Raw genomic sequence first — 57,671 nt, forward strand, 5'->3', positions numbered from 1 at the left:
TGTCGTTTTGTCATTGAACACCTCATTTACGGTGGAGACTTTACCACCTAATTTGGTGTCCGGGATCATTAAACCACTACAGGGGATTAAAAGCCTAAAAAGACCATCGGTGTTTACCAGCCTTCAGCGTAACAAAGAATGGCTCCTCCCCTTTTATTTAAAGGGGAGGAGCCAGGCATGGGTTAATTGCAGAACAAGAGTATTTATACCAATCTACATAAGTATTTGATCATTCTTGCTGGTTAAAATCACTTTTAGCTGCGTTATGAATTTTGTAATTAGAGTAACTAGTTAGCTGCAATTCATGCCTTGTTCTAAGTGATTTTTCCTGCGCAACTATCTGAACAATTACTTATCCAGATTGGTATNATGAATTTTGTAATTAGAGTAACTAGTTAGCTGCAATTCATGCCTTGTTCTAAGTGATTTTTCCTGCGCAACTATCTGAACAATTACTTATCCAGATTGGTATTACAGCAATTTCTTGGCGCGGTTAATGGCGGTGATCAGCTCTACCCGATCGAGATCCGGGTGTTCACTATCAAGTGCCTGCTGCCAGGTATCTATCGCTTTTTGATAACGGGCATTAAGAAAATAATCAGATGCCAACAGCATCAAAGCAGGAAGGTTGTTTTCATCCAAGGCTAATGCCTGATCCATAAGCTGGCTAACTTCGGCATTCAAACGCTGCCCATCACGATAATAAATCGCCGTGGCCTGTGCCGAATAAATATTTGCCTGCGGTTCTTCGGCCAACCGGGATGAATAGCTAAACGCAAGCGCTGCATTGGCGTGCTCACCGGTATACATATAGGCATTACCTAACGCATACCATAGCTCTCCATTCTGTTTATCATTGCGTAGCTTATTCTGAATTTCTTCAATTCGCTTCTGGTTAAACTCACCGGCAGTTAATCCTGCCAACTCGCTAGTTTCAGTCTCATGACTAACGCTGCCGGGTAACTGGTAAGCTGGCTGACCCAGAAAAAAATAACCGCTCACCGATACTGTCAGCAGCGCGATACTGAGTAATATCGGTGCTCTTGCACTCTCTCTGTCACTACGGGCGTGGCTTAGCCAGATAATAAGCAAGCCTGCCACCAGCAAGACAGTAAAACCGATTCCGAATTCCAATATTTGCCTCTGCATCATGACGCTAAACAAGCCTATATTTTACCTGTTTTGAGTGTAACAAGAGAGTCCGTCTGACAGTTATTCGCCACAGCCTTAACTTGGATCAATTCTTAACATTTCTAACATTAAACAACTGATTTTATTGACTGTCACTGCTTATTGACAACAACATCACAAGCTAAGGTATTGGCAATAAAGCAGTTGGCATGAGCCTTCTGGTGCATTTTATCCACCACCTCATCACTGACAGTTACACCTTCGGCAAAAACAACTTTTGGGTTAAGCTCAATACGAGACACCTGGGTGCGATTATCAGCATTCTTGCCAAGTTCAGCTGTCGCCGTATCGTTGTAGCTGACAACAGGTAAGCGTTTCAGGTGAGCAATCGCCAGAAATGTCAGCATATGACATGAAGACAGCGCGGCAATCAAGGTTTCTTCTGGGTTAACCAGACTGGCATTACCCTTATATTCAGGCGCTGAAGAACCTTCAACCTGCTGACCACTGCCAAAGCGTATAGTGTGATCACGGCTAAAGTCCTGATTTTCCGGTCCCGATTGTTGCCAGTCTATCTGTACTGAAAAACTCATCCTACTCTCCTTGTGTGTTTGCCAAAACTAAATCCAGATAGTAAAAAGGCTCCACCAGGAGCCTTTACGTTCAATGCATGTCGCTTACAGTTCGAAGTCACCGAATGCTTCACTATCAACCTGGCGCTCTAAAAATGCAACCAAGTCGTCATGACCACCGATATATTGGCCATCAAGAATAATTTGCGGCACGGTACGAACAGTCTGACCAGTTTTCTGCTCGATAAACTCAACCATGGTTGTCTTTTCCAGGTCAGCTCCCAGTACTAACGTGGTGTATTCTGTACCACGCTCATCAAGAATGGCCTTTGCTTTCACGCAGAACGGACAACGAGGCTGGGTAATTACTAGGTTTTGGTAGCCCGCAAGCTGCTCAAGGGTCATGTCAGACATAAACTTCCATTATCAACATTAGGTTTCTATTTCTCGCTAAGATAATGGAAAGCCGCCCCGAATTACAAGCCTCTTAGTCTGTTCAGCAAGTCGGTAATTGTTATTCAGGCGATTTTGATCGGGATCCGGTGGCGACCAAATGCCTTCGGCGGTGCAAACCGTCCGGCAATCTGGTAGCCACAATAGTTACATATCCCCTGGTTACTCAGGACACAATCGCCGAGTTCATACCAGTTTCTCGACAGCACTTTTTTCTTGCAGCCCGGGCAATAGGTACTGTCTCCGGCCTCATCAAAAATGTTACCAACATAAGCATAATTCAAGCCGTTCTTAATGGCGATCTCCCTTGCTCGCTGCACTGTCTTTGGTGGGGTTCTCGGTTTATCCAGCATCTTGAAGTCTGGATGGAAGGCACTGAAGTGAATTGGAACATCCGGACCGAGATTGTCATAGACCCAACGTGTCAACTGTTCTAGCTCATCCGTACTGTCATTTTCATCGGGGATCAGCAAGGTGGTAATTTCGAACCAGACATCGGTTTCATGATGCAGGTACAGCAAAGTATCGAGCACCGGAGCCAAATGACCACTGCAGATTTTGTGATAGAAGCGCTCGGTAAAACCTTTCAAGTCAATATTGGCCGCGTCCATATAGCGATAAAACTCAATGCGGGGCTCATCACACATATAACCGGCACTGACGGCGACGCTGTGTATCCCGAGTTCATGGCAGGCCTGGGCGGCATCCACGGCGTATTCCATGAAGATCACCGGATCATTGTAGGTAAAAGCAATGCTGTCGCAGCCATAACGTTTGGCGGCCTGGGCAATCTGCTCGGGCATTGCCGTTTCACCCAGCGTGTCTATTTCGCGCGACTTACTGATACTCCAGTTCTGGCAAAATTTGCAGCTCAGGTTACAACCAGCTGTTCCGAACGATAGCACCGAACTTCCGGGGTAGAAGTGATTAAGCGGTTTTTTCTCTATCGGATCAATACAGAAGCCACTAGAGCGGCCATAACTGGTCAGGACGATTTCACCATCCAGGGCCTGTCTGACAAAACAGGCTCCCCGCTTACCATCCCGCAGCCGGCAATGACGCGGACATAAATCACAAATCACCCGACCGTCATCCAGCCGATGCCAATAATGGGTTTTGAATACACTCGGAGGCTGCAACATAAGTCACTCGATGTGAAAATTGTTCCTATAATAAATATAGTATTGCTTAAAATAACTGTGTGATTTCAATGAATATTCGCCCACCTGCCGTTGCGGGGAGCTTTTATGATAAGTCCCCGGAAACACTGCAATGTCAGCTTGATAGCTGGCTAATCCCGACTACGGATGAGTACAAAAAAATTCGGGCCGTTGTTGTTCCCCATGCCGGCTACGTATACTCGGGGAAAGTTGCAGCCCAAGCTTACCGCTATCTAAAATCGCAGGCAGACACTATTAAACGAGTGATACTGATAGGACCCAGCCACCGTTACTTCTTCCAGGGATGTGCCATCCCGTCGGTCGACTACTTCGCCTCACCACTTGGCAATATCGCTATAGACAAGCAAAGTGTTGAAATACTTCGTGAAATAGATGATATTGAAGTATCAGACCAAATTCATGCCTTTGAGCACTGCCTAGAAGTACAGTTGCCATTTCTGCAAACATGTTTGAATGAATTTACTCTGTTGCCGCTCTTAACCAGTAATGTATCCCCAGTCAACGTCGCCAATATTATCGATTCGTTATGGCAAGATGACAGCACGCTGTTAGTCATTAGCAGCGATCTCAGTCACTATCATCCTTACTCGGAAGCCCAGAAAATCGATCAGGACACCTGCTCTCTAATCGAGCATTACGACCCATCACTCACCCCCGAACAGGCATGCGGTTCGACCGGAATCAACACATTACTCTTACTCGCTAAGCAACGGGATTATCAAATCACACGTATCGAATTAAAAAACTCCGGTGATACTGCCGGGGATAAGGAGAGAGTTGTTGGATATGTCAGTTACCTCATATCAGAACCTAAATAAAGGGGAGCTTACCCAGCTGCTAGATATTGCCCGGGAAGCCATCCGCGGACACTTTTCAGAGGAGTTGCCTCGCCCGCCTCAGCTCGATTTATATGGAAAAAAACTACTCCAACCCGGCGCCTGTTTCGTTACGCTCGAAGTTGATGGCCAACTACAAGGCTGTCTCGGTTCGGTGTCGGCCAACTCCCCACTGGTTTTAGAAGTACACAATAAAGCACGTGCCAGTGCCTATCAGGATCATCGCTTTATGCCATTAACTGAAGAGCAGCTGGATCAATTGATGATTGAAATATCGGTCTTATCAGAACCTGAAGTGCTGGATGTCGATAACGAGCAAGCACTCATCGAGTACCTCGAGAACAACAAAGTGGGTGTCGTGTTATCGGATAACCACAGCCAGGCCTTGTTCCTTCCTCAGGTATGGGAGCAACTCAAATCTCCCAGAGAGTTCATTCGCCATTTGAAATCAAAGGCAGGCTGGAATGCCGTTTACTGGTCTCCGAGTATGGAAGTAAAAACATTCACCGTTACCAGTATTAAAGGCAAGTATTTTTAACCTGATAAAGAGAAGCCCCTGCCAAATGAAATGACAGGGGCTTTCTTGTTAAGTTCACATGTTTTAGCGGCTACTGCGAAATTAACCCGTATGGCACCGAGACAAAGATTTCTGGTTGTTTGGATACCGTAGGAACTTCATGGGCTCCTCGCCAGTCCAGCAGCATGATGGTCAGTACATTTCGATGCTCGCCATCAAGCAACTCAGTTTCCCCTTTCACTGACGGCACCATGCCAGCGTCACGGTCAATCGCCCCCTGGATAGCCTTGCGTGTTTTATCCACCACAGGATCGTTGTCCAGCCCGGCAAGCAGGAAGTTAATGCCGACTTCGGCGATCACATCCTCTTTCGAGCGCTCGATAATCGTATCTATGTTGTTGCGATAATAGTCATACACCCACTGGAAATCTTTCTCGTTAATCGCATGCTGATAGTATTCAGAGGCCGCGAAGATGATATGAGTCAGGCCGTAGATCTTGTTCATGAACTGCTGGTCGGTTAGCTCGGCATCCTTACTATCAGGGTAAGTCGCCTTGAACGCCTCAATAAACTCATTCACGACATCCTGCTCACCCAACTGGCGTAACCAATACACCTGGTTGGCAAGCTGGGCAGCCCACGCCCGGATCATTGCCGGATCCGTTGCATACTTGGCAAAGTCATAACGGCGGATCACCTCACGCAGGATCTTGTCATCGCGATGTTTGAGGCCGTACTCATTGGCACGGGCCATAGATCCTAGCAAATCAACCCCAAGATATAGATACTCAGGCTGAGAGCGCGTCGCGGCATATCGCAGCTTGCCCCGAACGTCGGTTTTCTTGCCATAGTTTTGAATGCGGGTCGCCGAATAAGCCTTAATTTGTTCCGGAGTATTAACCTCAGTGGCAAACTTATTCAGGCGGCTTGCCACACGTGCCATATCCGACCAAATAGCCGCTGAATATTTTGCGTCCTGAGTCTGGCGGTACATACGAAGCCCATAGTGCCCCATCTTGAACGCCGGTAGTGTGTACAGATTGCGCTCATAAGTCGTTCGGATGAGTTCAGCGTCTTGCTGGTAGGAAGGGAATGGCTCTGATTTGTTAAGCGGCGACGAAGCCGTTTCGGCATAGACTCCCCAAACCAACAATGACAGGAAAAACACCAATCCCACGTTCAAAGACTTCATAAACCCTCCATTGCAATATCAGGCAGGTGATATAACAGATGCCCAATATTGAAGTATCCATGTAATGTGCATGCTAAATGCACAAAAACGCTACCAGACGACCTTAATGGCTAAGTCAGCGGAAGGTCAAACATAAGCGTATTGCGAACCCAAACGGTGTGATCGAGCTAAACAACCTGAGAAATTCTTAACAAATCGTCCGATAGGTCAGGTTTATACGAGGATTTTTAAAACGCTGGGTTTTGGGGACGGAGTGAGACCAGAACTGCTGGGTTGTTCCCGCCATGACCAACAAGGAGCCTGACTGAAGGTTAAATTCGACTTTCTGCTTGCTGGCCAGGTGTTTTAAAACAAAACGCCTTCCTTCGCCCAAGCTGACCGAGGCAATAGTCGGCTGAGGTCCTAACTCAGTCTCATTATCCTGATGCCAGCCCATGTAGTCCTGACCGTTTCGATACAAATTAGCCAATACCGAATTGAAGCGGCAATAGCATACCTGCTCGCAGGCAGACTTAATGGCTAACAGATCAGGCGTCCACGGTGCCGGATACATGGTCAGCCCCGAGTAGGAGTAAACGGCTTCGCCACACCATGCCTGAAGCCTTGGCTGCAACACCTCACGGCCAAACATCCTGATTGTTTCCTGCTGCCAATTCAGCCCCGCCGACAGCCGGTGAAAATAGTCATCGGCATCAATTGCAGAGATGAAGTTCGGTGCCCAGAACAGCTTCCCGTCAGGTATGTCCAGCCACTCGCCGGAAACAGCTAAAGGCGAAAACAGATCCAGGTTTTCCATTACGTCAGTTCCTTATTCATCTATCCCTGCAGAGCACTCCTAATGCTCAGTGGCGCTGTTCTATTGGCAACCAATCTTGATGGTCGGGACCAATATAATCGGCACTCGGCCTGATTATCCGGTTATGCGCCCGCTGCTCAAACACATGGGCCGCCCAACCAGTCACCCGGCTCATAACAAAAATGGGGGTAAACAACCGGGTAGGAATCCCCATAAAATGGTATGCCGTCGCATGGAAGAAGTCGGCATTAGCGAACAGGGCTTTCTCGCGCTTCATTACGTCTTCAACCCGCACCGAGATATCATACAGTACCGCATCATCAGCCTGTGCGGCCAGTTTCTCCGACCACGCCTTGATTAATGCATTTCTCGGGTCTGACTCACGATAAATTGCATGACCGAAACCCATGATTTTCTCTTTGTTGGCCAGCATCGCCAGGATGCCAGCCTCTGCTTCATCTGGCGACTGCCAGCGCTCGATCATTTCCATCGCCGCTTCGTTTGCTCCCCCATGTAGCGGCCCGCGCAAGGTACCAATGGCGGCAGTTATACAGGAGTAGAGATCGGTAAGTGTCGATGCGCAAACCCTCGCGGAGAATGTCGAGGCATTGAACTCATGTTCGGCATAGAGGATCAACGAGCAGTGCATCACCTGACGATGTAGTTCTGACGGTTCTTCGCCAGTGATCATCTTCAGGAAATACCCGCCAATACTATCCTGCTCGCAATAGGTCTCAATCCTTACCCCATGGTGGCTATAGCGATACCAATAACAGATAATGGCTGGCAACAAGGCAAGCAAACGATCCGCCCTGTCATACTCTTCGTCAAAGTCATGTTCCTGTTCAAGGTTACCCAGCATCGAACACCCGGTACGCAGCACATCCATGGGGTGAGCATCAGCAGGGATCTGCTCGAGAACCGCTTTCAATGCCATTGGTAATCCACGATAGGAAACAAGCTTGCTCTTATAAGCGGCCAGTTCTGTTCGCGTCGGCAGCTTTCCCTTCAGCAGGAGATAAGCAACCTCTTCAAACTCGGCATGGGCTGCCAAGTCTGAGATATCATACCCACGGTAAGTTAGCCCCGTGCCGGTTTTGCCCACAGTACACAGAGCCGTTGAACCCGCGCTTTGTCCTCGCAACCCTTCACCGCCTAGTGCTTTTTGTGTACCCGGCATAATATGACTCCTGAACGTCAATGGCTATCCCCAAACTAAAGATAGGTGAGAACAATCAGTTCAACCACTTGAGGAAAATGTCAGGCCGGGATTACAAGTCATTCTGAAGCTAGGTATTTAGCGCGATATCGACCCAGACAAGACGATGATCCGAACCGGCTTGCGGGCGGTCCCGGCCTCTCTCATCACTGATCAAGTAGCGCATCGGATCTTTCTTATCCGGCCAGAATACACCTGACTGCAGTGCCTTGAGGTTGGAGGAAGGCAGGACATAATCCAGCCTTAAACCTGAAATATGCGTCCACTCAATCGGCCTCCCCTTTCGCTGCTGCCAGGGGATCGCAAAACGTCCGCCCACGCTTTTGGGTGCCTTCTTACCAGCACTGACCAAGCGGTTAATGCGAGGATGGAGCAAAAGGTTACGAATGGCCGATTTTATCCCGTCACCATCGGCCATGTCGGCATTCAGATCACCCAGCACGACAAATTGGTCCGTTTTCTCCAGGCCTCCCAACGCTCCCCTGTCGTCGCGAAGATAATCTGCATTGTCGATAATATCTGCCACCAGCTTCAGCTCGTCATGATTACGGCGCGCATTTCGCTTTTCACTGCCATCAAATACCGGCGGTGTCGGATGACAACACAACAAATTAATCCGTTGTCCCGCAACATTCACGGGGACGACAACATGGTTTTTCGAGGACAGGCGCAACACTTGCTCGGCCTGCTCACTGTAATAGTTATCTGGCATCACATTATCGAGAAGATCTCGCCAGAGCATTTCCTGCCAGCTCCGGATCGCCACTTCTTCAATAGGGAAACGTGACAATAGGACAAAACCGAAATGGCCATGATGTTCACCAAAACCCAAACCATCGCCCGGAAGGGTCAGCACTCCGTCGCCATCAAGATCATAGGGGCTCATCAAGCCGGTATTTGTCGGCGGACAATAGCGATATGGATAGTCGATAGGCTGCTGCTGATGCTGTGAACTCTCAAGATAATGGCGGCAGAAGTTTGCAAGGCTACCATCATCGCCACCTTCACCGGGATGGTCAAACTCGCACAACATCAACACATCCGGTCGCGTATGCTGAATAATCGCAGCAAGTTTTGACAGCCGCGTATCCGACTTGGAGGCCGTCTGTTCGAGGATTTGCCCGGGGGCTGGTGCCGACATTGAAATATTGAACACAGCAACCCGCAACACGTGGGGAGATGAGGATGATTCTGAGCCTAAGGAATGTTCAGTGCTGGATCGAAACGCTAAATCGGACAACAAAAAGTACTCAACGAAAACACAATTAGGCGGAAATTATACAGATTTGCCTGCAAGCTTGATAACTTCCGCGCTATATAAATCGTCTACTTCGGGGGTTACTCATCTCATCAATTGAGTGATCGCCAACCTGATTTGCTGCGCGTCATGCATTGCTCTATGCTTCACTGGCCCTTGCTCTTCCAGTGCCAACTGAAAACGTGCACGCTCAATGCCATTTTCCTGCATCAGCCAATGACCGATTTCCGTCAACATAAATGAAGGCCTCATATGTGCCGCATGATACAGGCGACCTAACCAAAACAGGTCCCACTGGCTATCACAAAAGACATATTCATATTGACCAAGAACGGCATTAAGGTGCTGACACACTTCTACGACCTGCCGCCCTTCAAGATGCAGTTCCTGTCTGGAAATTCGATGAATCTTATGTTCGGCAAAGTCATCCCAGTATTGCCAAACATCACTTGCCGTTAGCGGATTAATCAGCAAGCTATTGCCACTACCGTCTGGCAAGGAATACCCAACTTCTATCGGATAAGACTGATCGGATAACCCAGACGCTTCAAAATCCAACGTTGCCCACATTGCACTCTCCCTGATGCTTAGTCTGATCATCTTCGTAATACAGAACGGCGACTTCCTGTCGAAATTACGCTGAATCACGAAATACTATATTTTGGCGCTCTGTTTACTTCATTTTGTTAATTACCGATGTAAATGCGCTACACAATAAATGTAGCCTGAATCTGTCTCCTAAGGGTAAAAAAGTCTCCTACACTCACTATTGATACAAGTATACTCAATGATGATTTAACAGCATTTGATAGGTCTGTAAATCTTCGGTAGCAAAACAGGCAAAGTAGACCTGAATAATATTGCTATCTTTAGCCACTTCCTCTTGTACCGTTTTTACCGCAATTTCAGCCGCACGTTGCTTGGGGAAATGATACACCCCGGTACTGATACAGGGAAAAGCTATACTTTTTGCCTCAGCCTGACGAGCCAGCGACATTGCATTTCGGTAGCAACTCGCCAACAACTGTTCCTCATTCTGACTGCCGCCGTGCCATACCGGACCAACGGTATGAATGATATATTTTGCCGGTAGGCGGTAGCCTTTGGTTAGCTTGGCTTCGCCGGTCTTGCAACCACCCAGTGTCCGGCATTCAGCCAGCAGCTCAGCACCGGCAGCACGATGAATAGCACCGTCAACACCTCCGCCCCCCAACAGCGAATTGTTTGCTGCATTGACGATAGCATCCACATCTAGAGTTGTAATATCTATTTGAATTGCTGAGAGTTGGGCCATAACCATTCCTATCATTTTCCGTACACAGTGCTCGTACACTGATCCCCCAGATTTTGACACTTTATCCTGCTTGCATCATGACGTGGGGTGTAATTTCAATTAGGATCAGGACAAACAGACTTACTCGAAGTATTCCATGACTCCAATTATAGGTTTTTCCGGTTACAGCGGCTCAGGAAAAACAACACTACTGGAACAACTTATTCCGTTGCTGAAGCAGCAAGGCTTGCGAATTGGCCTGATCAAACACAGCCACCACAGTATCGACCCAGATACTCCGGGAAAAGACAGTTATCGCCTGCGCCATGCTGGCTGCGCCCAGACACTCATGGCGACAAAAGAGAGGCATATGCTGTATTTCGAATATCCAGAGCCTGATCGCGAAGAACCACAGCTGCAGGCCTGCCTGCAACAACTCGATCACAGCCAGTTGGATCTTGTACTGGTCGAAGGTTTCCGCGACGAAGCCTTTACCAAAATAGAGGTTCACCGCCCAAGTTACGGCAAGCCGCTGCTGTATCCTAACGACGAAACTATTATCGCCTTTACCACCGACGGCGACTGCCCTGACGGGTGTACCCTGCCCCAACTCGATCTGAATCGTCCACAAGACGTCGCCAAGTTTGTTGTTGCGTGGTTAAAAGAACAATAACGAATATCGTTTGTTCCTATCGCCATAAAAAAAGCGAGAGCCAACAGGCTCTCGCTTTTGTAATGAGGCAACTCTGTAGTTGCTATCTGTGCGTAGTCTCCCCTGTACACACTTTTCAAGGGAGAGACAAGGAAGGGGTTAGCATTACCCCTCCCTTCCCTTCAAAATGGAAGGGAAACATGACGAACTCTAGATCGCCCAGCCACCTGCATAGAACGCAACCAAAACAACAGCAATAACAACGGTACCCACGTTAAGGCGCTTGTATTCACCTGAAATAACGCGGCCAATCACCAATGAGCTGAAGCCAAGCATGATACCAGTAACAATGTTACCCGTTAGCACGATGAACACAGCACACATCAAGCCAGACAATGCATCGACAGAGTCGGCCATATCCAACTTGCTGACATTGCTCATCATTAGCAGACCAACATACATCAGTGCAGGTGCTGTCGCATAAGCAGGCACAAGATAGCTAACAGGCGATAGGAAAAGCATCAACAAGAACAAACCACCAACAACCGTTGCTGTCAGCCCGGTCTTACCACCAGCGGCTGTACCCGCAGCTGACTCGATGTAAACTGCCGCAGGCGCACCGCCCACAAAGCCGGCAAAAATACTGCTGACTGAGTCCGCTGTCAGGGCTTTGCCACCGTTAATGATCTGGCCGTCTTTATCAAGCAGGTTAGCCTGACCAGCGACCGCACGAATCGTACCGGTCGCATCAAAGATGGCTGTCATGACCAGCGCCAGAACACTTGGGATAACAATCGGGCTTAGTGCGCCCATGATATCCAGGCTACCTAGCAGTGATTCACCTTCGGCACCAAATGATGGCATGGCGAACAAGCCCTGGTAAGTGACGTTCGGGTCAAAGATCAGACCGAAAATAGAAATCGCAATGATGACCAGTAGAATACCACCCGGAACGCGGCGCTTCTCAAGACCGAAGATAGCCGCCAGGCCAATAATGGACATCAACACAGGTAGAGAAGTAAAAGAACCCAATGTAACCGGTAGACCTGCATGCGGGTTTTTCACAACCAGGCCAACGCCGTTAGCGGCGATGAGTAATAGGAACAAACCGATACCGATACCAGTACCGTGGGCAATACCAAACGGCAGGTTAGTGAGTATCCACTGACGCACGCCAGTGACTGTGATAGCGGTGAACAGGACACCCATCAGGAATACGGCACCCAGCGCAACAGGAATACTGATCCCCTGCCCCAGCACCAAACTAAATGCGGTGAAGGCGGTCAGCGAGATGGCACAACCAATCGCCATTGGCAATTTGGCCCAAAGCCCCATCAGCAACGAACCGAATGCCGCTACCAGACAGGTTGCGACAAATACCGCTCCCTGATTAAAACCTGCAGCCCCTAGCATACTCGGCACTACAATAACCGAGTACACCATCGCGAGGAAGGTTGTTAAACCTGCAACCATTTCCTGCCTAACGGTACTGCCGCGTGCCGAGATGTGAAAATAACCGTCTAATCCGCCTTGTGGTTTTGTTTCTGTTGCAATATTGGCGGGATCACTTTGAATTGTACTATTTTCAGACATGGTGATAGTTCCTTGTTTGTCATTGAGAGTAAAGAGCGCGCTGTACCTCGATCAATGAGACGTGCTCCTTACTGCCCAGAAAGTGTGTTGAGCTTCCTCTCAACGAAGATTTAATTACCTCTAAACTTCTTTATTTTTTGAATCTTTTTTTCTTAAGCGGTGTATCAGCCGCGCTCGTATACCAAACGGCCGTCAACGTAGGTTCGGTAAATGCTGCGATCATCACCCAGCGTCATCAGCATGAACAATTTCTCAGCCAAATCTTTCGAGCTGTCATAGCGAAGCTGCTGCAGCGGAGTGGCACACGGGTCGATAATGACGAAATCGGCCTCTTTGCCCACTTCGAAGTTACCGATCAAATGATCCAGTGACAGCGATCTCGCTGCACCCAGTGTCGCCAGGTAGAAGGCTTCAAACGCAGATAAACGATGCTGCTGAAGCTGCATGACCTTGTAGGCTTCATTTAGCGTTTGCATCATATTGAACGTTGTACCGGCACCGATATCGGTCCCCATACCCACTTTAATGTTACGCTTCCAGGCTTCCTGCAACTTGAACAGGCCGCTGCCAAGGTAGAGGTTGGATGTCGGGCAGAATGCGATTGCGGAGTCCGTATCATGGAGGCAGTCCCACTCTTTGTCTTCAAGGTGAATACAGTGTGCAAACACACTCTTAGAGCCCGTCAGACCATGGTGATGATAAACGTCAAGATAACCATCCTGCTCCGGATACAGCTCTTTCACCCACTCAATTTCATTCTTGTTCTCACACAGGTGAGTATGAACATAGGTATCTGGATACTCTTCCTTCAGCTTGCCCGCCATAGCCAATTGCTCTGGGGTTGAAGTCGGCGCAAAGCGAGGAGTGATCGCATACAGCAAACGGCCACGCTTGTGCCATTTTTCAATCAGCTCCTTGGTTTGGTTGTAACCAACTTCTGGCGTATCAAGCAGATAGCCCGGTGCATTACGGTCCATCATTACCTTGCCGGCAATCATCCGCATGTTGATTTTTTCAGCTTCTTCAAACAGGGCGTCCACTGACTCGGGATGAACGGTGCCGAACACTAGCGCGGTGGTGGTACCGTTACGCAGTAACTGCTTGATAAAGAAAGTCGACATTTCCCGCGAGTAGTCTTTGTCCTTGTAACGGGCCTCTGTCGGGAAGGTGTAATTGTTCAGCCACTCAAGCAACTGCTCCCCGTAGGCGCCCACCATTTCTGCCTGTGGGTAGTGAATATGGGTATCAATGAATCCCGGCATCACCAGTTTGCCCGGATAACTGCGAATGCGTACCGATGCAGGGACCATGTCCTTACCCTCTTCCCAGGGTCCGACCCATTCAATACGGCCATTGTCAACCAGCATCAAACCATCTTCGATAAAGCGGACATTGTTCTCGATATCCTCCGGCTTATCGACCACATGGGCAATATCCATAATTGATGCACGAATTGCCTTGATAGATTGGGTATATTCCATAATTACCTCATTAATGTCTTTGTACGCCCACCTGCTGTTAACTCATGAAACCAGTAGGGTGATCCCGAGAACAAGCTACGTACTGACCTTTTATAAATCTGTTGTGTAGAGTTTTTGAACTCTGTTTTGCAAAGCTGCCAACCGGCTCTTTGCGTATTAGTTTCGCTCCAGCTCCGCCTGCTGGCGAGCAAGGTTTTCTTCCTCTTCGAGTGCACGGTTACAGGCTTCGCACTCTTTGATTTGCTCTTCGAGCGCCTCGCGTTTTTCCTGTGCACTTTCGGCTTCGTCAGCCCGGTTGATGCCCAGTGCGATGTTAAGTCCCAGCGCAACCAGAGAACCGGTTGTAATGCCCGAGCCTAAAATTACTCTCATTGAATCAGGTAGATAGGTAAGAATTTCAGGACGAACTGTTACCGCCATGCCGGAGGCAACACCGACGGCAATAATCAGCATGTTTCGTTTGGTAAAGTTAATCCGGGAAAGAATGCCGATCCCCGCCGAAATGATCATCGCAAACATAACCAGCCCTGCCCCGCCAAGCACTGGCGAAGGAATGGTTACCACGATACCGCCCAGTTTAGGGAACATACCGGCGAGCAACATGATAATACCGGTTACAGCCACCACGTGACGGCTGGCAACGCCGGTTATGGAGACAATGCCGACATTCTGACTAAAGGAAGAGAATGGCGTCGCACCGAATACCGATGCTAATGCACTTCCGACACCGTCACACAAGATCCCCTTCGACAGTTTCTTACCAGTAAGCTTAGTATGTGTCGCATCGCTCAGAGCCAGGAAATCACCGGTCGATTCCATAATGGTAACCAGATAGGCAATCGACATCCCGATAATACCGCTCACGGTAAAGCTCAGCCCGAACGGCATCACTTCCGGCAAGGCGAAAAATGCGGCGTCGCGTACCGGGGAAAAGTCCACAATACCCATGAAGATGGCCGTCAAATAACCAACCGCCATCCCAATCACAATTGCGGCTGCCGAAATTATGCCTTTGCCAACCTGTGACAGTACAATCACGACTACCAGCACCAGTAGACCGAGCATCAAGTTACGGACCTGTCCGTATCCCTCCTGGCCGACAAATCCACCGGCAAACCAGTCTACCGATACCGGCAAGATAGTCAGACCAATCAAAACGACGACAGTTCCGGAGACAACTGGCGGAAATAATTTGCGGATCTGCGGCATAAACCGGCTACCGATAATCATTACCAACGATCCCACCAATGAGGCACCAAAGATTCCGGAGACACCGGCATCCAGGCCGATAGAAATTGATATCGCAACAAAGGTAAAGCTGGTACCCATCACCACTGGCAGGCGGATCCCAACAGGGCCAACGCCTTTACACTGAATAATGGTTACCACCCCTGAGACCATAAGGGCAGCATTCACCAGAATAACCATTTGATCGGTAGGCAGCCCGATCGCACTTCCCACCACCAGAGGGACAGCGATAATCGCCCCCATAGCAGCAAGCATATGTTGCAGAGCTAGTAAGATTGCGGCTCCGACAGGAGGCTTGTCTTCAACGTTATAAAAGAGTTTCATTTCAATACCATCCGTTTCTTCACACTTCCCTGGATAGATGTCAGCTTTAAAGCTTCTCTTGTGCCTGTTCAGTCAGACAGCATCCGTAGAAAGATTGGACGAGTATGGAATCGATAACCTAGCCAGAAATTCCCCAAGGGTCTCTCACCCGGCTAATCGCCAAGTGTTGCCTTACCCCAATACACCGTGACTAAAGCCATGTTTAGTCAACACCGGCCAAGCTATGACAGCTCACTCGTAATTAATATCAATTGATATATAAAAAAAGCGGTTATTTCCCATCCCCTGAAAATTAACCGCTTTTCGAATTACTTAGAGCTTATTAAGACCTCGCAGCACCTTCTCTGGTGTGAAGTTCCATTCCCGGATCCACACGCCGCAGGCATCATGAATCGCGGTTGCGATAGCCGGAGAGGCACCATTTACGCCAATTTCTGAAATTGACTTGGCACCATACGGACCAACTGGATCATCACTTGGCACCAGCGCCGCACGGAAGTCTCGAGGAATATCCCCAATCTTCGGAGCACCATAGCTCTTCAGATCCGTATTGAGCGGTACGCCGTTCTCGTCGTACATCAGCTCTTCACTCATACTGTGGCCGATGGCACGCATACTCGCACCATAGATCTGACCCAGAGCCAAATCAGGGTTAATTGGCGTACCACAGTCCAGCAGGGCGTGGAACTTGTTGAGTTTGATCTCACCGGTACGGGTATTGACCGCCACTTCAGCGAAGTTTGCACCATAAGGGAAGGCAAAATCAGAAGTAATGAAGCTGCCACTGGTCAATAACTGCCCCCAGCCCTTGCCTCCTTCAGCCTGGTGCGCAATCTCACCGAAAGTCACCTGCTTGCCATCTTTTGCTTCAACCGTAGCAGGGAAGACAAGTTTGACATCGGCAACCTCGGCACCCAGCATCTCAGCACCACACATCAGGATGCGCTCACGCATGGCCTCGGCAGCTTTCTTCGCAGCATTACCAGAGAAACAAGTTCCGGAAGAGGCATAAGCACCTTTATCAAACGGGCAGTGGTCGGTATCACCCGAGATAACAGTTACTTCTTCCAGTGGCATCTTCAGTGTTTCGGCCGCAATTTTTCCTACCACCAAATCCAGACCGGTACCGATATCTGCACCACCAGAGTGGACAATCAAGGTACCATCTGAAGCCAGCTTGGCTTTACAGTTGGCCTGATCAATATCAGGGATCCCTGATTTCTGCTGAATAATTGCCACGCCGCGGCCTACGGTCCAGTCGCCACCCAAGTCTTCTTTCGGAGTATCCCAACCAAACTCTTCACGGCCCTGACGCAATACTTCGTCAAGTGCACAAGACAGTACGCGAGGCGGTTCGGCAGGAAGGTCACCCTCACCAACAGCACCTTTGATCTTCAGTGGATCCCCTTCATGGACACGGTTCTTCTCGATGATTTCAAGTAGATCCATATCGATCTCTTCGGCCAGCTCCGCCAGCATCATAGTCAGAGCAAACACCCCTTTCGGCGCACCATAACCCTGGTAGGCACCAGTCGGACAGATGTTTGAGTAATAGGTGGTAACCTTAAAGCGCACATTATCAATCGGATAAAGCGGCAGTGACAGAGCAGGACCGTTAGAAGGTACTGTCAGGGCGTGGTTACCGTAAGGACCGGTATTAGCCTGGAAGTCCATATCGATAGCCGTCAGAGTACCATCTTTCTTGACACCCACCTTCAGGTTTACCTTGGCAACATGACGGGTAGAACAGGCAATGAACTCTTCTTCACGGGTATAGTGAAGGTATACCGGACGTCCGGTCGTAAAGGCTGCAAACGCGGTGAGATCTTCAACCAGAATATCCTGCTTGGAACCAAAGCCGCCACCGACACGTTCTTTAACGACATGCACCCGGTTTTGTTTGACACCCAGAATCTTAGCTACCTGACGGCGAACGTGGAACGGTACCTGTGTCGAAGCATGCATGACAAGACGGTTACCATCCATATAGGCATAACAAATGTGGGTTTCCGTTGGTGTCTGCTGAGCCTGTTTCGATTCGTAAGTACGCTCGAGAATCACATCGGCATCCGCAAAGCCCTGGTCAATATCACCGATTTGGCCATTAACCGACGCGGCAATATTCTTACGAGGCTCACAACCAATCGGGAAGTTGACAATCAGCTTGCCTTCACGCGGGTCAGCATTTTTGTTCTGTTCGTCCAAATCAGCCGGTGCGCCTGCCAGATACTCAATCGGCTCGTTGTGGATGATCGGTGCATCCGGTGCCTGAGCTTCATCAATACTCATTACCGGCTTAAGCACTTCATATTCGACATCGATCAACTTCAGTGCGGCTTCGGCGATTTCTACGCTCTCGGCAACTACTGCAGCAACACGGTCACCGACATGGCGTAATTTCTGACAGAACATACGGCGATCTAGCGGTGACGGCTCAGGACCTGTCTGACCACCAGGGGTATAAGGAATATCGGGGCAATTTTCATGAGTGATGACATGAACAACACCTTCCAAAGCTTCAGCCTTGCTGACATCCAGGTGCTTGATCCAGGCATGAGGGTGCGGGCTGCGCAATACCTTAAGCACGCAAGCATCTGCAGGAATGCGATCTTCGACATAACAAGGTTTGGCCTGAACCATTTTCACAGAGTCATCTTTCGGACTGACCTTACCGACCACATCCAGCTCATCACAAAATTCCGGGGCAACCTCTTCATTGTAATCAGGGGTGTTTTTACGCTTCGCTGCCAGCTCTACGACTTGGTAGAACTGCTGATAACCGGCATCTCGGCTAAATAAGCCAGAGAGCGCATCGTCAATCTCTTCACGCGTCGGCTCGGCAATACGATCAAGCAATTCAGTGATAATCAAAGCAGCGGCAGGATCGTTATAACCTGACTGCACCACACCCACATCGATCATCGCCTGCTGGACGACACCCAGCTTATTGTGTGTGCTGAGTGATTCAGCGGTGCGAACTTCGGTACCTTCCAACTGGGCGGCAATTAATAACGAGGCGTTAACCAGCTCGCCATTTAACAAAATTACGTCTGAGCCAGCAAAACCAAAGCCATCATCGCTGTTACGTACAGAATGAAGGCCCATACCGTGAAGTAACTTCTGAACATTTTCACCAGGCTGGCACTGAAGTTCCTGAGAGCGGCCGTTGAGAGTAAATGTAATAGTCATGGTTATGCCTCCTCAGCCAGATGCTGACACTCAGCCAGTAAATCTGTTACAACAACGCCGGCAATATAGCGCTTATATTCAACACTACCGATAATATTGGCCACAGGGTGAACGGCATCAGCCACGGCCTGCTCTAACAGTTCACCTTTTAAATCCTGCTTTTCAATGTCGCGCAAACGAATAGGTCTCGCGGCACCATTTCGCGTTGGTGACACGCCATCAAGAGCGATAATTTTGTTCCCTTCCTTATCGATAGATACAGCGGCAGTCACAACCGCCAAACCTGCCGCAGAGCGGACGATGTTGTATCCAATGCAGGTGAGGTTCACATCAGGGATGATCACTTTGGCAATTAAATCGCGCTCATCGGCTTCAATATAGTCTTCGACCTCGCTTTCACGACCGTCAGCCAGTACAACACGCGCTTTAAGCGCCATCAAACTTGGAACCAATAATGCTTCAGGCTGGAAGGCTGCAATCTCGCCACCCAGAGTGGCCTGGTTGCGCACGTGACGTGAATAAATAAATGCCGCAGCCTGCTTAAGAGCGACTGGCACCAGCTCACTGTCAATCAGGTTCTGAATACGGCACATCGCACCGATATGCAGGGCTTCACCGTGTTGTTCAATTTTGTCGAAGGCCAGGTTATCAAGCGAAATCGCTACCGTTTTTTCGGTTTTGCTCGGGGCGGCATTTAGCTTGGAACCACCAGCAAACCAGGTTGCAGCGCCTGCATGTTGCTGCATTAAGTCGAGTGCTTGGGCAGTAGAGTCCGGTCTCAAGTAGTGTTCAATCATTTTTCTTACCTTTTTAGAATTCTACTTATCTATAAATTCATGCTCTCTTTAGAATCAGAGGTAATGAAGATTTTTTAATATTCTTAAGCACTAAAAAGGCAACTATTGAGCCAAACTTGGCTGTTAGTTTGATAAGAGGTGAGTTTCGTGAGCGCGGTCAGAAATCGGACCCGAAATGAGACCTGCATCATCATTCATTTTCATATTCATTCTGGGGATAAACACTTATTTAACATGCTAAATAAGATTGCTTCTCAATCCATTAGGATTACCTATCAAAATAATATTTTTACTATCAATTTGATAACTATCAACAGTGATAGTTGATAATCAGCATCTTGGGCTGTGCCGGCCTTGACTACCAAACTCAAGTACTTGGCAGCGGAGACTTTCCTCCTTCTCCTGCTCTTCAGTAAGGTTGCTCATCCAGCGTACTGGCCCGGTAAAGAGGCAAAAAAGGGGGGCCGACTGGCCCCCATAAATTAAAAGAAAAGAAAATAAGAGGAAGGTTGTAACTTATGACACACTTAGCTGACTAAGCCAGCGTCTCAATAGATTTAGGGACGCCTGATGGCGGTATTCTGCGGTCGAACGTTGATCATCAATAGGGCGGATAATTTCGCTGTACATGGCGACAACTTCGTCGATAAATCTAGGTTTGGCGAGTTTCTCGGTAGGCTGGCCAACCAACAGCGACTCCAGTTCGCGGTTACGAACAACCGTCGGACCAACTGCGCCAAACGCAACACGCCAGTCCACCAGCTTGCCTTTGCCTGTACGGCCTTTACTGATCTTCGCCATGCCTGCCACTGACAGCTTCGTCAGGGCATTGGCCGCCCGGGTTCCTACCTTGTGATAGAAAGTCTCTGGCAGATCGGCCTGCGGGATCACGACATGCGTCAGCATCTCACCTTGCTTTAGCTGAGTAAGACCCGGGGCAAGAATGAAGTCCTCAAGCAGCATTTCTCGTTGCCCCTGCAAAGATGACAACACAACACGCGCATCAAGCAGGTACAACGCTGGTAGGGAATCTGCCGCCGGTGAGGCGTTACAGATATTCCCGGCCATGGTTGCCCGGTTGCGCAGCGCAGGCGCTGCTATCTTGGCCACACTCTGGCGCAGGATATCAGGCACCTGAGGGTACCGCTCAATCTCGCTGAGGGTTACACCGGCGCCAATAAACAGCGCTGAGTCGGCATCCCCTTCGGCCTGGGTTTCCAGACTGGCCTGAGTGATATGCTTGAGTTCGTCGATCGCGTCGACAAAGACCACATCACGGGCAAAGCTTGGCGTCATACCCGGTCTGACGCTGTGCTGCACCATTAGGTCCGTACCGCCGGAGAACAATGTGTGATCGCCAACAGCCAGCTTATCCAGAGCCTGCTCCAGGGTATCAGGTCGATATACCTCTACCATAAGCCTTCTCCTTTTTCGCTGGCGATCCTCGCGGCATCGACAATCATCCCGTACCCGGTACAGCGGCAAAGATTACCCGATATAGCCGTTCTGATTTCCTGCTCGTTCGGCTTGGCATTGACTTCAAGTAACGCATACAGTGCCAACACCATTCCCGGTGTACAGAAGCCGCATTGCACCCCTTTGGCCTCAAGCAATGCATCAATCACACACTGCCCCTTTTCGGTCTGACGCAAGCCTTCCAGCGTCATCAGCCGGGCACCTTCCGCCTGGGCGATAGGCATCATGCAAGCATTCACCAACTTGCCGTTAAACAGGATTGAACAAGCCCCGCACTCCCCTTCACCACAGCCTTCCTTGGTGGCCGTCTTGTTAAGGTTCCCACGTAGTGTGTTCAACAGCGATTGCATTGGGTCGGCTTCAACCTCAACCAGCTCATCATTCAGGTAGAACTCGATCTTCATTTTGCCTTCCCTCCTTCTACTGCCTTACCAGCCTCTGCCGTTTCCCCTGCATACAGGGCCTGACAGATTTTCTCTGGTGTTACCGGTATGGATGACAACGTCTTGCCTATGGCCGCTTCAACCGCCGCCGCAAAGGCTGCCGCACCACCGTTATGGGTTAACTCACCGCCCCCTTTGGCACCATTCGGCCCAAACGGATACGGGTTATCCACCAAATCACTTCCGATAGCTGGTACATCAAGCGATGTCGGGATCACATAGTCAGCCATGGTTTTCTGGGCAAAGACTCCGTCTTTGTTCAGTTCCATCTTCTCGCAGCTGCCATAACCCAGCGCCTGCACCAAGCCACCGTCAATCTGGCCCTTGAACACAACCGGATCAATTGCCCGGCCGATGTCATACACAGCCCATGCGCCAATAATGTCCGTCTCGCCAGTCGCCATATCGACCTCAACCTCGACGACATTCGCCCCATAGCTGGTCGCCTGATAAGCGTTGCCCTGATAGGTAGTCTGGTCCCAGACGTGGTAGTCCGGCTTGCGATAGATCTCTTCGATTTCCTGCGGCTCACCTTCCTGCCAGTTAAGTTGCAGTTTCTGAGCGGCTTTCTCAATCAGGTAACCAACAATCAGGATAGAGCGTGATGCCACTGTCGGGCCGGAGTCCGGCACAATGCCTGTATCAGGTACCGCCAGCTGAATCGTCTCCAACGGACGGTTCATTGTTTCGGCAACAATCTTACGGAACGTCAGGCTTAGCCCCTGACCGATATCAGTATTGGATGCGAGGATCCGAATGGTTCCATCGGCAAGCTTATTCAAGCGAACTCTTGCCCGTACCAGGGTATCTTCCAGATCACCGGCAAAACCACAGCCATGCTGGAAGACCGCCAGGCCGATCCCTTTGCGTTTACCGCTACCCTGACAATGTTCACCGCTATCAGGCTGGAACGCATTCAGCGTCGTCTTGGTGTTATACTCCGACAGGCTCAACACCCGCTCCAACATTTCGTCCAGCACCAGATCACCGAAGATCTTCGATCCAGTCAGCGTGGTCGAGTCTGATTTAAGGAAATGACGTTGCTTGAACGCCGCCGGGTCTTCGCCAACTTTCTTGGCGATATGGTTCATGTGGGTTTCCATGCAGAAACAGTTCTGCGGCGAACCAAAGCCACGGAATGCCCCAGTCGGTACGGTATTGGTTGTCCAGGCATGGCCCTCTACACGGACATTTGGGATATCGTAGACATTGGTCGCGGTGGTCAGCGAGCGCTGGAGAACAATGCCGGAAAGGCTGAGATAGGCGCCGGAATTAATATCAAAATTCAGCTCCATGGCAACAATATTGCCATCAGCGTCAATCCCGGTTCGGTAGTGGAATTCTACCGGGTGGCGCTTGGAGGTAAACTGAATATCTTCACTACGCTCAAGCACAATTCTGACAGGTCTTTGCAACCGCTCTACCGCAACGGCCAACGGTCCGGCAAGGACATCAGGGTAGTCTTCCTTACCGCCGAAGCCGCCACCTGTCGGGCACTGAATCGCGCGCACTCTGTCGTGACCGAGGAGTACTGCCATACAGTGGTGAACATAGAAGGGACATTGCATCGACCCTTCGATAACGATCTTGCCATCTTTGGGGTAGCCGACACACCCCTGGGTTTCAAGGTAGATATGCTCCTGATACCCGGTGCTGCACGTTTCTTCAATAATCGTTACAGCCTGTGCAAAACCCTCGTCGATATCACCTTTAGTCAACGTATGAGTATCAAGCACATTGTCTGTTGAATGAATGGCGCCATCGATGAGTGCTTTCGATTGTTCAATCGTATAAGCCGGCGTCAACGGTGAGTATTCTACTTCTATTTGTTGCAGGAGTTGCTCTATCACATCCGGGTCAGGGCCGACCAGCAGATAGATAACCTGACCGACGAACCGCACTTCTTTGTCGGCAAACGCCGGCCAGTCTATTTCTACGATGGGGAGTACATTTTGTCCCGGCACATCATTAGCACCAAACAGATGGTAGCCTTCTGGCATGGCCGGGATCTTAGCCGATTTAATGACGCCTCTAGGGCAAGAAGAGCGGTAGAACCGCCCTTCTAACAGTCCCTCGTAATGGCGGTCGGCAATATACTTAGCTTCACCTGTGGCTTCTGCCCACTTGAATCGAGTATTAACCGTATCCATAACGGGATCTCACATTAGTCTAATTGATCCATTGTCTTCCATAGACGCTGGGCTACTTTGCTGGCTTCAGCATAGATAGGCGCAACATCGAACGGGAATGCACGATCTTCATACACAAAACGCCCTTCAACGATAACGCTGTTGACGTTGCCCGCATTTATGCCGAAGGCAATATGCCCAGGCAGGTTGTCCGCCACGAATGGCGTCGGGCTGGTGTAGTCAAGAATGGTCAAGTCAGCCTTGTTTCCTGGGTCCAAGCGGCCAAACTTGGCGCCAAAGTTCCGGGCAAGGATTTCATTACCGTTCCACAGGCTGCGGGTAAAGCTGTCAGGCCAAAGCGGACCACCGGCATCACGATGCTTAAAGAAGGCAAACTTGAGCTCTTCGAACATATCGGCACCGATACCATCGGTACCCAACGCGACATTCTTGAAGCGAGTCAGCTTATGGTTGTAACCCACATTGTTGTTCATATTTGAACGGGCGTTGTGGGCCAGGAAGCCATCTTTGGCATTCAGAATGTCGATGTCACGGTCAGACAGGAACAAGCCATGGGCCAGCAAAGTCTTCTCGTTGATTAGACCAAAGCTGTCGAGACGCTCGACAATATCCTGGCTGTAATGATGATGGCTGTGTGTCACGTCGTAGCGATCTTCTGCGACATGGACATGAATACCACGCCCTGTTGCCTGGACAGCCTCAGCCATCATTGCCAAACCTTCGTTGGTCACGGTGAACGGCGCGTGGGCACCGATGTGCGCTTCAACCAAGTACGGTTCTGTGCCTTCTTCCTTGGCACGGTCGACAAGCTGGGCGAAGGCGATGTTCTCTTCGACACCCGCCATCATTTCCTTCATGCCGCCGTTACGGTCGGTGGTTTCAAAGCAGGTCATACCGCGCAGTCCAGCTTTCAGGAAGCCTTTTCGCAGGGTATTTAGCGAGCCCGCGATGTAGTTAGGCGATGCATGGTGGTCAATCACCGACGAACAACCGTTCTTGATAGCTTCTAGCGAGCAGATAAGGCCGCTGTAGTAGAGCGCTTCTTCATCCAGCGCTCGGTCCATCCGCCACCACAGGTTCTTCAGGATTGAGATAAAGTCCGGGCTTGGCTTGATATCAGCCATAATGCCGCGGGCAAGACCCGAGTAAAAATGGTTGTGCGAGCAGACAATACCCGGCATGACCAGTTTACCCTTCATCTCCTTGACAGTAGCATCCGGGTATTTTGCTGCCAGATCCGAACCAACTTCCTTGATTACGCTGCCATCAATCAAGATATCAACGCTTTCTTTAATCAGTGCAGGTTCAAACTGCACTGCCGTTGCATTTTTAAGTAATAACATTCCTGACTCCTCACCTATACATCTACTTTGCCAAGAAGATAACGATGATTTGCATGCACATAGCTGATCATGGTTGCTTCATCTGCCATCGACTCAGGCATATCCAGTTCGCTTTGCTCATTAATGCTGAAGGTATATGTTTCGCCCTGAGTGCGGACAAGTACTTCTTCGCCTTCGATATAGAAACCAGCATTAGTGCTATTGGCAAAGTCACCACGCAGGTTGAAGATGGTGAACTTGTCTTTGTATGGCTTGCTGTCCCATGGACAGAACTGGGCACAGTTGCCACATTCGTTACAGTAAGCGTCAATATGCAATGTCTGGTACTGATCTTTGAAACCAGGAATTGGCAGTGAGATATTGGCGCGGTTCGGACACACATCCACACACTTGCTACAGATATACGAACATTCCAAACAACGTTTTGCTTCTTGCTCGATAAATTCTTCGCGGTCAGTTTCTTCAAGCTTGTTCGCGCTGATCATCTTGACCTGAATATCGCCTTTACGGGCATATACAGCCTCGGCTTTCACATCAGAAGAAACCTCTTTCTCCTGCTCAAGCTGAGCTTCACGAGCCAGAATCGCCGTTGCCGCCTTGCGACCGCCGGAGATAGCAGAAACAATCGATGAAGGACCCGTCTGGGCATCACCCATCAGGAACACATTCTCAACTGCCGTCTCGCAAGTTTTCGCATCAACAGCTGGCCAGCCATCTTCACCCATTGGGATACCGATACGGCTCAATACATCGCGGTTAGACTGTTCGCCCACCGCAGTCACCAGTGCATCCACCTGAAGCTCGACGGTCTTGTCGGTCGCAACTGGACGGCGACGACCTTTCTCGTCTGGCTCGCCCAGCTCCATCACACGGGCTGTCAGCTTGCCATCGGCATCGTACTGCTCTGGATTGGTCAGGAACATGAACTGCACGCCATCTTCCACGGCTTCTTCGTACTCTTCCTTGTATGCAGGCATTTCAGCAATCGTACGACGGTACAGGATGGTAACTTTCTCGACACCGTCAACCTTAAGGGCAGCACGGGCACTATCCATCGCGGTGTTACCGGCACCGACAACAGCAACGTGTTTGCCAAGTTCCAGCTTCTCACCATCGTTAAAGCTGCGGAGGAATTCGAGTGACTTGAACACCTTGGTGTTATCACCAGACAGTGAAATCGGGTTGCCCTTATCGGCACCTATGCCCAGACAGATATACTTGAAGCCGCTTGATTTCAGTGTTTCCACTGTCATATTCGGGTTGCAGCCGTATTCGATATGAACACCGTGGTCTTTAACGAAATCAATATCGTGCTGGATCACTTCGGCAGGAATACGGAACTGAGGAATGATATTCTTAACCACACCACCGGCATTGTGCTCTTTTTCAAACACTGTGACAGGGTGACCGGCACGGGCCATGAAGTATGCTGCTGACAAGCCTGCAGGACCTGCACCAATTACCGCAACTGGGTGCTTGGCTTTATCCATGTCTGGTTCATGCCACTTGGCCTTGTAGCCATCCCAGCCTTTATCCAGTGCAATTTTCTTCATTTCACGGATATTCAGCGCACCTTCGTAGTCACGACGGGTACAGTTGTACTGACACTGGTGATCACAGATGTGACCTGTGATAGCAGGCAGGGCGTTACGTGAGTAAATCACTTCCAGCGCTTCGGTGTACTTATGCTCACCCATCAGGCGAATGTACTCGGGGATATCCTGGCTGATCGGACAGGCTGTTACACATGGTGCGACATAACAATCAGTCAGAGGCACGGCTTTCTTCACACTGATCTCTTCAGGACCACGCCACTCTTTCTGGACGTAATCGGCAACCAGTGACTTCGCCGCCAGGGCTTCAAGCTTGACCAGGTCAACTTTCTGCATGCCCCACTCTTCGCTCGATTCCAGTTCCTTGGCACAATCGGTCAGACGCAGGTAACCGCCAGGCTTGAGCAGATCGGTCGCCATGGTGATTGGACGAATACCGGTTTCGAAAATTTCCTTGATGTTGAATTTGCTGGCACCACCGGAGTAAGAAATTGGCAGCATGCCGTCAAACTCACGTGATAGCTCAAGCGCTACGTTAATTGATAGCGGGAACAAGGCACGGCCCGACATGTACATCTCTTTGTCTGGCAAACGGCCCTTACGGTTCAATGTACCCAGGGTATTGGTTAGTTTGACCCCGAAGCCGATACCTTTCTCTTTGCCCAAATCGACCAGGCGATGCAGCATGGCTTTCGCATCTTCAATCTGAAGATCATGGCTAAATGACTCTTCGCTCAATGCAACATAGTCAAAACCGGCATTGTCCAGAATACTACGTACGCGCTCGAAGCCCAGCAGAGTTGGGTTCAGTTTCACGAACGTGTTGATGCCCTTGTCTTCAATCATGTAGCGACAAATTGCTTCGATTTCATTCGGTGGACAACCGTGCATGGTAGACAGGGTAACGCCACGGGTCAGTTGGGCAGGAATGGTATCCGACAGCTTGTTCAGACGCTCGAAGCGGTGCTCGAAGCCGAAGGTCTTAACGAAATCCGGATCGGTAATGAAGCTGTTTAGCTCGGCGATATAGGCATGGAAGCTTTCATGCTCGCTTGAATCAAGCATATCGTGGATATACTTCTGCATCGGCGCAGTCTGAATACCCGCAAGATCGTAGCCTACACTCATATTGAACACGAAAGACTTCTCTTCGCCATCCGCACGCGGGGCAAAGACTTCTTCTAACAAGTGAAGTGCAATCCAGGCTTTGAGGTATTCGTCATACGCTTTGATCAGAGTGAACTCTGTCGACCACTCGGTATTAAAGCACTCATCCTCAGCGTCGATACATGGCTTGGCGATTTCCAGCTGATCCAGTTTCTGAACTGTTTTCAGCTCCATGAAACGTCCACCTGCAAGCCATGAAGAAATGATGTTTTGCGCCAGCTGGGTGTGCGGGCCGGCAGCAGGGCCTACAGGGGTTTCACAGTTCTCACCCCAGACGGATAGATCCTTGGCACTCTCCTTGCGATAAAATTGCTTCGATGGAATCCCAAAAATTGACTGGCTCTCTTTATACTCGCTAAAGATGCGATTGAGTAGCTCGCCAAACGGTACGGGACGCATGATGTCTCCCATGATAAATCTCCTTGATGCTGTATTTTTCTTGTATTTTCACAGCCAGCACATTTCGTTGTGCAATGCGTAGGGCTAAGAGTGATAGGCCGAAATAGATCAGCCCGCTATGACTCTTAAAGAGCAACTACTGCGCCAAACTTTAAAATCAAGATCATCAAGACGAATTTTCATCGCTAATTTCGTGACCAATGTCGAAACTAAGGACAAATGTGTGAGCACGCGCAATATAGAAAATAAGCGCCAATTAATAATAAGAATAAGTTATAAATGAGTATGATTCTTAATTAAGTAATTTTTTCTATCAAATTAATAAATTGCTATCACTTTGATACCGATAAATATGATAGCAACTATCACTACAATAAAAGTTAAACGGATTTGAGACAGAAGAAATCAAACTTAAATTTTTCAGATGAAGAGAAAATAAATCCGATTTGAAATCACACTATATTAATAGCCATAACCAGGCAGATTTTCCCTGATATCAATTTGATAAAAAGTTACTATCAACTCTCATAATGATAGGACTATTGTGAGCGCTGGCACAGTCGCTCGTAAGCCGCAGGTGTATCAACATCAAAATAGATATTTGTATCGGATAGCCTGGCATATTTCACCTCACCACCATATATGATGCGTTTCATTTTACCGTCAAAAGGCGCCGATAGGATTTGGGCTTTCAGTGTGGCAGGAAGCAGCACCGGATGACCAGGGCGTTCAGCGGTGCCTGGGAACACCGTATAGCTGCCACGTTTATCCCATACCCGACGATAAATATCGGGCGAAATACACGGCATGTCACCATGGCAGATAAAGAAGTTCTCAGTCCTAACCTGCTTGGCCCCTTGCTGAATCGAGCTAAACATCCCTTGCTCATAGTGAGTGTTAACTACCACCTCAACACCTTGTTTTTGCTTATATCGGTAGGCCAACTCATCGCCACGGTGGCCCGCAACCAATATAACCCGTGAGCAAAATCCAAGTGCATTTTCGATACTTTCATCAAGGATTGTATGGTGCCGGTAAGGTAGCATCATCTTCCAGCGTCCCATTCGGGATGACAGGCCGGCAGCCGGCATTACACAATCTACGTGTCGGTATTGTTCCATTGTCATTACTCACTATATTGACGCTTATTGAGCTATTGGGGGCTGCATGAAATCTGCAAAAACTTACCATGCACTACGCGCTTCACAATTTGATATACCGCTTAATAACTCGCTGGTTATTGCACTTGTTGGCGGCGGCGGGAAGACATCAACAGCTTTTTGGCTTGCCAGGCAATTCAAAACTCAGGGGCATTGCGTATTTGTCAGCACCACCACTAAAATGTATTTACCCGAGAACAATCAAGCTGACAACTTTATTAATCTCGAAAGTAGCATCAATCCACTAATACCATACCAGCACCTGGATTTATCAGAACCAAGTATCACTTTTTGCTATAAAGATAAAATAATCAGCAACAACAAAAGTGATAAAATTAAAGTGTCCGGTGTCACAGCCGAGTTAATCGACAAATTAAAAAATGACTCACCTTTCACAGTTTTTATTATTGAATCTGATGGTGCCAAATGTTTACCAATAAAGGCCCCTGATAGGCATGAGCCTTGCATTCCTATTACTTCGGATATGGTTATCGGTATAACTGGCGCAGAAGTTATTCATACTCAGGCAACCCCCGAGAGAATTCATCGATGGAATACGTTTTCTGCCCTCACTCAATGCTCAACTGGTGACATTATTGATCACCGGGTATTGGGGAACTTGATTGAACATCAACATGGAATGTTTAAGCATGCTCCCGATCAGGCCATCAAGATTTGGTTAATAAACAAAATAGACCTGACCGCTAACTACCCAAACCTAACCCGGTTAGCCCATAAGGTCATTAACAAGACCACAACCCTTGATGCCATCTGGCTTGCTGCGATGAACAGTCAGACACCGATAAAAGACGTACTGACGAGAGGTAAGCCTTAGCACCTCTCGTCGCGAGACACTGAGGTCAAAACTGATGAACATTTTTGCAAAAGCTGCCCAACTCGAAGAAGAGAACATTCCATTTGCCCTGGCAAATATCATTGAAACCCGCGGTTCGGCACCGCGCCACTCTGGGCAGATGATTATCAAGGCGGACGGTTCAATCATAGGCACGGTCGGTGGCGGCATGATTGAGCGCTACGTTATCGAACAGTCACTGGAAGCTTTGCAGGAAAGAAAGGCCCGTGTTGTCAAAGGACGAATGACCCGTTCGGGCCCGGACGCCATGGACATGGACTGCGGTGGCGCCATGAGCGTATTCATTGATGTTTATGGTCTTCGCCCCAGCCTGCTCCTGATTGGTGCCGGACATGTGAACCGCGCTGTCGCCCATGCAGCTCATGTGCTCGGATTTGATATTACCGTCGCAGATGCCTATGAAGACAGCCTTGCCGAAGAACACTTTCCTGCCGGTACCAAGCGGACTCTAGGCAAAAACATGGAAGATGCTATCGACAAGCTGGATATCAACAAAGACAGTTTCGTCGTGATTGCTACCAATCATCAGGATCAGGATGCAATCACCAAGGTTGTTGATTGCGATACCCGCTATATTGGTCTGATGGCAAGCCGTCGCAAAGTGCAGACCCTATTCAACCACCTGCGAAAGTGCAATGTCAGCGAAGCACATATTCAGGCTATCCACTCCCCTATTGGTTTCAATATCGGTGCTGAGACTCCAGAAGAGATCGCCATCAGCATCATGGCCGAGATCCTCAAAGTCAAACATCAGTCTGCCGGTGGTTTGATGAAAGACGATACCCGCCTCAATCGTAATAAACTGGTTTTAATCCGTGGCGCAGGAGATATCGCTACTGGTGTTGCGATCCGGCTCAAAAATGCAGGATTTAAAGTGGTTATGACCGATATTTCACAGCCAACTGTGATTCGCTGCACGGTCTCTTTTGCCCAGTGCCTGTACGGTAATCCTGCCGAAGTTGAAGGGATCATCGCCCAAAAAGCGAAAAGTTGCGAAGAAGTTTTCAAACTGATCGACGATAACAAGATCCCGGTAATGGTAGATGAAGATTGCTGCTCGCTGTCCAGCCTCAAACCGACTTTTGTGGTCGATGCCATTCTGGCCAAGCGTAATCTTGGTACAACACGAGACATGGCACCTATCACCATAGCTCTCGGTCCGGGCTTTACAGCCGGAGAAGACTGCGACGCGGTTATTGAAACCAACCGGGGCCACTACCTCGGACGAATTATCTACAACGGTGTCACCCAGGCCAATACAGGGATCCCCGGCAATATAGCAGGCTACACCCATCAGCGTGTACTGCGTGCTCCCTGCGAAGGCATTATGCATAACCATGTCAAACTGGGAGATATCGTAGAAGAAGGGGATGTTATTGCCCATGTCGGTGACAGCCCGGTTGTTGCCCCGCTAGGCGGCATGGTGCGGGGGCTGCTGAATGAAGGGCTCACCGTCACCGAAGGATTCAAAATTGGTGATATTGACCCGAGAGGCATCGAGGCCGATTTCACCACCGTTTCTGACAAAGCCAGAGCTATCGGCGGCAGCGTACTGGAAGCAATGCTCCATCTGGAGCACACCGTGTTGAATTAAGATTTTACTATTTATAGAAGGGAGTATCGCTATGAAAACACGTGGATATATTCATCGTTTCGTCACCAGCTTCGTCTTGCTCTCGGCGGCAGCCATTGCCCTAAAAGGCTTCTTCCACCCAGAGCAAACTGCGCTCTTGTTACAAGATACCGGGCTGGTACCGGCTATATATGTCGATGTATTGGCATTCTCCCTTCCGTTTGCGCTGGCTGTGTGCCTCTCGCTGGCTTTCTTTGAGCTGACCTCCATCGCGCCTATCCTGGTCTGCCTGGCTCTGTATATGCTGCCGTCCGGAATCGCGCTATACCAGGGGTTGCATTTTGACTGCGGCTGCTATCTGCCTGGCTCTTTGGAATCACAAGTCTATAGCGAACTGGAACCGCAATTTATCGTCCTGCTGCTCATCACATTCTTTACCGCCGGACTGCACTATTTCAATAGCCAGCGGCCAGTTCGCAACAAAGCACACCTTGCCTAAATGCGGTGTGGATATTCAGTGTATTTTTGTCACTTTCGCCGCATTTTTGCGGCGAAATTCAACCAATAAGGACTTACTATGCCATTCAGTAAATCTCGTCTTCAACGTCCTCGTCGTAGCTTCTGGCTCAATGCATTTATTCTGGCGGCTGGTCTTCTGATCTTACCCCTAACTGCCAATGCGGGCCTGTTCTCCGGAAAATTCGAGGCAGAAGTACAAACAGAGCAGGTCGCAATCAAGCTACACAATGACACGCTAGCGGGTGGTTACCAGCTGATAGATACTAATGGTGTGAAAGCCCTGCTGGACAACAAAGAGGATGTCCTGATTATTGATGCTATGCCGTATAAGGACAGTTACAAGAAAGAGCATATCCCGACAGCGATCCAGTTTGAGTTCCCGATTGCCTCAATGCCTGAGTGGAAAGTCACAGGCACGGATGGTAAAACCCAGGAAAACTTCGCGGCTTTGCTCGGTGCCGACAAAAACAAGACGCTCGTTTTCTACTGCGGATTTGTTAAATGTGGCCGAAGCCACAATGCAGCCGCATGGGCGATTAAGATGGGCTACAACAACGTCTATCGCTACCCAGGCGGCATCTACGCATGGAAAGGTGCTGGCTTTGACACAGAAAGCAAATAAGTACTAACAGAACCATTCAATACCATGAATACTGATTTCAGAAGCGGGAGAGTACTCCCGCTTTTTTGACTTTAGGTACATCCCATGTACACGATGGAAGGCTACCCAAAGTGAACAGGGCTAGAAGCTGATCTGCGTATCTAACGTCACAACAAGGTTATAGTTCTTGGTATCAATCAAGCCGACAGGCACAAGGCCAAAGTTAAAGCTCAACCAGTCAATAGGAAGTACTCGCAGGTAAGGCTGGGCCAGTGGCACAACATCCATCCCCGACTCCTCCCTATAACCAGTAACCCCTCCCAGTCGAATACCGAGCCCCAGATAAGGATTCATGTCGTATTCAAACGTTTTATAGGCAGCAACACTTTGACGTGAATAGCTATTTTCAAAACCAATAACGCCATAGCTAGCATATTCAACACCAACGCCCAGATTGCTCTCATTAAGATCAATACATTGATTACTAGCACAGTAAAAATGTTTGCTCGCCAGTGGCAATGTTACCCTGAACTCGCTGGCACTATTAGGCAGAGCAGCAAAGGCGAGTAAGATCGCAAATGCTTTCTTCATTTAGGTTTCCTGCAAATTATTATTTTGAATACTACGCACCCCACCCTGGAGAGTATTTGCTCCAAAGTAATCTAAAGGATGCCTTTAACGAATTACTACTCGAAATTAAGGATGGATATCGCTTATAACTTTTATCTTATTGATATTAAACAGCCTTTATTGTTTATTTTTGTATCACTGACTCGCAAAATCAATTAGGAAACAGGGGATTGAACCCAGTTATTCCCCTATCAGCAAAATAATCCTATTTTATCTGGTCTCACAAACATTAACTTATTCAATTAGTCACTTATTAAATTCAATCAAGAGCAGATAAAAACATAAGTTACTGATTTAAATGGCAATAGAAGGAGAGCCGTATATGTGAGCTTTCCTTGTTGTCCTAATTATGAAAATAGTCTTCTTATTAAGAATAAGCATATGATGACGAATATTATTATTCAGTCAAATAAAAACTGACCGTTTTTTTACTTTATCAGTCTTGATAATGAGAAAATACACCAAATTTCATGCTAAGTTTCTGAGTGACAATATATTTATTTGCTCACATTATTTTGAGATATTCTGCGCAATTTTGTTATTTTTTTGTCTTCCTCATTATGGATATAAAACCCAATGAATATTTATATTGTCATATTATCATTTGTTTCTATAGGGTTTATTTCCACACCATCTAAACTACGCCAAATAATAGAGCATTAGCTCTTTTCGGATTAATTCTATCGCCCTATTTTGTCTGCCATAACAAGTGCTAGACCCATTCAAATACAGTGTTCTTAAAGATCTCCTACAGTAACCCTCTGCACCTTTGTCGCTGCCAGAACCTTTGCCTGTGGCAAGCTGGAACTCTAGCTCCTTGATTTATAAGCTAACTTTCAATACCGCTTTATCTGCACCAATGAAACAACACCTAACTTATCGTTTTTCGATAATTTTTTATTGAACTACGGCGTTCCGGATGTCAAGATATATACAAATCTACACGGGGGAAACTATGAATGTCTGTTCAAAATGCCATTCAAACACTTAGCCAGAGGCTTCTTATCCTACTTTGGATAATCCTGCTATTTACACCGATATCAATCACATTTATCTGGTTCTACGGTACACTTGTTGAGTCCGCCAGTGGGGTAAGCCTGGAGTTTTCATTCGATGTCAGTTTGCCTCTGACTATCGGAAAGTCGTTAATGGGTTACCCGTTTGCTCTACTACCATCACTCGTTTACATGGCAATCATCTGGCAATTAATCCGCTTGTTCCGCCTCTATCAGTTAGGTGACGTATTTACACAAGCAAACGTTTCCTGCTTCAGGCGTATCGCTAACTTGATGATTGCGACACCTGTTATCAGCGTACTATCCGACATGTTATTGGGTGCCGTTCTGTCTATTGGTCAGGAAAACTTCAATATAGGATTCACTATTGATGACAGTGACTTGACGATTTTACTGATTGGCCTTACGGTGCGTGCTATTTCGCACGTTATGACGCTGGCGAAGGATATTAAAGAAGAAAACGAGCTAACAGTTTAGGATAACAACATGCCAATTATCATTAATTTAGATGTAATGCTGGCAAAGAGAAAGATGCGCTCAAATGAACTCGCAGCCAAGATCGGTATTACAGAGCAAAATCTATCAGTACTCAAAAATGGTCGAGCCAAGGCACTCCGGCTGACAACGCTCGAAGCGATATGCAAGCACCTTAACTGTCAGCCCGGAGACATTCTCGAGTATGCCGATGAAACAGATGCCAACGAGTAGATAAGCTATTTTCATACTCATGCCTGACATAAATAGCAGGAACACATACAACAACACGTATGTGTTTCCTTTGTTATTAACAGAAAACTAAAGCGCATTAAGTTGAGCTCAAGACTAACCTACCCCCAACAAGCACAATGTTGCCACGATGTTATTTTAACTGGGTATTTTCCTTACCTCTCCTACCGCTATTTTTCGAAATAATCTAAACCAAACCATCCCCAAGCCACTTCCAAAAACCACTAAAAAACGCCACCAAAGTGGTATTGCTCGTGGTAGCAATTTGTGGAAAAGCATACCTTTATCACATTCCTATCAATTATTTAAAATTAGTCAAAATTCACCCATCGAATACCATAAAAATAAAATGGTTATTTTTCATTAACCTACAAAAAATCCATTAATATTCTTTCACATTAAATAACATACGCTCGCATTTCTATATCTGCCATTCACACCCTCTCATTAGAATGAATAAAAAAACACGCGAGGTGAGTTTTATGACAGCAATAAAACAACAAGAATTGAGATCAACATTTCTTTACACATTTGTTATTTTCCCTGCACTTACAGCAGGTGCGGTAGGCCTTTATGGTTTGGCAGCGTGGCTGCTGTAAGGAAAAATAATGAAATCTATTAAGCAAATACTGCAACATTTCTTTACACCCAGTAAAACCATCGGTTTAGGTATTTTGATCCTGGCCGGCTTTGTTGGCGGTATCGGATTCTGGACGACTTTTGATGCCGGTCTTGAATACACCAATCAGGAACAATTCTGCATTGGTTGTCATGAAATGGAAAACAACGTCTACCAAGAACTACAAAGTACTATCCACTTTAAAAACCGTACCGGTGTACGCGCAACTTGTCCGGACTGCCATGTTCCGCACAATTTTACCGACAAGATAGCGCGTAAAGCTCAGGCTTCAATGGAGTTATGGGCCAAGCTGACCGGCGAAGTCGATACACCTGAGAAGTTCAGCAAAAAACGTCTGGAAATGGCGAAACGCGAATGGGCACGAATGTCTGAAAACGGCTCCGCCGAATGCCGTAGTTGCCATGACTATAACAGCATGGACTTTGACAAGATGTCGGCTGATGCCCGCGATCAGATGATGGATGCTGCCAAAAACGATCAAAGCTGCATCGACTGTCACAAAGGTATTGCTCACCACATGCCGGATATGTCCGCTGGCTACAAAGCCATTATGGATGATCTGAACACGCAGGCTCTAGAAACATCGGTTCGTAGCGGGAACACCTACTATACGCTGCACAACAAGGAACTGTTCCTGGATCCGGAGATGACTAAAAAAGCGGGCTTGATGATCTCATCAGTGCCAGTGGAAGTCGTCAGCAGCCAAGGCGACGCCATTGAAGTCAAAATTACCGGTTGGCGCAAGAAAAAAGGCAGTGGCAAAATCATTATGCAAGACTTTGCCCGCAATATTCGTGTCGCTTCACTTCAGCGTAAAGTCGCCAAAACCAAAGGCTTCTTTAATGTCCTTGATGCCAAAGAAGACGAAGATACCAGCATCACCTGGCAGAACGTCGACTTTACCCTATGGACGGACAAAACCGACCTGGTCGAAGAGGTTGAGCCAATTTGGGAATATGCCAAGGAAGCCTACACCGCAACGTGCAGCCGTTGTCACTCACAACCTGCAGAGGCGCATTTTGACTCAAACACCTGGGTAGGAATGTTCAAAGGCATGCTTGATTTCGCCGACTTCGAAAAAGAAGAAGAGCAAGTTGTTCTGCGCTACCTGCAGATGCACTCTTCGGACTATAGCAACGATCACTAACTAAGCTTGGAGGTCGTTATCGGCGCCCTCCTTCCCCTAAAACCAAACCGAATGGTTAGGATGCCTCTTGGCAAAAATTAATTGTTCAGCTTGGTATCAATAATAACTGATAAGCGAGGCTATCATGAGTGGTTCAAGTTTTAACCTGAAACGCCGTGACTTTTTGAAAGGTATTACCGCCGGTGCCGCAGGCGTAGTTGTAGGCCCGAGTTTGCTAACTGCCAGCAAGGCGATGGCAGCGGACGCACCACAGTGGAAACTAACTGGTTCGCACTGGGGCGCATTCCGTGCTCGTATCGAAAATGGACGTGTAGCTGAAATTAAACCCTTTGAACTAGATACCCACCCAACTGACATGCTTAACGGCATGAAAGGGATGATCTACAATCCATCCCGTGTCCGCTACCCTATGGTACGCGTCGATTGGCTAAAAAATGGCAGCAAGAGCGACACCAGCAAGCGTGGTGATAACCGTTTTGTACGTGTTAGCTGGGATAAGGCACTGGACCTTTTCCATAGCGAGCTAGATCGCGTTCAGAAAACTTATGGCTCTTCAGCGCTTCATGCCGGTCAAACTGGCTGGCGTTCAACCGGTGCTCTGCACAGCGCTGGTAACCATATGCAGCGTGCTATTGCCTACCACGGTTCATTTACCAAAAAAGTCGGTGACTACTCGACAGGTGCCGGTCAGCACATCCTTCCTTACGTACTGGGCAACTCCGAAGTTTATGCGCAAGGTACTTCCTGGCAGCACATCCTGAACGAGACCAAATTCCTGGTACTATGGGCGAACGATCCGGTGAAAAACCTGCAGGTAGGCTGGAACTGTGAGACTCACGAAGCCTACCCACACCTGGACACTCTGAAAGCCAAAATTGCCAGCGGTGACATCCGCGTGATCAGCATTGATCCGGTAGCCACCAAAACCCAGAAGTTCCTAGGTTGTGAGCAAATGCGCATCAACCCGCAAACTGACGTTGCCCTGATGATGGCGATTGCCCATACCCTGGCAACTGAAGATCTGGCTGACGTCGATTTCCTTGACGAATACACAATGGGTTATGAGAAGTTTGTTCCTTACCTGATGGGTAAAACCGAAGACAAGATCGAGAAAACACCTGAGTGGGCTGCCAAGATCTGTGGCGTACCGGCTGACGACATCCGCCAGCTAGCCCGTGCGATGGCAGCAGACCGTACCCAGCTAATGCTAGGCTGGTGTGTACAGCGTCAGCAGCATGGTGAGCAGCCTTACTGGATGGCAGCGGTACTGGCTTCCATGCTCGGTCAAATCGGTCTTCCTGGCGGCGGTATCTCTTACGCACACCACTATAGCTCTATCGGTGTACCGTCTTCGGGTGCTGCAGGTCCAGGCGCATTCCCTTCAACGCCGGATAAAGGCTACAAGCCTGTTTACGGTGAGAAGTTTAACGGCTTCAGCAAAGTGATCCCTGTTGCGCGCTGGGTGGATTGTCTGGTTAACCCGGGCGAGACCATCGACTATAACGGTAAGAAGGTAAAACTGCCTGAAATCAAGATGATGGTATTCAGCGGTAACAACCCGTGGCATCACCACCAGGATCGCAACCGCATGAAACAGGCACAGCAGTCACTGGAAACAGTGGTTTCTGTTGATTACCGCTGGACAGCAACATGCCGTTTCTCTGACATCGTTCTGCCAGCAACAACACCATTCGAGCGTAACGATATCGACGTATACGGCTCTTATTCTGCCCGCGGTATTATTGCAATGCAGAAGCTGGTTGAGCCTCAGTTCGAAGCGAAAAGTGACTTCGAGATCTTCAGCGAGCTAACCAAGCGCTTCGGCAAAGATCGCGAGTACACTCGCGGCATGAATGAAATGCAGTGGCTTAAGGAAATCTACAAAAACTGCCGCAAAGCCAACAAAGGCAAGTTTGAGATGCCAGAATTCGAGAAGTTCTGGGAAGAAGGGTTTGTTGAGTTTGGTAAAGGCAAGCCTTGGGTTCGCCACGCTGACTTCCGCGAGGATCCGGAAGAATACGCATTGGGTACTGCTTCAGGCTTGATCGAAATCTTCTCCAACAAGATCGCGAAATACGGCTATAACGACTGTAAAGGCCACCCAATGTGGTTTGAAAAAGTCGAACGTAGCCACGGTGGCCCGGGCTCTGATAAGTATCCGCTCCAGCTGCAGTCTTGTCACCCGGATCAACGCCTGCACTCGCAGTTATGTGAGTCGGAAGAGTACCGTGCAACCTATACCGTTCAGGGTCGTGAACCTATCTACATGAGCCCTGAAGATGCAAAAGCACGCGGTATTAAAGACGGCGACATCGTTCGTGTACACAACGATCGAGGTCAGTTACTGGCCGGTGCCGTTGTAACTGCGGATTATATGCCTGGCGTGATGCGTATCTATGAAGGTGCCTGGTACGGTCCTCAAGATGAGAAAGTCGGCTCGCTTGATACCTACGGCGATCCAAATACACTGAGCCTGGACTTGGGTGCCTCTAAGCTATCTCAGGCAACCAGTGCGCACACCTGTATCGTTGAAGTTGAGAAGTTCGTTGGCAAAGCACCTGCAGTTACCGCTTTTGGCGGCCCGCAGGAAGTTGAAGCCTAATATCTCTCAAACTGACCTCTAAGATAAAAGCCTCACTTATGCGAGGCTTTTTCTTGATTACCGTTCAATCTAAATAGATATCAAGCAGCCTGACAGAACGAACCAAAACTGTTAGCGCTGTTCTATTCTGGAGTTCCCATGCAAGAGTTAATTGACTTCAACGAGCAACGTGCAGAAATCTACTGGTGGTTATCTTCTCTTCTCGCCAGAGAGTTGACAGAAGATGATATCAACCACTATTTAGGTCATGAAATGCACACCTTCTTATCTGGCCTTGGAAAAACACCAGAGCTAAAGCAGCCTGTCGATGCATTTCGTGATGCCCTGAAACACCTCGATACGCGTGAAGATGCACAGCTTGAACTCGCTGCTGATTTCTGCGGCCTGTTCCTGAGTACGCCAAAAACCGGTGCCCTTCCCTATGCTTCAATATACATAGGAGAAAGCGGATTGCTCAATGATAAGCCGGCGCAGGATATGAACACGCTGATGAGTGAATACAATATTGTCCAACGCAAAGAGTTTAACGAACCGGCAGATCATGTAGCAGTCGAACTCGACTTCATGGGTAACCTGATCATTCTTGCCAATAATCAGGAAAGTGAGGAAATAGCCGAGCTGGTGATGCAAGCACAGCTTAATTTCATCAATACCATGCTGCTAAACTGGTTACCCACTTTTGCCAAGTCCTGTGAATCACGCGACAGCTTCGGTTTCTATGCCGCTGCAGTGAACCTGCTGGTTGCGTTCTGCAAACTCGATGGCGCATTTCTTTCCGGTGAAGATAAATAGTCCAATCAATTTCAGCTGAAACTAACCCGCTCTTGTACTTCTCTATTACGCCCCTGTGAATTGTATGGTCAGGGGCTGCCTTGCCGAGACCGGCCTACTCTGCCGATTATGGTGCGCGTTGAGTAAATACTGTTCAGACAAATTTGTGATTCAAACAAGCCCTTCTTGATGCTTAGAATGTTAGGCTATAGAAATCAAATCCTTAAGGACAGCAACATGAAACAAGCACCAATTAAAGACTTAATCACTTTTCAAGATTTTGAGAAGCTCGATATTCGTGCCGGCACCATTACCGCCGTGTCTGAAGTAGAAAAATCAGATAAGCTAATGAAGCTGACGGTAGACTTCGGCGATCACGTTCGCTCCATTCTTGCCGGTATCAAACAGGAACGCGAAGATCCGTATGAAATTGAAGGTAAACAAGCTTTGTTTGTGGTGAATTTACCTGAACGGAAAATGGCTGGCGAAGTCTCCCAAGGAATGCTGTTTGATATTGGTTATGCAGACAAAATTACCCCTTGTCTGTTAATGCCAGAGAAGTCTATCCCTAACGGCTGCAGAGCGGGATAAGTTAAGAAAAGTGCCCAACTCAATCGTGTTTGGGCACTGAAATACGGCTTGGTCGGCTATGCCTCTACAAAGTATATTCCTGCACTAGTTTCTCTTGCGGCATAGGTTTGGCAATATAAAACCCTTGCGAGAAATCACACCCTTGAGCTATCAGATAGTCCAGCTGCTCTTGGTTCTCAACACCTTCCGCGACAGTTTTTAGCCCAAGTACATCAGCTATCGAGATAATCGCGCTGACCAGCTTGGCGGCTTCGTCCTCACCGGCAATGTCACCGATAAAAGAACGGTCAATTTTCAGCGTATCAAACGGGAATCGCCGCAAATAACTCAGCGAAGAATAGCCGGTGCCGAAATCATCGATCGCAAGACGCACGCCCATGGCTGCCAGTTCCTCAAGGGTTTTGCGGTTACCTTCAGGATCATCCAAAAGCACACTCTCAGTGATCTCCAGCTCCAGTAACGTCGGTGATAACCCAGTCTCTTCCAGAACCTGCGCTATAGTCTTAACAAAATCAGCTGTCTTCAGCTGATGGCCAGAGACATTAACCGCCACGTACTGCGGCATTCCTTCATCATTCTGCCATTGTCTGGCCTGCGTACACGCAGTTTTTAATACCCAGAGGCCGATATCCACAATAAGCCCCGTTGATTCGGCCACAGGAATAAACTCAGCAGGACTAACGTGTCCAAGCTCCGGGTTATGCCAGCGCAACAACGCTTCGGCACCAACCACCTCACAGTTGGTTGTGGCAACCAAGGGTTGATAGAAGAGTGTAAACTCGTCACGCTCGAGCGCCCGCTTTAACTCGGTTTCCAGCTTTAGCTGTGCCTGAGTCTGTTCATTCATCTGTGTCGTATAAAAATAAAACTGGTTACGCCCCGCTTCCTTACTTTTGTACATCGCTATGTCAGCATTATGTATCAGCTGTTCGTAGTCTATGCCGTCATCCGGGAACATGGTGATGCCGATACTGGCACTGATCGACACCTCATTAGCGCCAACGGATAGCGGCAATGCACATGCTTCGGTCACCTTTCTGGCGACCTGCTCGGCACCAGCAATATCTTTTAATCCCGGCAGAATAATGGTGAACTCATCTCCCCCCAAGCGTGCGACAGTATCACTGCTACGAACACACTCTGACAAACGTCTGGCAACTTCAACCAACAACTGATCACCGGCACTGTGGCCCAGACTATCGTTCACGTTTTTAAAAAGATCCAAATCAATAAACAGCAAAGCAACGAGGTTCTCCTCCTGCCTGGCCGTCTCCAGGGCGCGATCCAGCCGCTCGAAAGCCAGTACCCTATTTGGCAATCCGGTCAAATTGTCATAATTTGCCTGATGATAAAGCTGGTTTTCATAACGCTTTCGCTCGGTAAGATCCGAGATACTGAGCACGAGAGCCGTTTCCCCTTCATGATCAACCTGACGATAGGATATTAACGCACAGAACAGCTCGCCACTGGACTTCTTCATCTGCAATTCGAAATCTTCCAGCCGTGCTTGTTTCCCGACAACAGACAGAAATGACTGACCCTTAACCGCAATGTGGAAATAATCATCGATACTCTGTCCAACCAGGGCTGCCCCCGACAGGCTAAATAGCTCATGCGCCTGCCGGTTGGCATACAATATGTCGCTACTTCCCTGGTTAATCATCATCACGGCTGTAGGCGAAGCCTGGGCTATCGCGTGAAAATGCTGCTGGCTTTCATGAAGCGCCTTGCTGATACGCCACTGCTTATAGCTTTCCCTGAACTGCAGCCACATACTCAAGCCAACACCACCCGCCAATACTATGGTCAGCATCATAAAGAGCCTAGCCCCTTGGTTCGGGCCTTGCTCATAGGCACTTAACCGAAGCCACAAACTGCCCGGTGTCGGTTTGATCGGAACCGTCTTTGATAAACCGGCCGATATTTGGCCATCACTCTTTTGATAGAACACATCACCAGCTGTGCTAAGCACCTCTATTTCATAGCGAGACCCCAGTACCTGAGTGATTTCACTATCAAGCAATTCCTTAATTGAATAAACACCACCCAAGGTGCCAAGAAACTCGCCGCCTTTAAAGATCGGTACATATAATTCAAAAGCCGCTTTGCCCTGGATCACCATAAACGGCTTGGTATAAGTCGGCTTATGACTTTTATACGCCAGCCTCGATGCGCGCTCGGGCTCTGGCAAGGAAAGCTTGAGCCCCAATACCTGCTGGTTACCTTCAAGTGGCGCGGTATGACGGATCACAAAATCACTATCAGCCCAGGTCACATTAATCAATCCGGAGTGATCATTAACATAACGAGAAACCCTGGCCTGAAAAGAGGAAACATCAAGGCTACCTTGTGCCAGCTCCTGTGCAATCAGCAACAGGTATTCACGATCCGCATCCAGTTTACGCTCAAGGTTGTTGGTGATTTGTCCAATTGAACGGGTAAGCTGATATTTCTGCACCATATCATCACTTCCCTTCAGAAAGCTGTGAAAACCAATCACAGCAGCAATAATCGCCGTCGAGGTCAGCAAAGGTGAAAGCCATCCGGGAGCCGTAAAAGGAGGACTGACAGGGTCGGCAGACAATGACTTAGAGCGTCGTTGCAAGAAGGCTATATTTCCCTCATGCTCGCTGCGAGTTGGGACTAACTTAAACCCTACCCCACACAGCAACACTAAAAAGGCAGCAGTTATTGTTTTAAAGATCAAAAGTTTGGTTTTGCTGCTACTGGTCGGCAACGGAATTGCCGCAATTTCCCAGTAGCCGTCAGGCATATTGACCTGTTTAATTAATCCAGACTGTTCGAATATTTTTGGCGAACCAAAGAAAACTTGTTCCTGGCTATCTCTGATCGCCATGACAACATTGGTCTCCGCATCCATAATCCCAGCATCTTCAATAATAGGCACCATATCCAGCACCATGCTGACAAGGCCCCAGTAACCATCATCATCATAAATAGCTTTTCGAGCCACAAAGCCCAGGCCACCCTGTCGAAGCTCGTAGGGATCAGAGTGCGCTATTTCCCGGCTACTGATTGCCCGTAACGACACGGTTCGCACCCCAACCTGATGATCGTTGATCAGATCATGGCCAAGCGCTCTTTGATTCCCCGCCAATGGGTAAACAAAACTGATCACCCCTTCAGGCGCAATGGCAAAGTTGCGGATGCCTTTTTCCGATGAACGTAAACCTGCAAGAAAAGTCTCGGCCTGTTGTTCCGACTCAGGTGTAAGCGTCTGGTAATGAACAATATCGGTTTCAACAAAAGAAGATAACGCGTGCAGTAATGTCAGGCGATTATTTATCACCGAAGAGAGATTCTGAGCATATTGATTGAGCTCCAAGCGCATCTCAACAATAGACTCATCTTGAAGAAACGACTCATACCAACGTGCCAACTGCCACCAGGCACCGAAACAGAGTAAAACGACTAGCAAAGGTATTGCATGCCGCCTTAAAGCTGCAAAATAGTCTGCTTTTGTTATAGACGACACCAAATACATCATATAGAGAGTTCTTCTTATTATCGAGCTGTAATCGGTACTCAACCAATGCCCGCGAATTGAGAAAAAGCATTATAGACGGGTAAAAGATAAGCACAAATATGATACCTAGCTCAAAGCTGGCATCTTCGCCGTAAATTAGGGAAGAACTCCAATTGAGTATGGGTTTGATTACATTGTGGCAGGCCCACAAACTGGTTCATCATCCTGCCTGCAACAATGCAATCGGTACTTAATTCTATGACTATTCGATTACAGCCATTTCATTAAGAGTGAAGTTAGTCACGGCCCCTTCAGTCGCTGCCATATACGCTTTCAGGTGGTCGTTATTCATATGGGCCTGCCAAAGCTCACGACTCTCCCAGTTTTCATAAAAGACGAAAACCGTTGGGTTAGTGTTATCTTGATGCAAGTCGTACTGGATGCATCCGGCTTCACTTCTTGTTGGCTCGAGAAGTTTCAGTAGCTCGGCCTTAACCAACTCAATACTTTCAGGCTTCGCTTCAATCTTGGCAACAATCGTCAGTTTACTCATTAGGTTATATCCTTTCGTTTTCCTCTCTGTATTCGATGAAGAAATTATGGCTCATCAATAACTGATAAAAAACCCAGTAATCAGCCAAACACTTTCAAATTATTTTTGATAAAAAATTCACTGTCCTGTCATATTCAGAGAAAACTAGGCTTACGGCCACCGCAAGAGCCAACACAACTTGGTTCTATCAGCTATTTTTGTATATACGTTCGTCTTTATCGGCAACATGAGGCGATTTCGCCTGCACGCAAAATCAAGGAGATACAAAATGGCTAAGGCTTCAAAAGAAGTAAAATCACTGAAAAAAGAAATCAAGGCGCGCAAAGCTAAAGTCGCCAAGCAACAGGGTAAACTGAAGAAACTGAAAAAGGCACTTAAGAAAGCCTCTTAACCGTGATTTGGCACTCTAAGCTAAGTGCTGCTGTCTCCTCGACCTACGGCTATTGCACCGGGGAGACGGCAAGTTAAATATACACAACACCTCCCCCAAACATTGATTACATAACCCCTCTGTTGCAACTCGATTGTCACAATTACCCCATAAAATACGTCTGGTCTGAAAGGGTGCATAGCGCCTAATCAATACTATAAGAAGTAAAACAACTAAAAACACAAAAAGAGATGACGCCAGCAATGAACAATACGGCTCCCCCAACCCTGAAAGATGCCATTGTAACTATTTACGATACGTTTCCGAACCTCAGCTATAAGCCACGCCCGGACGATGTAAAACTGCTTGCCGCTTATGTGAAAAGCACTGAGACCGACTATCCCAAAAGCCTTGATCTGTTACTGACGGTCAACAATCGGGAGATTGAATTGGAGCTGTTAAAATACAGGCGCCATTAATCAACATTATTTCAAAATCAGAAAACCCGGATACCGAATTTTCTTTGTGATGAAATACAACCGCAGGCTCACAGAGAAAGTTATCGACAATGCTGCGGCCAAGTGTTCCCAGACCCCCACATTATAGAGTAAGACATATAGGCTGCTTCCCAGTATTACCGGGGTGGCGTAGAGTTCCGTATTACTAAACATGTTTGCGCGGTGGGCGAGAATGTCTCTGAGTACGCCCCCGAAAACGGCTGTGACCATCCCCATCGAAATGGCCACATAAGCGGCATAACCGGCTATATACAGTTTTTCCGTCACCAAGACCGAAAACAAGGAAACGCCGATGGTATCAAAAAATACCACCAGCTTTTCTACTTTGGATTTCCTGATTTCAGTAATGAGGAAAAAGCCAACACATGCGCTTACCAATGCAACCCAGAAATACATAGGATCGCGGATCCAGAAGACCTGCTCGGTATTGATAATAATATCGCGAAGCGTACCACCGCCTAAAGCTGTTACCCAGCCAAGCAGCAATACGCTGACAATATCTTTGCCTCGGTTCGATTCAACCAGTACGCCGCTAAGAGCAAAGGCAACAATGCATACCATTTCAAGGATATAAGTAAACACGTTTGGACTCTCTGTTATTCATTGCGTACTAATTTACGCCTCGCCCTGGCGCTTCTCAATCAGTTCCCCTTCACAATACTCTAAACTGTGAAGACTGAAAACTTCTGCCTAGGGAGCAACTTACCAGTGCTCAACTTCGATAATTTCTGTTTTAATAAAGTATTCCTTGGCTTCAGGCACCTTCACAACGATTGGTTTGCCTTTCTCCTGAGTTTTAGGACGGAAGTAAGTTTCGGCCATACGCTTAACTGACGTCCAAATCTTAGATTGTTGGTTAGCTAACTCACGGCCCTGCGGGTTATACACGGTCACATCCACCTCTACCAGTACAACCGACTCTGTGCTCTGATTGGTTAACGAGGTCGGGATCACCAGCTCGCCATTACGGTAAGAGGCAGGTCGCAGTAACACATCAACACCAGAGCGACTTAACTGCTGAATGTTTTTATTCTCACCAACTGTAAATTGCACACCTTTAGCCGCAGTGACCACAGGTACCGCAGTAATAACAGCCGTTGCTGCCGGCGCTACTGGAGCTACCAAATTAGGTTTTGGCTCGGCTTTTTGCTCCGCAACCGGGTGCTGCCTTTGCTCAACAGGCACAACATACTGCCAGGTAAAATCGTCATGTAATACGACCTGACGGCCATCTTGCAGTGTTGCCACCTGCGGGGCTGCCCATACACTTCCGGCAACCATTAACCCTGCCAATACTCCGCCGATCCGATTCAGTGTTCCCATACCTCTATCCTTACAACCTAAAATTGGGCATACCAACCAGTATAGCCACAAGAGTGCACTGCTAGCGCACTGGAAATACTCACATTTATTTAAGCTCGACAGCCTAACATAAAAAAGAGCCAAACGGCCCCAATGTTGATTTTCCAGTTTACGAAAGCGTAAAAACTAAAACCGGTAACCAAGGCTTCTGATTTCGCATCTCGCAACTTCAGAAAGTGAAATGGTACTGAATCGTAGGAACCAACAGCGATCGTCTTTCATCACGAAGCTCTGTATTACGCCGTCTTAGGCGCTTGACTTTGTCACTGTCAGTATTTGCTTGTTTGTCTAACTGTTTTAACTCACGGCTTATCAAGGACAGCTCCTGATCAATCTTCATTATGCGTTGTTCAATCCTGTACTCTTTTTGACCTTGATTATATTGCTCGATAAACATAGGGTTCTCACAGACGCCGTAGTATGCCAGCCCTGCACGACCAATACGGTAGCCATTCTCTGCCACGCAATAATAGGCAAGCCCTAAGTCATAACCTGCGTACCATGCAGCGCGGTCGACCCTAACTCCCGCCTCTTCTGTGCAATCTTCAACATAGTCACTTACCCGAGATGCAGTAACACCATTTTGACCATCGATTGTGCCGACCATGTACCAATCAGCCGTTTTGCACTCTTCAACGGACATAGCTGCACAACCAGCTAACTGGGCTACGACTGTAATAGATAGAGCAAGTTTCCACATGTAAACCTCATGTTAATTAATAATATCTTATCGAAAAACGATAAATTATTATTGCCAAACAAAGCGCCACATGTCAATCTATTCCCACGCAATCATTTGGAGAATCAATAATGCAAGACCAACACGCCATCCAGAAACTAAGCAAAAAGCTACTCATTTTGCTTTGGGTCATATTAATCACGGCACCGCTTTATGACTCAGTAATGTGGATCTATGGCACGATGGTTGAGTCAGGAGATGCCATCAGCATCTCATTTGCCTACCCTGTTAACCTTCCTTTGACACCCGCAAAAATGCTGATGGGCTATCCCTTTGCCCTATTACCTACGTTTGCCTACATGGCAATTATTTGGCAACTCGTTCGGCTTTTTCGACTTTATCGTGTCGGCAAAGTGTTCACTTTAGGCAATGTGTCATGTTTGAAAAAGACTGCTAATTTGATGATTGCTCTACCCGTAATTGGTGCACTTTCTGACCTGTTATTAGGTGCAGTTCTATCGATTGGCGAAGAAGTCTTAAATACCGGTCTCTATTTTTCGGACAATGAGTTGACAATTTTTATTATTGGTATCATGGTGCGGGCTATTTCTCATGTCATGGCACTTGCCAAAGACATGAAAGAAGAGAATGAATTAACAATATAAGGTAATTTTGTGCCAATTATCATTAATCTAGATGTGATGCTGGCTAAGCGTAAAATGCGCTCAAATGAACTTGCGGCAAAGATAGGGATTACTGAACAAAATTTGTCCGTCCTAAAAAATGCAAGGGCTAAGGCACTTCGCCTGTCAACACTGGATGCCATTTGCAAACACCTGCAATGCCAACCAGGAGATATCCTTGAGTACGTCGATGACGAAACGACAGACTAAATGAACATTGATGCAAGCAAGATTACTAAAAAAGGGCCGGATGGCCCTTTTAGTATTTTTATCGCTTAGCTATCGCTAGTCAGCATCAAGCTCGACATGCGGGGCAACCGATCCTTGCTTGCGTGTCGCCAGCTCTTCGTAAAGCTGCCACTTACGCTTGGCAACCTGCTGAGCGTGAGCGGTAATTTCAGCCGCGGCTTCAGGGTTGCTCCGACGCAGGATCTGGTAGCGCGCCTCATTATAGCGGTATTCCTCAAGCGGGATCGTCGGCCGCAAGGTATCAAGCGAGAACGGATTCTCGCCGACATCACGCAGTGCCGGATTATAGCGGAATAGCGGCCAGTGACCGGATTGCACCGCCAGTTGCTGCTGATGCAGGCCGTCTTCCATATTGATACCGTGAGCAATACAGTGGCTGTAGGCAATAATGATTGACGGGCCTTTATAGGCTTCGGCTTCTCGCATAGCCAGCAGTACCTGCTGCGGATCCGCGCCTAGCGCAACCCTGGCAACGTAGACGTTGTTATAGGATATCGCCTGCATCGCCACATCTTTCTTGGTGGCCTGTTTACCAGCTGCGGCAAACTTGGCAACCGCACCAAGCGGCGTCGACTTCGACATCTGGCCGCCGGTATTGGAGTACACTTCGGTATCCATAACCAGTACGTTGACATCCGCCCCGCTGGCAAGCACATGATCAAGACCGCTCGATCCAATATCATAGGCCCAGCCGTCACCACCTACTATCCAAATAGAACGGCGGATAAGTTGGTCAGCGACTGACATCAGGTTCTTGGCAGACTCAGTGCCAATGGTTTCCAATTCCGCCTTCAGGGTATCTACCCGTTTGATCTGGGCCTGGATATCCGTTTCGGTCAGTTGCTCGGCATGCAATAGTTGATCAACCAGTAGTGGATCAAGCTGCTCGCGATTTTCCACCAGCAACTGCTCAGCCATCTCGTGCTGCTTGACGGCGGCAAGGCGGAAACCGAAACCAAATTCAGCGTTATCTTCGAACAGCGAGTTAGCCCAGGCCGGTCCGCGCCCTTCGGCATTCTTCGCCCAAGGCGTTGTCGGCAAGTTACCGCCATAAATCGACGAACATCCCGTCGCGTTGGCAATCATAAGGCGATCACCAAATAACTGGGACATCAACTTGAGATACGGGGTTTCACCACAGCCCGAACACGCTCCCGAGAACTCAAACAACGGCTGAAGGAACTGGGCGCCGCGAACATTGGAGAAATCAACACGGGCACGCTCGTTATATGGAATAGTTTCGAAGAAGTCGAGGTTGCGCTTCTCCTGCTCCATATATGGCGCTTTCAGTTCCATATTGATGGCCTTGCGTTCAGGCTGATCGTCCGTCGTCTCCTGAACGACCATCGGACAGGCATCGACGCACAGGCTACATCCGGTGCAATCTTCGGCATACACCTGCAACGTATAGCGGGTGTCCGGGAAACCACGAGCGGTAATACCCGCAGACTTAAAGCCTTCCGGTGCTTCTTCGAGTTTCGACTTATCGTAGAACTTGGCCCTTATCGCCGCATGAGGACAAACGATGCTGCAGTTACCGCACTGAATACAGTCTTGCTGCTCCCAGACCGGGATTTTCTGGGCAATGTTTCGCTTCTCCCACTGGGTTGTACCCGACGGATAAGTACCGTCGACAGGCAACATGGAAACCGGGATCAAGTCTCCCTTGCCAGCCATCATCTGAGCCGTCACTTTCTGCACAAACTCCGGCGCTTTCTCCGACACCACCGGCTTGTCCTGTTCGCTAGCCGTCACCGTGGCAGGCACTTCAACCTGATAAAGGTGTGCCAGTGTATGGTCAACAGCAGCAAAGTTCTTCTGAACCACTTCCGGCCCTTTGCGAGAATACGTCTTCTCGATGGCCTTTTTGATCTTGGCAATCGCCAGATCTTTTTCCAGTACGCCGGAAAGGGCAAAGAAGCAAGTCTGCATGATAGTGTTGATACGGTTGCCCATACCGGTATCACGCGCAACCTTGTAGGCATCAATAATATGAAGCTGCATGTTGCGCTCGATAAGCTGCTGCTGCATACGAGCAGGCAGCCTATCCCAGACTTCATCAACCGATGCTGTAGTATTGAGCAAGAAAGTGGCATTATCGGCCGCTTTTGCCAGCATATCGGTACTTTCGACAAAGGTAGCCTGATGGCAGGCGACAAAGTTAGCCGACTGGATCAAGTAAGGGCTATTAACCGGATGATGGCCGAACCTCAGGTGCGATTCGGTTTGCGAGCCTGATTTTTTCGAGTCATAGACAAAGTAGCCCTGTGCGAAATAATCCGGATCTTCACCGATGATCTTGATGGTATTTTTGTTCGCCCCGACGGTACCATCGGCACCCAGACCGTAGAACATCGCACGCACGACATCATTGGATTCAATATCGAAGCTGGCGTCGACATCCAGATGTGAATGGCTTACATCGTCGATAATGCCTACGGTAAAGTGATGCTTTGGCTGGTCCAGTTCAAGGTTATCGAACACCGCCTTGACCATTGCCGGTGTAAACTCCTTGCTTGACAGGCCATAGCGACCGGCGATCAAGCGAGGCATTTTCTCGAAATGCTCCTGCCCATTGTTATTAAGAGAATCCATAAGAGCAGTTAGCACATCCTGATACAAAGGATCCGCATTGGCGCCCGGCTCTTTGGTTCGATCAAGCACAGTGATTTTCTGTGTCGTCAGCGGCAGCGCTTCAAGCAGGTGCCTGGCTGACAGTGGACGATACAAACGTACCTGCAACACACCGACTTTCTTGCCTTGTGCCACCAAATACTCGACGGTCTCTTTCACCGTTTCAACACCGGAGCCCATCGCTATCACTACATGCTCGGCGTCAGGTGCACCAAAGAACTCCATCAGTTTGTAGCGGCGACCGGTAAGTTCGCCCAGCTTGTCCATGCAAGCCTCTACAATTTCAGGTGTTCTGGCATAATATGGATTAACCGTTTCCCGTCCCTGGAAATAAACATCCGGGTTCTGCGCCGTACCACGAATGAACGGCGAATCCGGGCTCAGCCCACGCTCACGGTGCGCCCGTACCAACTCGTCAGAGATCATGGTACGGATATCGGCATCCGGGATCAGGCTGATCTTGTTAACCTCGTGCGAGGTTCTGAAGCCATCAAAGAAATGGATGAAGGGGATCCGTGCATCCAGAGTCGCAGCATGTGCCACCAGCGCCATGTCATGGGCTTCCTGCACCGAGGAAGACGCCAACAAGGCAAAGCCGGTTCCGCGGGCAGCCATGATATCCTGATGATCGCCAAAGATTGACAAGCCTTGTGCCGCCAATGAACGCGCCGCTACATGGAACACTGCCGAGGTAAGCTCACCGGCAATCTTGTACATGTTCGGCAGCATCAGCATTAGCCCCTGCGAGGCAGTAAAGGTCGTCGTCAATGCACCGCTTTGCAACGCACCGTGTACGGTACCAGCCGCCCCACCCTCACTCTGCATTTCTGCAATCAACGGGATATTACCCCAGATATTGCGCTGGTCTTCCGCAGCCCACTGGTCGGCAAATTCAGCCATCGTAGACGAAGGGGTAATTGGATAAATTGCACACACTTCACTGACACGATAGGCAATGTGCGCCGCGGCTTCATTTCCGTCGCAAGTGTGCATGACTTGCTCGGACGAAAGTTTCGTTTTCTCAGTCATGATCAGCTCCTACTCCATTTCCGCCGCGACCATTTCGATCGCATGACAAGGACATTGCGAATAACAGGCTTCGCACCCGGTACACTTGTCGTAATCCACCTTGTAGCCTTTTCCTTTGCCAAGGCGGGTAATCGCCCCGTGCGGACAGGCTCCAAAACAGCCATTACACTCAAAACAGTTACCACAGGAGTAACAGCGCTGGGCCTCGAATAAGGCTTCCTGCTCTGTCAGCCCGCCGACCACTTCATCAAATGATGTTGCCCGCTTGATCACCGGGATCGCTGGTTGTTCGCTCTGATCCGCATCGGTTTTGTACCAAAGATGCAGCTTGTCGAACTTAATCAACGGTTGCTTGGTCACTTTGGTGAAGATACGTTTATTAAGGAAGGCATCAATATGGGAGGCCGCTTTTTTACCGTGGCCGACAGCAATGGTGACAGTGCGATCACAAGGGACCATATCACCACCGGCAAACAAGCCCTGGTAACCGGTCATCATCTGCTCATTCACCATCACAGTGCCATCCCATTTATGTTCGACACCCGGGATATTCTTTGTCAGCTGAGTATCGATATTCTGACCCAGCGCCAGAATAAGCGAATCGGCTTCGACAGTTTCAAACACACCTGTTGGTTGTGGACGACCATTATCGTCTATGTTCATTTTTTCAAGCGTAAACGTGGTTCCGTCAATCTGGTTGATCGTACGCTGCCAGTGGAACGTCACGCCCTCTTCCATCGCTTCGACACATTCAAAATCATGGGCTGGCATATGGGCACGATCTCGGCGGTAGATAACCATCACATCGGCACCCATTCGGCGTGCCGTACGTGCCGCATCCATCGCAGTATTACCCCCACCGTAAACAGCTACGCGCTGGCCCAGCTTCGGCGCCGTGTTCATCTCAATAGCGCGCAGATAGGACACTGCATCGTTCACCTTACCGGGATCGTCATTCGGAATATCGACGCCACGGCCGACATGGGCACCAATAGCCAGAAAGACTGCATCAAACTGACCTTTGACTTTTTCAGCCAGCAAATCCTCAACTTTATGGTTTAGGACAATTTTTATGCCCATTGCTTCGATACGGGCAATTTCGTTTTCAAGAATATCGCGCGGTAAACGGTAAGCCGGAATACCGAAGTGCATCATACCGCCGGCCATCGGTGCCGCATCGCGGATCTCGACATCGTGCCCTTTGCGCTTAAGGTGATAAGCCGTCGCCAGGCCACTCGGCCCGGCACCGACTATCAGTACCCGCTTGCCAGTCGGCTCGGCATCAAACCTGACCGGCCACTTTTTCTCAAGGGCCTGATCGCCCAGAAAGCGCTCGACAGCATGGATACTGACCGCCTGATCGACATTGGCCCGGTTACAGGCAGACTCACAGGGGTGATAACACACCCGGCCATGTATGGCAGGCATCGGGTTGTTCTTGATAAGAGCCTGAAAGGCCTCTTCGTATTGCTCGGACTGAGCCAGTGACAGCCATTCCTGAATATTGCTGCCTGTCGGGCATGCATGGTTACATGGCGGGAGGGAGTTGGAATAGATAGGGAATTTGGTACGAACTGGTCCAGAACCTTTTTTCAGGGTGAGATCTGGTGGCAGTGTCATATCCTTAGGACAATTGCTCATAATGTTCTACCTTTTGTCGGTAAAAATGATGAAACGTACCCTTATGGCGTTATGCTGCTGTAGCGGCAACCTGTGTCAGGTCGCCCCCTTCACCCACAGCACCTAGTTATATGAATTGTTCGTCGAAGGTACATCTCGTTTTGTTGTACCAACTCAAATAAGCCGTTGCGTCTGTTAATACAGACGCTCAACGACTTAGTAGATTGGTATCAACTGTAGGGAATATTGAATAATTATACGGCGACGCAAGTACCGGCACGCTCTGCCAGTACATCCAAACCTTCTTCAAGTGCACCGATATACGCACGTCCGCCGAACTGGGCAAAATCTGCCGCGGCTTCGACTTTAGGCCCCATTGAACCGGCAGGGAACTGATATTCACTTAGCTGAGCCGGCGTTGTCGCACGGAGTGCACGCTGCTGCTCTGTACCCCAGTCCAGGTAAACGGCATCAGCATCAGTCAGGATCAACAGCTTGTCAGCTTTAAGCTGTTTAGCCAGCAAAGTTGCGGCCAGATCTTTATCAATCACGCCTTCAACGCCCTTGTAGCCAAATTCGCTTCGGCATACCGGAATACCACCACCGCCACAGCAAATGACGATCTGACCAGCATCGAGCAAAGTATCAATCGACTTCTTGTCGATAATATTAATCGGCTTAGGAGATGGCACCACGCGACGGACGTAATCACCATCACGCTTCATGATCCAGTTATTGGCTTCAGCCAAAATGCCGGCTTCTTCTTCGTTGTAGACAGGGCCAACAAACTTAGTCGGATCCAGCATGCTTGGATCGTCAGCATTGACTTCGATACGGGTAAGCAGGCTGGTGACTTCCGTTTCCGGCAGCAGGTTCTGCAGTTCCTGAGCAAGCATATAACCAATCATGCCTTCACTTTCGGCACCCAATACATCAAGCGGATAAGGGGACACTTTGTCGTAAGCCAAGTTTTGCAAAGCAAGCAGGCCAACCTGCGGTCCGTTACCATGGACGATCGCAACCTGATATTCTTTGGCAATCTCGGCAATCGCTTTGGCCGCAATCTTAATATTCGCCAACTGGTTTTCAAAACTTGGCGCGTCGCCACGACGTAGCAATGCATTGCCGCCTAGGGCAACAACAGCGGTGGGTTTCATGTTAACTCCTTGAATTCTAATTGTGGTCTAACACCGTTTCCGACACATTCTTCTTCTGGAACATCAGCAACTAGAAACTACTGATGCGGAAACGGTTTGCGGCGAACAAAGCGGCCATTCCCGGCTTTCCCCATAAATTCGCCATTACATGCGACAACCTGTCCACGGCTGATGGTCATCATCGGCCAGCCAAGACAATTCATATCTTCATACGGGGTATAATCGGTGTTGTCGTGTAATAAATCGTGAGTAATCGTGACCTGCTGCTTCGGATCGAACAGCACCAGATCAGCATCTGCACCTTGGGCCAGACAGCCCTTTTGCGGGTATAGCCCGAACAGCTTCGCAGGCATGTAGCTGGTTAGCTCGACAAACCGGCTCGGACTAATCCGTCCGCTCATCACGCCTTCCGAGAACAGTAGTGGCATCCGGTTTTCGACGCCGGGCATACCGTTCGGGCAGGCGCTGAAATTATCTTTACCGCGCTGCTTCTGCTCACCATAGGTAAACGAGCAGTGATCAGTTGCGACGGTATCAATGCTACCGTCCATCAGGCCCTGCCACAGTTTTTCGCGCTCCTCGAACGGGCGCAGCGGTGGACTTAGAATAAATTTCAGCGCATCTTCGCGCTCGTAACAACGCTCATCAAGCAACAAATATTGCGGACAAGTTTCAGCCCAGACAGGCTGTTTGTTCTGGCGAGCCAGGCGGACATAATCCAAGCCGAGCCCGTTGGATAAGTGGACGATATACAGCGGCGCATCCCCTGCCAGTTTGGCCAGATTAATCATTCTGGCAATCGCTTCGGCCTCGCATTCAAGCGGGCGGCTTTCGGCATGATACTTAGGCGCGGTCTTCCCTTCTTCGAGCAATTGCGCTCGTCTCAGAGCAATGGCGGCATCGTTCTCGGGGTGAACCGTAGTCAGGGCATGAACTTTATTTAGCTGAGTAAGGGCGCGCAGCACAGACTCATCATCAAGCTTATAGCCGTAGGTCAGGTACAACTTAAAGCTTGAAATGCCTTCAACCTCGACCATATCGGCCATTTCAGACAAGATTTCGTCATTAATATGCTGGATCACACCATGGAAGCTATAGTCGATGACCGCAGTGTCCTTGGCATAGTCTTTATACACAGCCAGCTGATGATGAAGGTTGCATCCTTTGGGGCCAAATCCCATATGGTCAACCACCATGGTGGTGCCACCGCAGGCTGCGGCTCGAGTGCCAGTGTAGAAATCATCACTGCTGCGGGCTATGCCGACATCAATATTGAAGTGGGTGTGAACATCAATACCGCCCGGCATTACATACAGGCCTTCGGCATCGATAATGCGCGTCCCGGCAGGATAGCTGGAGATATCAGGGGCAACGTCGGCGATCTTGCCATCAACAATCAAGATATCGGCTTTCTTTTCATCTTGATGATCAACCACAATACCATGGCGAATGAGCATGGCCGACGACTCGCCGTCCGTACTGTTATACAACTCCGGGGAAAAAGAACGCTTTGAAATCATGACGCCACCCTTTATCTCAAGGCCGAAGCCTTATTCCATCTACCAAAACCTTCTCGAAGTACCAGTCAGACAACTGCTACTTCGACAAGACAAGTCAGTCAATTGGTGAAAATCCATCCCGAGGGGGATATGAGGTCAGTAGTAAGGCAGAGCGTACTGACACCCTCGGGACGGAAAATCATCCTAACGCTGGCTAACCAGCATCAAGGCTTATTTCTTAAGCTCTTCCAGGTACATTTGTGGGATAACCGCGTACATTGCCGCACAAGTTACCAGGTGATCTTTCCAGGTCTTCTCGTTCGGCGCGTGTGCTTCTGGCTCTTTACCAGGACCAAAGCCGATAACAGGGATACCGTAACGGCCCATGATAGAAACGCCGTTAGTAGAGAAAGTCCACTTATCAACAGTTGGTTTCTTGTCGAACAGCAGCTCGTAAGATGCTTCAAGAGTCTTAGTGGCTACATGCTCTTCGTCGATCAGCCAAGTTGGGAAGTAGCACTCAGTTGGGTAAACCAAACCTGTGTATGCAGGACGGTTGTACTCGTACATAGACACAACTGCTTTTGCTTCCTGTACTGCAGGCAGAGCACGAATTTCGTCTAGTGCACCTTCCCAAGTTTCGCCCCAAGTCAGACGACGGTCGATAGACACAGCACAGCTATCAGCTACTGCACAACGGCTAGGAGATGTGAAGAAAATTTCAGATACAGTCAGTGT

At 48.7% G+C, this 57,671-nt stretch carries 50 protein-coding genes (1 of these 50 running past the window's edge); 18 read left to right on the forward strand and 32 right to left on the reverse strand.

The genetic code is table 11. The annotated features are described in order from the left end of the window. Nucleotides 1-471: 471 nt before the first annotated feature. The 4 genes from BIT28_RS14850 to amrS all read right to left on the reverse strand — a co-directional run bounded on the left by BIT28_RS14850 (nucleotide 472) and on the right by amrS (nucleotide 3,298). A complete protein-coding gene (locus tag BIT28_RS14850; protein ID WP_245823702.1) occupies nucleotides 472-1,134 on the reverse strand; it encodes a TPR domain-containing protein in 663 nt (220 codons plus the stop codon). Nucleotides 1,135-1,283: 149 nt separating this feature from the next. Further along, entirely contained in the window at nucleotides 1,284-1,724 is a 441-nt protein-coding gene (locus BIT28_RS14855; RefSeq protein ID WP_075765049.1) for an OsmC family protein, read from the reverse strand. 84 nt (nucleotides 1,725-1,808) lie between these two features. After that, on the reverse strand, nucleotides 1,809-2,117 hold the full coding sequence (locus BIT28_RS14860; protein ID WP_075765051.1) for a glutaredoxin domain-containing protein: 309 nt from the start codon (nucleotides 2,115-2,117) through the stop codon (nucleotides 1,809-1,811). Nucleotides 2,118-2,221: 104 nt separating this feature from the next. Then, nucleotides 2,222-3,298 (reverse strand): AmmeMemoRadiSam system radical SAM enzyme, encoded by a 1,077-nt coding sequence (gene amrS / locus BIT28_RS14865; protein ID WP_075765053.1) that lies wholly within the window; start codon nucleotides 3,296-3,298, stop codon nucleotides 2,222-2,224. Nucleotides 3,299-3,366: 68 nt separating this feature from the next. Here amrS and amrB point away from each other — a divergent pair, with 68 nt between their 5' ends. Both amrB and amrA read left to right on the forward strand, forming a co-directional pair. Next, on the forward strand, nucleotides 3,367-4,155 hold the full coding sequence (gene amrB / locus BIT28_RS14870) for an AmmeMemoRadiSam system protein B (RefSeq protein ID WP_075765055.1): 789 nt from the start codon (nucleotides 3,367-3,369) through the stop codon (nucleotides 4,153-4,155). Further along, nucleotides 4,124-4,711 carry an AmmeMemoRadiSam system protein A gene (amrA, locus tag BIT28_RS14875; protein WP_075765057.1) on the forward strand — a complete coding sequence of 196 codons (588 nt, stop codon included), beginning with the start codon at nucleotides 4,124-4,126 and terminating at the stop codon, nucleotides 4,709-4,711. Before amrB ends, amrA begins: the two co-directional genes overlap by 32 nt. 70 nt (nucleotides 4,712-4,781) lie before the next feature. On the opposite strand, the gene BIT28_RS14880 is transcribed toward amrA, so the two are convergent. From BIT28_RS14880 to BIT28_RS14905, 6 genes are all read right to left on the reverse strand, one after another. Continuing rightward, complete coding sequence (locus BIT28_RS14880; protein ID WP_075765059.1) at nucleotides 4,782-5,882, reverse strand: DUF3541 domain-containing protein; 1,101 nt, start codon at nucleotides 5,880-5,882, stop codon at nucleotides 4,782-4,784. Nucleotides 5,883-6,069: 187 nt separating this feature from the next. After that, nucleotides 6,070-6,678, reverse strand: a complete 609-nt coding sequence (locus BIT28_RS14885; protein ID WP_075765061.1) for an alpha-ketoglutarate-dependent dioxygenase AlkB family protein — start codon at nucleotides 6,676-6,678, stop codon at nucleotides 6,070-6,072. Between the two features lie 46 nt (nucleotides 6,679-6,724). After that, nucleotides 6,725-7,858: a bifunctional 2-methylcitrate synthase/citrate synthase gene (gene prpC, locus BIT28_RS14890; RefSeq protein ID WP_075765063.1), complete on the reverse strand. Its 1,134-nt coding sequence runs from the start codon at nucleotides 7,856-7,858 to the stop codon at nucleotides 6,725-6,727. Nucleotides 7,859-7,967: 109 nt separating this feature from the next. Then, nucleotides 7,968-9,053 (reverse strand): endonuclease/exonuclease/phosphatase family protein, encoded by a 1,086-nt coding sequence (locus BIT28_RS14895; RefSeq protein ID WP_425439637.1) that lies wholly within the window; start codon nucleotides 9,051-9,053, stop codon nucleotides 7,968-7,970. Nucleotides 9,054-9,239: 186 nt separating this feature from the next. Further along, nucleotides 9,240-9,725, reverse strand: a complete 486-nt coding sequence (locus BIT28_RS14900) for a hypothetical protein (protein ID WP_075765065.1) — start codon at nucleotides 9,723-9,725, stop codon at nucleotides 9,240-9,242. Nucleotides 9,726-9,939: 214 nt separating this feature from the next. Then, the gene (locus BIT28_RS14905) at nucleotides 9,940-10,449 is read right to left on the reverse strand and encodes an O-acetyl-ADP-ribose deacetylase (RefSeq protein ID WP_075765067.1); all 510 of its coding nucleotides are present in this window, start codon (nucleotides 10,447-10,449) and stop codon (nucleotides 9,940-9,942) included. Nucleotides 10,450-10,585: 136 nt separating this feature from the next. Here BIT28_RS14905 and mobB point away from each other — a divergent pair, with 136 nt between their 5' ends. Further along, nucleotides 10,586-11,101, forward strand: coding sequence for a molybdopterin-guanine dinucleotide biosynthesis protein B (gene mobB, locus BIT28_RS14910; protein WP_075765069.1), 516 nt, complete (start codon nucleotides 10,586-10,588; stop codon nucleotides 11,099-11,101). A 189-nt stretch (nucleotides 11,102-11,290) separates the two neighbouring features. Here the strand turns inward: mobB and BIT28_RS14915 are convergent, their stop codons facing one another. From BIT28_RS14915 to mocA, 11 genes are all read right to left on the reverse strand, one after another. After that, nucleotides 11,291-12,673, reverse strand: coding sequence for an NCS2 family permease (locus BIT28_RS14915; RefSeq protein ID WP_075765071.1), 1,383 nt, complete (start codon nucleotides 12,671-12,673; stop codon nucleotides 11,291-11,293). A gap of 164 nt (nucleotides 12,674-12,837) precedes the next feature. Then, entirely contained in the window at nucleotides 12,838-14,154 is a 1,317-nt protein-coding gene (gene guaD, locus BIT28_RS14920; protein ID WP_075765073.1) for a guanine deaminase, read from the reverse strand. A gap of 156 nt (nucleotides 14,155-14,310) precedes the next feature. Next, nucleotides 14,311-15,726, reverse strand: coding sequence for a nucleobase:cation symporter-2 family protein (locus BIT28_RS14925; RefSeq protein ID WP_075765075.1), 1,416 nt, complete (start codon nucleotides 15,724-15,726; stop codon nucleotides 14,311-14,313). 312 nt (nucleotides 15,727-16,038) lie between these two features. Further along, nucleotides 16,039-18,915 (reverse strand): molybdopterin-dependent oxidoreductase Mo/Fe-S-binding subunit, encoded by a 2,877-nt coding sequence (locus BIT28_RS14930; protein WP_075765077.1) that lies wholly within the window; start codon nucleotides 18,913-18,915, stop codon nucleotides 16,039-16,041. Nucleotides 18,916-18,917: 2 nt separating this feature from the next. Continuing rightward, a complete protein-coding gene (gene ygfM / locus BIT28_RS14935) occupies nucleotides 18,918-19,712 on the reverse strand; it encodes a molybdopterin-dependent oxidoreductase FAD-binding subunit (protein WP_075765079.1) in 795 nt (264 codons plus the stop codon). A 516-nt stretch (nucleotides 19,713-20,228) separates the two neighbouring features. Then, nucleotides 20,229-21,128, reverse strand: coding sequence for an FAD binding domain-containing protein (locus BIT28_RS14940; protein WP_075765081.1), 900 nt, complete (start codon nucleotides 21,126-21,128; stop codon nucleotides 20,229-20,231). After that, nucleotides 21,122-21,592, reverse strand: coding sequence for a (2Fe-2S)-binding protein (locus tag BIT28_RS14945; RefSeq protein WP_075765083.1), 471 nt, complete (start codon nucleotides 21,590-21,592; stop codon nucleotides 21,122-21,124). The genes BIT28_RS14940 and BIT28_RS14945 overlap by 7 nt, the downstream gene beginning before the upstream one ends. Continuing rightward, on the reverse strand, nucleotides 21,589-23,781 hold the full coding sequence (locus BIT28_RS14950; RefSeq protein ID WP_075765085.1) for a xanthine dehydrogenase family protein molybdopterin-binding subunit: 2,193 nt from the start codon (nucleotides 23,779-23,781) through the stop codon (nucleotides 21,589-21,591). Before BIT28_RS14950 ends, BIT28_RS14945 begins: the two co-directional genes overlap by 4 nt. Before the next feature lie 14 nt (nucleotides 23,782-23,795). After that, nucleotides 23,796-25,124: a putative aminohydrolase SsnA gene (ssnA, locus tag BIT28_RS14955; protein ID WP_075765087.1), complete on the reverse strand. Its 1,329-nt coding sequence runs from the start codon at nucleotides 25,122-25,124 to the stop codon at nucleotides 23,796-23,798. 14 nt (nucleotides 25,125-25,138) lie between these two features. Continuing rightward, nucleotides 25,139-28,255: a putative selenate reductase subunit YgfK gene (gene ygfK / locus BIT28_RS14960; protein ID WP_075765089.1), complete on the reverse strand. Its 3,117-nt coding sequence runs from the start codon at nucleotides 28,253-28,255 to the stop codon at nucleotides 25,139-25,141. A 527-nt stretch (nucleotides 28,256-28,782) separates the two neighbouring features. Next, nucleotides 28,783-29,364 carry a molybdenum cofactor cytidylyltransferase gene (gene mocA / locus BIT28_RS14965; RefSeq protein ID WP_083651867.1) on the reverse strand — a complete coding sequence of 194 codons (582 nt, stop codon included), beginning with the start codon at nucleotides 29,362-29,364 and terminating at the stop codon, nucleotides 28,783-28,785. A 46-nt stretch (nucleotides 29,365-29,410) separates the two neighbouring features. On the opposite strand from mocA, the gene yqeC reads away from it, so the two are divergent. The 4 genes from yqeC (at nucleotide 29,411) to BIT28_RS14985 (ending at nucleotide 32,991) form a co-directional block, all read left to right on the forward strand. Continuing rightward, nucleotides 29,411-30,238 (forward strand): selenium cofactor biosynthesis protein YqeC, encoded by an 828-nt coding sequence (gene yqeC / locus BIT28_RS14970; RefSeq protein ID WP_075765093.1) that lies wholly within the window; start codon nucleotides 29,411-29,413, stop codon nucleotides 30,236-30,238. A gap of 34 nt (nucleotides 30,239-30,272) precedes the next feature. Continuing rightward, nucleotides 30,273-31,871 carry a selenium-dependent molybdenum cofactor biosynthesis protein YqeB gene (gene yqeB / locus BIT28_RS14975; RefSeq protein WP_075765095.1) on the forward strand — a complete coding sequence of 533 codons (1,599 nt, stop codon included), beginning with the start codon at nucleotides 30,273-30,275 and terminating at the stop codon, nucleotides 31,869-31,871. Nucleotides 31,872-31,902: 31 nt separating this feature from the next. Then, complete coding sequence (locus BIT28_RS14980; protein WP_075765097.1) at nucleotides 31,903-32,349, forward strand: MauE/DoxX family redox-associated membrane protein; 447 nt, start codon at nucleotides 31,903-31,905, stop codon at nucleotides 32,347-32,349. A gap of 78 nt (nucleotides 32,350-32,427) precedes the next feature. Then, nucleotides 32,428-32,991: a rhodanese-like domain-containing protein gene (locus tag BIT28_RS14985; RefSeq protein ID WP_075765099.1), complete on the forward strand. Its 564-nt coding sequence runs from the start codon at nucleotides 32,428-32,430 to the stop codon at nucleotides 32,989-32,991. Nucleotides 32,992-33,111: 120 nt separating this feature from the next. On the opposite strand, the gene BIT28_RS14990 is transcribed toward BIT28_RS14985, so the two are convergent. After that, nucleotides 33,112-33,561, reverse strand: a complete 450-nt coding sequence (locus tag BIT28_RS14990) for a hypothetical protein (protein WP_075765101.1) — start codon at nucleotides 33,559-33,561, stop codon at nucleotides 33,112-33,114. A 998-nt stretch (nucleotides 33,562-34,559) separates the two neighbouring features. On the opposite strand from BIT28_RS14990, the gene BIT28_RS14995 reads away from it, so the two are divergent. The 7 genes from BIT28_RS14995 (at nucleotide 34,560) to BIT28_RS15020 (ending at nucleotide 41,093) form a co-directional block, all read left to right on the forward strand. After that, the gene (locus BIT28_RS14995; RefSeq protein ID WP_075765103.1) at nucleotides 34,560-35,093 is read left to right on the forward strand and encodes a DUF2975 domain-containing protein; all 534 of its coding nucleotides are present in this window, start codon (nucleotides 34,560-34,562) and stop codon (nucleotides 35,091-35,093) included. 9 nt (nucleotides 35,094-35,102) lie between these two features. Beyond that, nucleotides 35,103-35,324: a helix-turn-helix domain-containing protein gene (locus BIT28_RS15000; protein ID WP_075765105.1), complete on the forward strand. Its 222-nt coding sequence runs from the start codon at nucleotides 35,103-35,105 to the stop codon at nucleotides 35,322-35,324. Nucleotides 35,325-35,824: 500 nt separating this feature from the next. After that, a complete protein-coding gene (locus BIT28_RS29330) occupies nucleotides 35,825-35,941 on the forward strand; it encodes a hypothetical protein (protein ID WP_160650097.1) in 117 nt (38 codons plus the stop codon). A 9-nt stretch (nucleotides 35,942-35,950) separates the two neighbouring features. Further along, on the forward strand, nucleotides 35,951-37,129 hold the full coding sequence (torC, locus tag BIT28_RS15005; RefSeq protein ID WP_075765107.1) for a pentaheme c-type cytochrome TorC: 1,179 nt from the start codon (nucleotides 35,951-35,953) through the stop codon (nucleotides 37,127-37,129). A 124-nt stretch (nucleotides 37,130-37,253) separates the two neighbouring features. Further along, nucleotides 37,254-39,731 (forward strand): trimethylamine-N-oxide reductase TorA, encoded by a 2,478-nt coding sequence (gene torA / locus BIT28_RS15010; protein WP_075765109.1) that lies wholly within the window; start codon nucleotides 37,254-37,256, stop codon nucleotides 39,729-39,731. 138 nt (nucleotides 39,732-39,869) lie between these two features. Beyond that, entirely contained in the window at nucleotides 39,870-40,523 is a 654-nt protein-coding gene (gene torD, locus BIT28_RS15015; RefSeq protein WP_075765111.1) for a molecular chaperone TorD, read from the forward strand. 216 nt (nucleotides 40,524-40,739) lie between these two features. Next, entirely contained in the window at nucleotides 40,740-41,093 is a 354-nt protein-coding gene (locus tag BIT28_RS15020) for a tRNA-binding protein (RefSeq protein ID WP_075765113.1), read from the forward strand. Between the two features lie 64 nt (nucleotides 41,094-41,157). On the opposite strand, the gene BIT28_RS15025 is transcribed toward BIT28_RS15020, so the two are convergent. After that, nucleotides 41,158-44,532: a bifunctional diguanylate cyclase/phosphodiesterase gene (locus BIT28_RS15025; RefSeq protein WP_175577540.1), complete on the reverse strand. Its 3,375-nt coding sequence runs from the start codon at nucleotides 44,530-44,532 to the stop codon at nucleotides 41,158-41,160. 310 nt (nucleotides 44,533-44,842) lie between these two features. Then, complete coding sequence (locus tag BIT28_RS15030; RefSeq protein ID WP_075765117.1) at nucleotides 44,843-45,133, reverse strand: putative quinol monooxygenase; 291 nt, start codon at nucleotides 45,131-45,133, stop codon at nucleotides 44,843-44,845. Nucleotides 45,134-45,401: 268 nt separating this feature from the next. Between BIT28_RS15030 and BIT28_RS30195 the strand changes: the two genes are divergently transcribed. Together BIT28_RS30195 and BIT28_RS15035 are read left to right on the forward strand one after the other, a co-directional pair. Beyond that, entirely contained in the window at nucleotides 45,402-45,524 is a 123-nt protein-coding gene (locus BIT28_RS30195) for a hypothetical protein (RefSeq protein ID WP_281251578.1), read from the forward strand. Nucleotides 45,525-45,766: 242 nt separating this feature from the next. After that, nucleotides 45,767-45,982, forward strand: coding sequence for a hypothetical protein (locus tag BIT28_RS15035; RefSeq protein ID WP_075765119.1), 216 nt, complete (start codon nucleotides 45,767-45,769; stop codon nucleotides 45,980-45,982). 6 nt (nucleotides 45,983-45,988) lie between these two features. On the opposite strand, the gene BIT28_RS15040 is transcribed toward BIT28_RS15035, so the two are convergent. The 3 genes from BIT28_RS15040 to BIT28_RS15050 all read right to left on the reverse strand — a co-directional run bounded on the left by BIT28_RS15040 (nucleotide 45,989) and on the right by BIT28_RS15050 (nucleotide 48,083). Further along, complete coding sequence (locus tag BIT28_RS15040; protein ID WP_075765121.1) at nucleotides 45,989-46,603, reverse strand: trimeric intracellular cation channel family protein; 615 nt, start codon at nucleotides 46,601-46,603, stop codon at nucleotides 45,989-45,991. Nucleotides 46,604-46,723: 120 nt separating this feature from the next. Further along, complete coding sequence (locus tag BIT28_RS15045; protein WP_075765123.1) at nucleotides 46,724-47,344, reverse strand: DUF3157 family protein; 621 nt, start codon at nucleotides 47,342-47,344, stop codon at nucleotides 46,724-46,726. Nucleotides 47,345-47,552: 208 nt separating this feature from the next. Then, nucleotides 47,553-48,083 carry a DUF2799 domain-containing protein gene (locus BIT28_RS15050; RefSeq protein WP_075765125.1) on the reverse strand — a complete coding sequence of 177 codons (531 nt, stop codon included), beginning with the start codon at nucleotides 48,081-48,083 and terminating at the stop codon, nucleotides 47,553-47,555. Between the two features lie 110 nt (nucleotides 48,084-48,193). Between BIT28_RS15050 and BIT28_RS15055 the strand changes: the two genes are divergently transcribed. Both BIT28_RS15055 and BIT28_RS15060 read left to right on the forward strand, forming a co-directional pair. Continuing rightward, nucleotides 48,194-48,727, forward strand: coding sequence for a DUF2975 domain-containing protein (locus BIT28_RS15055; RefSeq protein ID WP_075765127.1), 534 nt, complete (start codon nucleotides 48,194-48,196; stop codon nucleotides 48,725-48,727). Between the two features lie 9 nt (nucleotides 48,728-48,736). Then, nucleotides 48,737-48,955, forward strand: a complete 219-nt coding sequence (locus BIT28_RS15060; protein ID WP_075765129.1) for a helix-turn-helix domain-containing protein — start codon at nucleotides 48,737-48,739, stop codon at nucleotides 48,953-48,955. Between the two features lie 75 nt (nucleotides 48,956-49,030). On the opposite strand, the gene nifJ is transcribed toward BIT28_RS15060, so the two are convergent. The 5 genes from nifJ to BIT28_RS15085 form a co-directional block, all read right to left on the reverse strand. Then, nucleotides 49,031-52,657: a pyruvate:ferredoxin (flavodoxin) oxidoreductase gene (gene nifJ / locus BIT28_RS15065; RefSeq protein WP_075765131.1), complete on the reverse strand. Its 3,627-nt coding sequence runs from the start codon at nucleotides 52,655-52,657 to the stop codon at nucleotides 49,031-49,033. A 9-nt stretch (nucleotides 52,658-52,666) separates the two neighbouring features. Then, nucleotides 52,667-54,298: an NAD(P)-binding protein gene (locus tag BIT28_RS15070; RefSeq protein WP_075765133.1), complete on the reverse strand. Its 1,632-nt coding sequence runs from the start codon at nucleotides 54,296-54,298 to the stop codon at nucleotides 52,667-52,669. Between the two features lie 233 nt (nucleotides 54,299-54,531). Beyond that, on the reverse strand, nucleotides 54,532-55,434 hold the full coding sequence (gene arcC, locus BIT28_RS15075; RefSeq protein WP_075765135.1) for a carbamate kinase: 903 nt from the start codon (nucleotides 55,432-55,434) through the stop codon (nucleotides 54,532-54,534). A 77-nt stretch (nucleotides 55,435-55,511) separates the two neighbouring features. After that, a complete protein-coding gene (hydA, locus tag BIT28_RS15080) occupies nucleotides 55,512-56,954 on the reverse strand; it encodes a dihydropyrimidinase (RefSeq protein WP_083651869.1) in 1,443 nt (480 codons plus the stop codon). Between the two features lie 210 nt (nucleotides 56,955-57,164). Next, a protein-coding gene (locus BIT28_RS15085) for a YgeY family selenium metabolism-linked hydrolase (RefSeq protein ID WP_075765137.1) crosses the window boundary here: on the reverse strand, nucleotides 57,165-57,671 show its 3' portion. It continues 711 nt past the right edge of the window; the window shows 507 of its 1,218 coding nt (coding positions 712-1,218); its start codon lies beyond the right edge, outside the window; its stop codon occupies nucleotides 57,165-57,167.

It is taken from the genome of Photobacterium proteolyticum, from assembly GCF_001939735.1.
Classification (GTDB): domain Bacteria; phylum Pseudomonadota; class Gammaproteobacteria; order Enterobacterales; family Vibrionaceae; genus Photobacterium; species Photobacterium proteolyticum.

Bases quoted from the DNA above. Each gene is read 5' to 3' on its own strand.
- BIT28_RS14885 (WP_075765061.1), bottom strand. From the start codon at position 6,678: ATGGAAAACCTGGATCTGTTTTCGCCTTTAGCTGTTTCCGGCGAGTGG.
- BIT28_RS14860 (WP_075765051.1), bottom strand. From the start codon at position 2,117: ATGTCTGACATGACCCTTGAGCAGCTTGCGGGCTACCAAAACCTAGTA.
- BIT28_RS14990 (WP_075765101.1), bottom strand. From the start codon at position 33,561: ATGAAGAAAGCATTTGCGATCTTACTCGCCTTTGCTGCTCTGCCTAAT.
- BIT28_RS14985 (WP_075765099.1), top strand. From the start codon at position 32,428: ATGCCATTCAGTAAATCTCGTCTTCAACGTCCTCGTCGTAGCTTCTGG.
- BIT28_RS14940 (WP_075765081.1), bottom strand. From the start codon at position 21,128: ATGGTAGAGGTATATCGACCTGATACCCTGGAGCAGGCTCTGGATAAG.
- BIT28_RS14980 (WP_075765097.1), top strand. From the start codon at position 31,903: ATGAAAACACGTGGATATATTCATCGTTTCGTCACCAGCTTCGTCTTG.
- BIT28_RS15070 (WP_075765133.1), bottom strand. From the start codon at position 54,298: ATGAGCAATTGTCCTAAGGATATGACACTGCCACCAGATCTCACCCTG.
- BIT28_RS14930 (WP_075765077.1), bottom strand. From the start codon at position 18,915: ATGACTATTACATTTACTCTCAACGGCCGCTCTCAGGAACTTCAGTGC.
- BIT28_RS14945 (WP_075765083.1), bottom strand. From the start codon at position 21,592: ATGAAGATCGAGTTCTACCTGAATGATGAGCTGGTTGAGGTTGAAGCC.
- BIT28_RS15020 (WP_075765113.1), top strand. From the start codon at position 40,740: ATGAAACAAGCACCAATTAAAGACTTAATCACTTTTCAAGATTTTGAG.
- BIT28_RS15050 (WP_075765125.1), bottom strand. From the start codon at position 48,083: ATGTGGAAACTTGCTCTATCTATTACAGTCGTAGCCCAGTTAGCTGGT.
- amrB (WP_075765055.1), top strand. From the start codon at position 3,367: ATGAATATTCGCCCACCTGCCGTTGCGGGGAGCTTTTATGATAAGTCC.
- BIT28_RS15035 (WP_075765119.1), top strand. From the start codon at position 45,767: ATGAACAATACGGCTCCCCCAACCCTGAAAGATGCCATTGTAACTATT.
- BIT28_RS14855 (WP_075765049.1), bottom strand. From the start codon at position 1,724: ATGAGTTTTTCAGTACAGATAGACTGGCAACAATCGGGACCGGAAAAT.
- ssnA (WP_075765087.1), bottom strand. From the start codon at position 25,124: ATGTTATTACTTAAAAATGCAACGGCAGTGCAGTTTGAACCTGCACTG.
- BIT28_RS14915 (WP_075765071.1), bottom strand. From the start codon at position 12,673: ATGTCTGAAAATAGTACAATTCAAAGTGATCCCGCCAATATTGCAACA.
- BIT28_RS14925 (WP_075765075.1), bottom strand. From the start codon at position 15,726: ATGAAACTCTTTTATAACGTTGAAGACAAGCCTCCTGTCGGAGCCGCA.
- guaD (WP_075765073.1), bottom strand. From the start codon at position 14,154: ATGGAATATACCCAATCTATCAAGGCAATTCGTGCATCAATTATGGAT.
- hydA (WP_083651869.1), bottom strand. From the start codon at position 56,954: ATGATTTCAAAGCGTTCTTTTTCCCCGGAGTTGTATAACAGTACGGAC.
- ygfM (WP_075765079.1), bottom strand. From the start codon at position 19,712: ATGATTGAACACTACTTGAGACCGGACTCTACTGCCCAAGCACTCGAC.
- yqeB (WP_075765095.1), top strand. From the start codon at position 30,273: ATGAACATTTTTGCAAAAGCTGCCCAACTCGAAGAAGAGAACATTCCA.
- BIT28_RS29330 (WP_160650097.1), top strand. From the start codon at position 35,825: ATGACAGCAATAAAACAACAAGAATTGAGATCAACATTTCTTTACACA.
- amrS (WP_075765053.1), bottom strand. From the start codon at position 3,298: ATGTTGCAGCCTCCGAGTGTATTCAAAACCCATTATTGGCATCGGCTG.
- torD (WP_075765111.1), top strand. From the start codon at position 39,870: ATGCAAGAGTTAATTGACTTCAACGAGCAACGTGCAGAAATCTACTGG.
- BIT28_RS14905 (WP_075765067.1), bottom strand. From the start codon at position 10,449: ATGGCCCAACTCTCAGCAATTCAAATAGATATTACAACTCTAGATGTG.
- BIT28_RS14950 (WP_075765085.1), bottom strand. From the start codon at position 23,781: ATGGATACGGTTAATACTCGATTCAAGTGGGCAGAAGCCACAGGTGAA.
- ygfK (WP_075765089.1), bottom strand. From the start codon at position 28,255: ATGGGAGACATCATGCGTCCCGTACCGTTTGGCGAGCTACTCAATCGC.
- arcC (WP_075765135.1), bottom strand. From the start codon at position 55,434: ATGAAACCCACCGCTGTTGTTGCCCTAGGCGGCAATGCATTGCTACGT.
- prpC (WP_075765063.1), bottom strand. From the start codon at position 7,858: ATGCCGGGTACACAAAAAGCACTAGGCGGTGAAGGGTTGCGAGGACAA.
- BIT28_RS15030 (WP_075765117.1), bottom strand. From the start codon at position 45,133: ATGAGTAAACTGACGATTGTTGCCAAGATTGAAGCGAAGCCTGAAAGT.
- mocA (WP_083651867.1), bottom strand. From the start codon at position 29,364: ATGGAACAATACCGACACGTAGATTGTGTAATGCCGGCTGCCGGCCTG.
- torC (WP_075765107.1), top strand. From the start codon at position 35,951: ATGAAATCTATTAAGCAAATACTGCAACATTTCTTTACACCCAGTAAA.
- BIT28_RS14995 (WP_075765103.1), top strand. From the start codon at position 34,560: ATGTCTGTTCAAAATGCCATTCAAACACTTAGCCAGAGGCTTCTTATC.
- torA (WP_075765109.1), top strand. From the start codon at position 37,254: ATGAGTGGTTCAAGTTTTAACCTGAAACGCCGTGACTTTTTGAAAGGT.
- yqeC (WP_075765093.1), top strand. From the start codon at position 29,411: ATGAAATCTGCAAAAACTTACCATGCACTACGCGCTTCACAATTTGAT.
- BIT28_RS15055 (WP_075765127.1), top strand. From the start codon at position 48,194: ATGCAAGACCAACACGCCATCCAGAAACTAAGCAAAAAGCTACTCATT.
- BIT28_RS15045 (WP_075765123.1), bottom strand. From the start codon at position 47,344: ATGGGAACACTGAATCGGATCGGCGGAGTATTGGCAGGGTTAATGGTT.
- nifJ (WP_075765131.1), bottom strand. From the start codon at position 52,657: ATGACTGAGAAAACGAAACTTTCGTCCGAGCAAGTCATGCACACTTGC.
- amrA (WP_075765057.1), top strand. From the start codon at position 4,124: ATGTCAGTTACCTCATATCAGAACCTAAATAAAGGGGAGCTTACCCAG.
- BIT28_RS14900 (WP_075765065.1), bottom strand. From the start codon at position 9,725: ATGTGGGCAACGTTGGATTTTGAAGCGTCTGGGTTATCCGATCAGTCT.
- BIT28_RS14880 (WP_075765059.1), bottom strand. From the start codon at position 5,882: ATGAAGTCTTTGAACGTGGGATTGGTGTTTTTCCTGTCATTGTTGGTT.
- mobB (WP_075765069.1), top strand. From the start codon at position 10,586: ATGACTCCAATTATAGGTTTTTCCGGTTACAGCGGCTCAGGAAAAACA.
- BIT28_RS15000 (WP_075765105.1), top strand. From the start codon at position 35,103: ATGCCAATTATCATTAATTTAGATGTAATGCTGGCAAAGAGAAAGATG.
- BIT28_RS30195 (WP_281251578.1), top strand. From the start codon at position 45,402: ATGGCTAAGGCTTCAAAAGAAGTAAAATCACTGAAAAAAGAAATCAAG.